Genomic DNA, 47,669 nt, shown 5'->3' on the forward strand with positions numbered 1-47,669 from the left:
CGTCCAGCAGCCCAGCGCTTGCAATGCTTTGCGATCCAGCAATTTATCCTCCGATGACCTTTCCTTGCGTCGTCAGATTATCAACTGCCTTGAAAACCCCACGGTTTTCCGCGATGAACCAAAAAAAAGCCGGCGCAAGCCGGCTTTCGAGTGGTTTTACTACGACTTACTTTTTATTCACTGCGTCCTTGAACGCCTTGCCAGCGGTGAACTTGACGGTCTTGGCCGCCGGAATCTTGATCTCCTCGCCGGTTTTCGGGTTGCGGCCGATGCGTGCGGCACGCTTGCCAGACGAGAACGATCCAAAGCCGACCAGTTGAACGCTTTGACCTTTGGAAACAGCCTTCTTGACGGTCTCCAGCAGCGTGTCGAGCATTTCGCCAGTTTGTGCTTTGCTCGAACCAGTCTTACCTGCGATAGCTTCGATCAATTCCTGTTTGTTCATATTCGTTTTCCTATGAGGTGGTGAATACCGGCGTCAACTCTAACACTTTCGTCTCGCGCAAGGCCAGACGCGGGTGTTGTATCCGCGCACTTGGTTCGGACCCCGCTCGGTCTTCCGAACGATCCGATGTGTCTGGGCGAAGCGCGGCTACGGGACCGCGGTGTTGGCCAGCGGGCCGCATTATAGGCCCTATAACCGCCCGAAAGCCAGTCTGGGCGTGATTTTCGCGCGTTCCAGCGGTCGCCGGGCGAGGCGTCGGGCCGGATTGGGCCGGCCGCCGGGATGCCGGCAGCCGGCGGCACGCCGATCGGATCTATCCGGGAAACTCCCTATCACACCAAACGCTCGTCGCGGCTTACGGTAAAGGCTTCCCGAGAGGTTTTCGAGCCGCCGGCGGGTCGCGGCGCCGCGGATGAGGCAACATGGCTTGTCATCATCGCGTCACGAATCGGCGATAGCATGAAAACGATTTCATTGCGGGCGATGTGAGCCCCATCAGCATTCAATCAAGCGCAAACATGAAGAGCACTCGACTTCCCGGCGTCTGCAAGACCATGCCAGCACCTTGGTGGCGGGGCGAGCGATGAACTCAAGCACGATCAAGCATGTCGCGGAGCATGCCGGCTTCTCGATTGCCACCGTCTCGCGCGCGATGAATGCCCCGCACATGGTGAGTCCGGCGACCTTGGCGAAAATCCATGCGGCGATCGAAGCCCTGTCGTTTCAACCCAATTATCTGGCCCAGCAATTGCGCGCCGGCCGCACTCAGTTGCTGGGCGTGCTGCTGCCGACGCTGGCCAATCCGGTGTTCGCCGAGTGCGTGCAGGGTATCGAGGAAGCTGCCGCGCAAGCCGGCTACCGCCTGCTGCTGATGACCTCGCGCTATGACCCCGAATCCGAGGCGCATGCCGCGCAGACCTTGACCAACCAGCGCGTCGACGGTTTGATCCTGACGGTCGCCGATGCCGCCCAAAGCCCGCTGCTCGACCGGCTCGAGGCCGACGGCATTCCCTATGTGCTGACCTACAACCAAAGCGTGACGCGACCGTCCGTCTCGGTCGACAATCGGGCGGCGGCGGCCGACGCGGTACGCCTGCTGACGGCTCAGGGCCATCGCCGCATTCTCATGCTGACCGGCACGCTCAGCGCATCCGATCGTGCGCGCCAGCGTTATCTGGGCTATTGCGATGCGCTCAAGCAAGCGGGCCTCAAGGCGCTGCCAGCACATGAAATCGACTTCAATGCGCAAGGGTTGCCGGCACGCACGCTGGCTGCGCTGTGTCAGGGGCCGCAACGTCCCAGCGCGATTTTCTGCGGTAACGATCTGCTCGCGATGGTGGCCATGCGCTCCTTGCGCGAGGCAGCGACGGTGGTCCCCGCGCAAATGTCGATCGTCGGCTTCGATGGTTTGCCGGTCGGCGAATTGCTGGCGCCGTCGCTGGCGACGGTCTGCCAGCCGAATTATGAAATTGGTGCGCGAGCCTGGCGGGAGCTGGCATCGCGCATGGGTGGCGCGCCAGCCTCGCGCGCCAAACAACGCCCGGGTGTGATCTTGCCGCATCGCATCCGACCGGGCGATTCGATCGGGGCGCCGTCCTCCTGAAACCGTTGCGCTGCCTCAGCGCCTTTGTTGTCCTCTCCTGGAGAAATCAGCATGAAAAAGATTTTTTCCCGCTTCGTCGCCGCGGCCTCGCTTGCCGCAGCCGGCTTGCTGGGCGGCCACGCAGCCTATGCCCAGAAAGTCGCGATCTGCTACAACTGCCCGCCCGAGTGGGCTGACTGGGCCAGCCAAATCAAGGCGATCAAGGCCGCCACCGGCATCACCGTGCCGTTCGACGACAAGAACTCGGGCCAGGCGCTTGCGCAACTGATCGCCGAGCGCAACAGCCCGGTGGCCGATGTGACCTATCTGGGCGTCTCCTTCGCTATCCTGGCCAAGGAAAAAGGCGTGCTGGAGCCCTACAAGCCGAAGCACTGGGACGAAATTCCGGCCAGCATGAAAGACCCGCAAGGCTACTGGTTCGCGATTCACTCGGGCACCATCGGCTTTTTCGTCAACAAGGACGCGCTCGACGGCAAGCCCGTGCCGCAGTCGTGGGCTGATCTGCTCAAGCCGGAGTATCGCGGCATGGTGGGCTATCTCGACCCGAGCAGCGCCTTCGTCGGCTATGTCGGCGCGGTGGCGGTCAACCAGGCGCTCGGTGGTACGCTCAACAACTTTGCGCCGGCCATTGGCTACTTCAAAAAGCTTAAGAAGAACGAGCCGATCGTGCCGAAACAGACGGCCTACGCGCGCGTGCTCTCGGGCGAAATTCCAATCCTGATCGACTACGATTTCAATGCCTACCGCGCGAAATACAAGGATCACGCCAACGTGGCTTTCGTGATCCCGAAAGAGGGTTCGATTTCGGTGCCGTATGTGATGGGACTGGTCAAGGGCGCGCCGCATCAGGAGAATGCCAGGAAGGTGCTGGATTTCGTCCTGTCGAACCAGGGTCAGGCACTGTGGGCCAATGCCTTCCTGCGGCCGGTGCGTGCCGAGGCGATGAGCAAGCAAGCTGCCGCGAAGTTCCTGCCGGCCAGCGACTATGCACGCGTCAAGCCGGTCGACTTCGCGAAAATGGCCGAGGCGCAGGAAGCTTTCGGCAAGCTGTATCTGAACGATGTGCGCTGAGTTGATGCAACGATGAAACCGATGACACGCGATGCGACGTTGCCGGTGCCCTGGCGTGCCGCGCTGCTCGCGCCAGGGCTGGCCGTGTTCCTGGCTTTCTGGCTCTTGCCGATGGTCTCGCTGGTGCATATGAGCGGCGGCGCCGACTGGCTCGTCACTTATCGCGCATTGTTGAGTAACCCGCGGTACCTGCAAAGCCTGCTGGCCACGGTTTTGTTGTCGCTCGGTGTGACCGCCGTGGCGCTGGTGCTGTCGCTCATCGCGGGGTTGATGCTCACCCGGCATCGGTTTCCTGGCCGCCGCCTGCTGGTGTCCATGCTGACCTTTCCGCTCGCTTTCCCGGGCGTCGTGGTCGGTTTCATGGTCATCATGCTGGCTGGCCGGCAAGGTCTGATCGGCAATATCACGCAAGCGCTGGTCGGACATCGCACGGTATTCGCCTACTCGATGACCGGTCTGTTCATCGGCTATCTTTATTTTTCGGTACCGCGCGTGATTCTGACGATCATGGCCGCGGCCGAGAAGCTCGATCCCGCGCTGGAGGAGGCTGCCCGCTCGCTCGGCGCGTCGGTCTGGCAGATCACTCGCGACGTCGTGCTGCCGGCACTCACGCCGGGCCTGATCGCCTCGGGCGCAGTATGCTTCGCCACCGCCATGGGAGCATTCGGCACGGCCTTTACACTGGCTACCGATATCGACGTGCTGCCCATGACCATCTACACCGAATTCACCCTCAACGCGAACTTTGTCACCGCTGCCGGCTTGAGCGTGATCCTGGGGATCGTCACCTGGGTGGTGCTGGCAATTGCTCGAAGCCTGGGTGGTCAAGCCACTGGCGCGGCGGCCTGAGGAGACTGGCATGAGACGTTTTCTATTTGCCGGCCAGATGACCGTCACGCTGTTGCTCTGCCTGTTCCTGGTGGTGCCGGTGATCATGTCGGTGATGGCCGGCCTGTCGGTCAACTATTTCCGCGGCGTGGCCAGCGGCCTGACGTTGCGCTGGCTGGTGCAAGTGTGGGGCATGTATCACGACGCGATTCTATTGTCGTTTTACGTGGCCGGCGCCACGCTCGCGATCACCTTGCTGGTAGGCGTGCCGGCCGGCTACGTGCTGGCGCGAGCCCCCGGGCGCGTCTCGCGCCTGCTCGAAGAACTGCTGGTGCTGCCGGTCGCGGTGCCGGGACTGGCCAGCGCGCTGGCGCTGCTGGTGGTCTACGGCGGCCTGACCGCATTCCGCGTCAGTCCGTGGTTCATCGTGGTGGGTCACGTGGTATTCACGCTGCCCTTCATGGTGCGCGCGGTGAGCGCCGTGTGCGCCAGCGTCGACCTGAAGACGCTGGAAGAGGGCGCGGCCAGTCTGGGCGCCGGTTTCCTGCGTCGCTTCTTTACGGTGGTGTTACCCAATGTGCGACCCGGCATACTGGCCGGCGCGCTCACTGTGGTCACGCTCTCGATCGGTGAATTCAACCTGACCTGGATGTTGCACACGCCTACCGACAAGACCCTGCCGGTCGGGCTGGCCGATGCGTATGCATCGATGCGCCTGGAAGTAGGCAGCGCCTACACCGTGGTCTTTTTCCTGATGATTATTCCGCTGCTGGTGTTGCTGCAGATGTTCGGTGCCAGCGGTCTCGAACGCTCGCGGCGCCAGTCCGCCCCCACTTTGCGAGAGCCTTGATGAAACTACAGCCGGTACCGATTCGCCTGGTGCAATGCGGCAAGACCTTTGGCCCGCATCGCGTGATGGAACCCGTCGATCTGACCATTGCCGCCGGTGAGACCCTCGTGCTGCTGGGGCCGTCCGGGTGCGGCAAGACCACCACGCTGCGCCTGATCGCGGGGCTCGAGCAGCCTGACGCGGGCGGGCAAGTGATGTTCGGCGACGACGACGTGACGCGCGAGCCCATCGAGAAGCGCCAAGTCGGCATGGTGTTCCAGAGCTACGCGCTGTTCCCGAACATGACGGTGCGCGGCAACATCGGCTACGGCCTGCGCGTGAAGAAGATGCCTGCCGGGCAATTGCGTCAGCGTGTCGACGAAATGCTCACGCTGATGCGGCTGGAAGCGCATGCCGACAAGGCGATCACGCAACTCTCGGGCGGCCAGCGGCAGCGCGTGGCGCTGGCGCGCGCGCTCGCACCGCAGCCGCGCGTACTGTTGCTCGACGAGCCGCTGACCGCGCTCGATGCCAAGCTGCGCGACCTGTTGCGCGCCGAAATGAATACATTGCTGCGCGGACTCGGCATTACCACGGTCTACGTCACGCATGATCAGGCCGAAGCGATGGCGCTGGGCGACCGCATCGTCGTGATGAGCGCCGGGCGCATCGAGCAAATCGGCACGCCGCGCGAGATTTATTACCGTCCGGCCAATCCAACCGTGGCGCAGTTCATTGGCACCATGAACCGCGTCAACGGCGAGTGGCGCGACGGACACTTCATCTGCGCCGGCGGACGCATGCCGCTGCCGCAGGGCAATCCGGCCTGGCGGGAGATCTATTTCCGCCCGGAGGATGCCGTGATCGGCGCGACCGAGGGCGCGCTGCTGGTCGGCCGGGTGGAGAGCGCAGTATTCCTTGGCGAGCGCACACGCCTGACATTGTCGGGGCTGAGCGATACGCCGGTATTGGCCGACGCGCCCGGGCGCGCGGAGCTCGCGCCTGGCGCGCGCGTCGGTGTTACATTGGCTTCGACGGTAGTAATGCCGTTGTCTTGAAGCAGGAGCGGCGATGATTCTCTGCCAGATTTCCGATATGCATATCAAGCGGCCCGGCGAGCGCGCTTATCAGCGCGTCGATACCGCGGCCTATCTGCGGCGCGCTGTGACACATCTGAATCAGTTGTGGCCGCGCCCCGATGCCGTGGTCATGACCGGCGATCTGGTCGATAGCGGCGATCCGCTCGAGTATGCCCACTTGCGCGCCTTGCTGGGCGACCTGCAAATTCCCTACTACTTGAGCGCCGGCAATCACGACAGCCGCGCCGCGCTGCGCGCCGCGTTTCCCGAACACACGTACCTCAGGCAGAACGCCGAATTCGTGCAGTATGCGGTGGACGTCGGCCCGCTGCGCCTGATCGCGCTCGATACGCAGGATTATCCCAATCCGGGCGGCCGCCTGTGCGAGCGCCGCCTGGACTGGCTGTCCGGCCAGTTGGGGGTGGCCGCCGATCGGCCGGTGGTGATCACCATGCACCACCCGCCGTTCCCGACCGGCATCGGCCATATGGACGAAATCGGCATGACCTCGCCCGATCTCGAACGCCTGAGGGACATCGTGCAGCAGTATCCGAACGTCGAACGAATCCTGTGCGGTCATCTGCACCGGCCCATCCACGCGCGCTTTGCCGGCACGATCGCCTCCACCTGTCCGTCGCCGGCGCATCAGGTGGCACTCGATCTGCGCCCCGACGCGCCCTCGGCGTTCATGATGGAGCCGCCCAGTTATCAACTGCATTGGTGGCAGGCAGATACCGGACTCGTTACCCACGCCGGATTTTGCGACCCTTACGAGGGGCCATACCCCTTCCACGACGCCGACGGCAAACTCATCCCGTAGCGGTGTGCCCGGGCAGTCGGGCGCGCCCGAGGCTCGAGCGCGGCGCCGGCTTGACTTGTGTCAAGCCGGCGGAATATTGGCCAAAGGAAAATCATTCTCATCCGAGGTAAAATACCGGGATTCCGTGCCGGGAGCGCCCCGAGAGTGCTGGCAGCGCCCCTAATTTTGATTGAATTCCATGAGCCAACTGAATCAGCAAACCGTGCTTGAAGTCCATCATTGGACCGACACGCTTTTTAGCTTCAAAACCACCCGCGACGACTCCTTTCGCTTTACCAACGGCCAGTTCACCATGATCGGCCTCGAAGTCGAGGGCAAGCCGCTGCTGCGCGCCTACAGCATGGCAAGCGCGAATTACGAGGAAACGCTGGAGTTTCTCAGCATCAAGGTGCAGAACGGGCCGCTGACCTCGCGTCTGCAGCACCTGAAGGTGGGCGACCAGATCTACGTGGGACGCAAGCCGACCGGCACGCTGATCGTCGACAACCTGCTGCCGGGCAAGAACCTGTATCTGCTGAGCACGGGAACCGGCCTGGCGCCGTTCATGAGCATCATCAAGGACCCGGAAGTCTATGAGCGCTACGAGCACGTGGTGCTCACGCACACTTGCCGCTATGTCGACGAGCTGGCCTATCGCGAAATGATCGCGGAAGAATTGCCGAGCCACGAATACCTGGGCGAGCTGGTGCGCGACAAGCTGATCTATTACCCGACCGTCACGCGCGAGGCGTTCGAAAACCAGGGCCGCATCACCGAGCTGATCCAGAGCGGCAAACTGTTCGAGGACGTCGGATTGCCGCCGTTCGACATCGAACGCGACCGCATGATGCTGTGCGGCAGTCCGGAAATGCTCAAGGATACGCGCCACCTGCTCGAGAGCATGGGCTTCGTCGAAGGTCACAACGCGTCGCCCGGGCACTACGTCGTCGAAAAGGCGTTCGTTGGCTGAGTGAGAGCTCGCTGCGGTTATTGATCGACCGGGCTGGCACGAGACCGCGTCACGTCAGCGTGCTGGCCGCAGCCTCGCGCAACGCGCGCACGGCCGGCTCGACCTTGTCGGCCCGGTCTTGCGGCCAGATCACGTAACAGTTGTAGCGCGTCGGAATCGTCACCTGGGTCAACTGCACCAGGCGGCCGTCAGCCAGCGCATCGGCGGCCAGCAGGCGCCGCACCAGGCACACGCCGAGGCCCTGCGCGGCGGCCGCCATCAAATTCGACGCATCGTCGAACACTGCCTGTGCCGACGGCTCCACCGGGAGCAGCCCGGCCGCCTCCAGCCACAGCACCCAGGAGCGCTTGGTGTAATTGAGCAGCGGCAACGTCATCAATTTCTCGGGCGTTAGGTCCTGGCTCACGCGATGTGCCCGCAGCAGCGAAGGCGCGCCGACCGCCAGCACCTGATCGTCGCACAGCTGCACGCTGGGAAAATCCCCCCATTCGCCATAACCGTAGCGCAGCGCCAAATCGAAGCGCTGGGTATCCAATCCATGGGCGCGCGAGGCTGACGTGATCACGATCTGATGATCGGGTAACGCGCGGCCGAGCACGTCGAGCCGTGGAATCAACCAACTCTGAGATAGCTCCGGATCGATATCGAGCAACAACTGGCGCGGCACGCGCGGTTGCTTTATCGCGGCCAGCGAGCGGTCGATCTGCGCAAAGCCCTCGGCCAGCCCGCTGGCGAACAGCTGGCCGGCATCGGTCAACTGAACGCGTCCGCCTTGCCGCGCGAACAGGGGTTGTCCGACATGATCCTCGAGCGTGCGGATCTGCTGGCTGATCGCGCCGTGTGTCAAATCCAGGCGTTTGGCGGCTGCGGTGAAACTGCCGGTGCCAGCTGCCTGGAGAAAGGCCTGCATGGCCTGTAGCGAGGGATAGCGTTTGTGCATGGGTGTTAGTCTGGCTAACCGGCTGTCTCGGAAATTCTGCCTGGCCGCCGTCGCGGTTCGTTCACATAATGACGCAAACCTATACGTAGTACAACGAGCGTGCGGCGCGATGCACCATCCGGTGCGCGGCGACTGCTGCGCCAGGAGACATCATGTTCAAATTTCAGGTCAACGGCGAGGCGCGCGCCGTCGGCGGCATCTCGCCGGAAACGCCATTGCTTTGGGTGCTGCGCGATCATCTGCAACTCAAGGGCGTCAAGTTTGGTTGTGGCGGCGGCTTCTGCGGCGCCTGTACCGTGCATTTGGACGGCCAGCCGGCACGCGCCTGTCAGTTGCCGCTCGCGGCGGTAGCGGGGCGTCACATCACAACCATCGAAGGACTTTCGCCCGACGGCAGCCATCCGCTGCAGCGGGCCTGGGTCGAGTTGGACGTACCGCAATGCGGCTATTGCCAATCGGGGCAATTGATGTCGGCCGCGGCGTTGCTGGCGCAAAATCCGCGACCCACCGATGCCGACATCGATGCGGCGATGAGCGGCAACATCTGCCGCTGCGGCACCTACGGCCGCATCCGTCGTGCAATCCGCCGCGCCGCGCAGGTATCGCCTGACGCCAAAGCGGGGCAGGGGGATTGATATGCGACACGACGACACCTCGCAAGGCCATAGCGCGGCCCGGCGCGCTTTCCTCAAATCCGGCGCCGCACTGGGCGCCGGTCTGGCGGTCGGATTTCGCTGGGGCGATGCCGCCGCTGTCGGCCGCCTGGGTGAGTCCGCTCAGCCCGAAACCACGATTTTCGAGCCGAACGCCTGGGTGCGTATTTTTCCCGACGACACCATCAAGCTCGTGGTAGCCAAGCACGACTCGGGTACCGGCACCCATACCGCGCTGCCGGCGGTGGTCGCCGAAGAACTCGACGTCGACCCGTTCCGGGTGGATGTCATTACACCGGAAAACCCGTTTTTCATCGCCTATATGCATCCCCTCTGGCATGTGTTCTCGACCGGCGGCAGCACCAGCGTGTCGCTCGAATACGCACGCCTGCGCCACGCCGGAGCCACCGCCCGCGCCCTGCTCGTCGCCGCGGCAGCAAAGCGTTGGGGCGTCGCGGCGCAGGCATGCACTACCGACAATGGTCGCGTGCTGCACGCCTCGAGCGGTCGCAGCGCCAGCTACGGGGAACTCGCCGAACAGGCTGCCCGCTTGCCCGCACCGGACAAGGTCACGCTCAAGCGTCCGGCCGATTTCAAATACATCGGACACCTGATGAAAAAGCGGGGCGCATTGGAAAAATCGACCGGGCGCTTTCGCTATAGCATCGATGTCGAGCTGCCCGACATGCTGGTGGCGGTAGTCGAGCATGCGCCGGTGATCAACGCACGGGTGAGGGCGATCGATGCGAGCGCCGCGCTTGCCGTGCCGGGCGTGCGGCGAGTGCTGAAAATTCCTGCCGCGCCGGCGTCGGTGCTCGGCGGCAATCAGGAAGGCGTTGCGGTGCTGGCCGACACATACTGGGCTGCGCAAAGCGCTCGCCAGCGCCTGAAAATCACCTGGGACGATGGCGCATTCAAGCACTTCGACAGCGCCGACTTGGCGCGCCGGCAAGCCGAATTCCTGCGCAGCCCGGCTGCGGAGCCGGTGCGCACGGTGTCGCAAGGCGATGTCGAGCGTGCCTTGCACGGTGCCGGTCGGGTGCTCGAAGCCGAATACGTGATGCCCTATAAGGCGCAGAATCCGCTCGAGCCGATTTGCGTGAGCGCACAGGTCAAGGACGGCACCGTGACATTCTGGGGCGGCCTGCAGGTGCCTACGACGGCGCGCGAAGCGGCGCGGGTGGTGACCGGCATTCCGGCCGAACGCGTGGTGCTGCACGATATGGTCTCAGGTGGCAGTTTTGGCGCACACGAGTCGAAATACTGGCTCTACGAGGTGGTTTATCTGGCGAAGACGGTTGGCCGCCCTGTCAAGCTGATGCACAGCCGGGAAGACGAAATGCGCGCGCTTTATTACCACGCGGCGAGCTATCACAAGTTGCGCGGCGCGCTGGGCGCCAACGGCCAGCTCGACGCGCTGGAGCTGCGCGCGGTTTGCCCCGCGTCGCCGGAGCAATGGGAGCCGGGTTACACCGAGCGCCCCGACAAAATGGATTACAGCACGACCGAGGCAATTTCCAGGTGGGACTTCGCTTACCAGGCGCCCAACCTGGATCTGGCCTGGGTGCGGCACGAGACCGGCGTGCCGACTGGATGGTATCGGGCGGTCAGTTTTATTCCCAATGTATTTGCGCTCGAGAGTTTTATCGACGAGCTCGCTCATGCCGCGGGTATCGATCCGCTCGCGTACCGGCTCGCCCACATGCAGGGCCGGCCACGCCACGTCGAGGTCCTGCGGCAGGCGGCCGAGCGTGCCGGCTGGGGACAGCCGATGCCGGAAGGCACCGCGTTGGGGCTGGCGACGAACCAGGCTTACGGCAGCTATGTGGCGGTAGTCGCGCGCGTCGAGCGGCAAGGCGAGGGGGCGAACACGGCCATCACGGTACGACATCTAACGAGTGTGGTCGATTGCGGGTTGATGGTGTCGCCGGCCGGAGTCGAGGAGCAAATCTACGGAGGGCTGATGTGGGGGCTGGGGCATGCGCTGCTCGATCGTGTCGACATCGAGGGCGGGCGTGTGCGACAAGGCAATTTTGACACTTATCGGGTGATGCGCATGGATGCGATGCCCGAGATCGATATCGTGCTGATCGATGGCGATGTCGACAAGCCCGGCGGCGTGGGGGAATTGTCGAGTCCGTCGGTCGCGCCGGCCGTGGCCAACGCGCTGTTTCGCCTGAGCGGCGTGCGCCAGCGCACGACGCCGCTCAGGCTGGTTTGAGCCACAGGAGCACCGGCTCAGCGATGATGAAGGGATTGCGCCGGCGTGCGCCCCAGGCGCAGCAACAGGCGATTGATCGACAGGAGAAATGGCTTGATTTCCTGAGGCGCGGCGGCGATATCGAGCGGGCGCAGGTCGGATTCGCTGCGCGCGTCGAGTTCGCTCGTCAAGCGATCGACCGATCCCAGCGTTTTCCTTACCGCGAGCACCACCAGGCCCATCAGGACCGGCAGCAGAACGCCGAACGGCATGATAGTGCGCAAGCCGCTGGCCCGCGCGATTTGGGTTCGTCCCTCGGTACGCTGCCCGACGGCGACCCGGTCGCCCGAATCGAGTTGCTTGACGTACAGGCGCCACGAGTGTCCCGCGATGTCGACAGTCTGGAAGCCGTTGGCCAGGTTACGAGGCAGCGGCAGATTGCCGCGATATTGGGGGTTGCCCAGCAACTGTACGATCAACGGTGAATCGGCGCTTGCGCCTGTGCGGGAGAGCACGCCTGCATCGGCGACCGCCAGCCGGTTCGAGTTGATCAGGCGCGCGACCTGGATAAGTTGTTCATCCTGAAACTGGTAGGCCTGTTGGAATGCGTCGAAAAAGGAAAAAAAGCCGGCAATTGCCCCGATCACCAAAATACAACCGGCGATCCAGCTGATCAGCCGGTATTGCAATGAATTTTTCATACGTTGACTGTCGGCGGTTGACGCAAATGAAAATAACCGCCCAACTGGCAGCGATGCCGGCAATGCCTTGATTTTTGCTGGGCGGCTTCCGTGATTATCTGATATTTTCGGCTCGAAAATTCATGTCGTCTTCACGGAGCCGCATTGGCGCAGCAGCCAGACGCGCCAGTGTCGTGCGACGCACCATTCAGGGAGCGTCGCACGGTTTGGCGCAAGCGGCCTAATTGTGCCGATAGGTCACCGGCGCGGCGGCACTGGCAATTTTCGTCGAACTCAAGACATGTTGTGTGCCATGAGGCATTCGAGGGGTTTTCGGGAATACGGTATTGCCTTGATCGAGCAGGCCGTGCTGTTCGGCCTTGACTAGGTGGGCATATACCGTGGCTTGACTCAACGGTGAATTCGAGTGAACCCAGGAAAGCATCGAACCGCCAGGATAGGCATCGCTGGCGAGGGCCGGCAGGGTACCTGCAACGCTGAGCAGGAGAGCCGCGGCAATCGTATATCCGGTTTTCATTTCGACCTCCAAATCAAACTGAAAGGACTGAAGGCGGAGTCGCATTGGCGCCGCGTTCAATCTCAGTCTAGGCGGGGAAACTTAGTTGCCTCTTAGCATGTAGTGCTATTTTCCGATGCTCGAGCCGGGACTCGACACCGCATTGCAGGGCAAGCGAGCGTGGTCGCAGCAAAGGACTGCGGCGACAGGCGTTTCATGCGAGGCCGGGCAAAGGCAAGGCCGAGGAGCGCCGCTTCGACGCAGGTCGACCGGAAAAGATCTTGTTTGGATGACGTGACCGGGCAGGTTTGATCGAGATGCGCTCGCCGGTCGCCTGGAAAGGGCCTTGCGAGCGCGTGGACGGTTCGTTGACCGTCTCAGGGACGATGGCGCGCGCCAGCCGGCAGGGATTGGCCGCTGGCGGGAGCTTGCGCGTGCGCATCAGTTTGCATCGCGTCATGCTTGCTTTGCCACATCTGATTGACCCAGGCCGGCATTGTGGAGCCCGGGTGGTTGGCCTTTGCCATGGCAGGCAAAATGCCCGCCGCGCAAAGCGCGATTGCAGCGATAAACGTGCGTGTGGTTTTCATCCTAATACCCATATATCTGAAGAAAAATTGACTGAAGCACGGTTATTTGCCGTGTTGAATCCAGTCTAGCGCGGGAAACTTAGCCGCTGCTTAGACATTGTTGTGTCGATCGAATGGCAATGCGCGGCGATTTTCCTATACTTTAGCCAAGCGGCTGAGCCGGGGGAATCGCCCTCCGGACGAGATCCGCACGGGTCGTTTGGAGTGTCCGTCATGGCAGTCCCCCAATTTCACTCGCTGCGCATTCGCGAAGTTCGTCCCGAGACCGCCGATTCGGTGACGGTCTCGTTCGAGGTGCCGGACGCCCTGCGTGACGCATATCGCTTCATTCAGGGGCAGTTTGTCACCCTCAAGGTTCACCTCGACGGCCAGGAGACACGCCGCTCGTATTCGATATGTGTCGGCGTGACCGAGTACGAGCGTCACGGCGAGTTGCGCATCGGCATCAAGCGTGTGCGCGGGGGCCGCTTCTCGAATTTCGCATTCGAGACGTTGCAGCCGGGCCACACGATCGACGTCATGACGCCGGATGGGCGATTCTTTACCCATCTGAATGCCGATCATGCCAAGCATTACGTTGCATTTGCCGGCGGCTCCGGCATCACACCGGTGCTGGCGTTGTTGAAAACGACGCTGGAGATCGAAACGACCAGCACATTCAGTCTGATCTACGGTAACCGCAGCGTCGACGCCATCATGTTCCGCGAGGTTCTGGAGGATCTGAAAAACCGGTATTTGAGCCGCTTCGCGCTGTATCACGTGCTGTCGGACGACGTTCAGGATGTCGAACTTTTCAATGGCGTGCTCGATCAAGCGAAATGCGCTGCCTTTCTTGCCACGCTCGAACCCGCCAGCGCCATCGACGAGGCTTTCATCTGCGGGCCCGCGCCGATGATGGATGCCGCCGAAACCGCACTCAAACAGGCAGGCGTGGTGCCCGAGAAAATCCATGTCGAACGGTTCGGCACGCCGCTGCCGCAGGCGGGCGTGCCGCCGATCGAGATCACCGACGATACGCCCGCGGCGGACCTGGAAATCACGATCGACGGCAAGACGCGCAAGCTGCGGTTGCCCTACGACGGCATCAGCCTGCTTGACGTCGGGCTGCGTGCGGGGTTGGCCTTGCCCTACGCCTGCAAGGGCGGTGTGTGCTGCACCTGCCGGGCCAAGGTCACCGAGGGCAGCGTCAAAATGGACAAGAACTACACGCTCGAAGCGCAGGAGGTGAAAGATGGGTTCGTACTGACCTGCCAGTGTCACCCACTGACGGACCGTGTGGCCGTCAGTTACGACGAGCGCTAGCGCGACGCCGTGGGCGTCGGATCCCGCGTTGGTGTTCAGTAGTCCTTGCGGGAAAAATCAAATTGACCGCCGTCGGGAAAAATGAGAATGTTACAAATTGTTGTCGAAGTGATGTGGCGACCGAAGGGGGCGGGCTGCCGCCCCGATTTTTAAAACAATAACCGACAAGGTATCTGGGAGGATATTATGTCCAAAAAATTGGCCCTCGCATTGGCCACTGGGCTGGTGTGCGCGGCAGGCGCCGCGCGAGCCGATGAAGCGATTCTTCGTGCCAACAATCAAGTCTCGCTGTGGGTCGGCGGGCACCATCTCAATTATCACGAAACCGATACGAACAATATCTCCGGGCTGGTGGGGCCGGGCGGGCAACTCGATTCCGAACATGGCACCCAGGCGGCATTCGGCGGCGGCCTGACGCGTCAGGGCAGTCTGTTCGGCCTGAAGAACATATATACCAGCCTGTCGCTCGATTACTCTCACGGCAATACCGACTACCAGGGCTATCTCGTCAATAACAGCACGCATACCGCTGTGCCCTATTCGTCGACCACGCGCAATACCACGGTCGACGTCAACCTGAAGGTCGGTCCGGCATTTGCGCTGGGAGCGCAATCCCGGGCGCAGCTCGTGCCCTACGTCACCTACGGCTACCATAACTGGGTCCGCGATCTGGCCCAGCCCTACGGCGACAGGGAAACCTACAGCCATCAATATCTTGGCGTCGGGGTGTTGGGGCAATACTCGTTCACCCCCAAGCTGGTCGGCAGCGCCGACCTGAGCGTGGCCAGGACGATCAATCCGCGGCTTACCACCGGCTCGGCCGGCGATTTCAGCCTCGGCAGCAAGGCCCAGACCTCGCTGAGCGTCGGCTTGGACTATGCGGTGACGCCGCGCCTGCACGCCAGCGCGAGCTACCGCGCCACCGAGTTCAAGTATGGCCAGTCGCCGGTCGGCGTGTATTTCGAACCGGATTCGAAAACCATTGAACAACGCTTCCTGGTCGGCCTGGGCTACTCGTTCTGAACGATTGCCGTCGGTCGGCGCGTCGGTCCTGGCGTCAGTTCGATCCGACCACCGATAGCCACGGCGCGCCTGCGACGGCGGCTCTGCCGCCTGCCTGGCGCGGGTAGGCGACCACCGGACCGTCGACCCAGACCCAGACGCGCGCGCCGACTGCCGGCAGCGCCTGGCCATCCACGCGCGCCGCGATATGTTCGCCGCTGGCCGGCAACACCAGTTGCACGTTCGCATCGGCACCGAGAAACGTGACGTCCTCGACGCGCGCTTCGACCGCACCGGTACGATGCTGCGCCGTCATCAGGCGGATCTGTTCGGGGCGCACCAGCACGTCAGCCGGGCCTTGCGCGGTGGGGGCGGCGAGTGGCAAGTGACCCAGGGTGCAAACGGCTTCCTGGCCGACCACAATGCTCTCCAGCAGCACGGCCTCGCCAACGAAGCGCGCCAGTTCGCGGGACGCGGGCGCTCGGTAGAGCGTTTGCGGCGTTGCCACCTGGGCCAGTTTGCCCTGCCACAGCACGGCCACCCGATCGCCCATCGACAAGGCTTCGCCCTGGTCATGCGTGACCAGCACTGCCGTGGCCCCGGCTGCCTTGAGCGCGTGTGCCACGGCTTGCCGCGTTTCGCTGCGCAGCGCCGCATCGAGCGCCGAGAACGGTTCGTCGAGCAATACCACCGACGGCGATAATGCGAGCGCGCGGGCCAGCGCCACGCGCTGCTGCTCGCCTCCCGACAAGTGTTGCGGCGGGCGCGTGGCATAGGCGGCGGGCAGGCCCACCATTTCCAGCAATTCATCGACCCGGTGCCGGGCTCGCCGCTGGGCGCGCGGCATGCCGAAAACGATATTGTCGGCCACCGACAGATGGGGGAACAGCGCGCCTTCCTGCGGCACGTAACCGATGTGGCGCTGCTCTGGCGGTACATGCAGGCCCGGCGCCGATACCGTACGCTCGCCGATCACAATGGTGCCGGCCTCGGCACGCTCGAAGCCGCACAGCAGCCGCAGCAGCGTGGTCTTGCCGCTGCCGGACGGACCCAGGATGGCCATCAGACTGCCGCCGGCAATCCACAGATCGAAGTCGCGCAATACCGGTTGACCCTCGAAACTCTTGCTCAAACCGTCAATCTTCAATTCGCTCACGACGACTCTCCCAATACGGCCGACTTGCCGAGCAGTGACATCAACAACCAGGAACCGCCAAGCGAGATCCCGACCAGCAGGGCTGCGTAGGGGGCTGCTGCGGCGAACGCCAGCGTCGATGTATCGACCCATACTTGCGTGGCCAGCGTCTGCGTGCCGATCGGTGCCAGCAGCAAGGTGGTGGTCAGTTCGGTGACCACCGAGATAAACACGAGCGCGGCTGCCGCACCCAGGCCCGGGCCAATCAGCGGCAGGAGCACGCGTCGCGCCACCTGGTGCCAACGCAAGCCGAGCGAGCGGGCGACGTCCTCCAGGCGCGGCTGCACCTGCGTCAGGGCGGCGCGCACGCCGACCAACGCCAGCGGCAGAAACAGGATCGCGTAGGTCACGATGAGCAGCAGCGTGCTCTGGTACAGCGGCAACAGCACGCGCACCGCGAGCGAGACGATGGCCAGCGCCAGCACGATGCCGGGCATGCCTTGCGAGAGATAGGCGGTGCGCTCGAGCAGCACCGCGAAACGGCCGGGAAAGCGAACCAGCAGGAAACTCAGCGGCAGCGCCAGGAGCGTGGTGAGCAGGGCGCCGGCCAGGCCGAAGCGCAGCGATGCCAGTGTCGCGCCGAGCAGGTCTTGCCATGAATTGTCGGTCGGCGAAATGGCCGCCGAGTTGTGCTGCGTGAGCCAGTAGCCGGTCATGCCCAGTGGCACGCCGAGCGTTATCAGCACCAGTGCCGCGCACAGCGCTACCACCAGCCAGCGCGCGGCGCCCAGATCGTAGCGCGTCACGGCACGCCGCACGCCGCGGCCGGCGCGATCGTAACGAGTGGCGCCGCGGACCCGCCATTCGGCCACCAGACAGACCAGGCACAAGGCAAGCAGCAGGCAGGCCAGCATGGCCGCGCCCAGTCCGTCGAAGCCGGCCCGGTATTCAGCGTAAATTTCTGTGGTGAAAGTGCGAAAACGCAACAGCGCAAAGGCACCGAATTCGGCCAGCACCCCGAGCGCGACCATCAGCATGCCGCCCAGCAATGCCGGCCGCAGTTGCGGCAGAACCACGCGCAGGAAGCAGCGCCACGCGCCGCACCCGAGCGAGCGCGCAGTCTCTTCCAGGCTGGGATCGAGCCCGCGCAGAGCCGCTGCCACCGGCAGCATCACCAGTGGATAGTAGGCGCTGGTGACCACCAGCAGCGCGCCGGCAAAGTCCTGCAGCGACTGACTCAGCGACACCCAGGCGTAGCTGGTGATGAAAGCCGGCACCGCGAGCGGGGCGGCCAGCAACACTGCCCAGATGCGCCGGCCAGGCAAAAGCGTTCGTTCGACGAACCATGCAGCGGCGGTGCCCACGATGGCGCTCAGGACCGTGGCAGCCATGACGATGGTCAGGGTGTTTACCAGCAGCTCGCCCACCAGCGGCCGCCATAGCAATTCAATTGCTTGCGCGCGGCCGGCGCGCATGGCCTGCGCGACGATGAACAGCAATGGCACCAGTACGAGCGACGCGCTGAGCGTGGCGACCGCCAACAGGCCGCGCGGCGCGCGGCGCATGCCGCCGGCCGCTTGGGCGGTCTCGAACGCGGTGCCAGGCAGTGCGCTCATCAGAGCAAGCCGGCCTGCCGCAGCAGCTTGCCAGCCTCGCTATCATCGCCCAGTTTCTCGACGCTGAGCGCAGGCGGCTGCAGTTGCGCGAACGGCTTGAGCAACGGGTCGGGCGACACGCCCGGGCGCAGCGGATATTCGAAATCGATCCGGCTCTTGGCCATCAGTTCCTGTCCGCGCCGGCTAACAAGATAAGCGACGAACTTTTGGGCAAGCGCAGGCTGGTGCGAACTCTTGAGCACGGCCGCGCCAGAGACGTTGATCAGTGCGCCGACATCGCCGTGACCAAAATGATAGATCTGACTGTGGGTGCCCTTGTCGCCAAGTTCGGTATGCAGGCGCGCCCAATAGTAGCTGTTGATAATGCCGGTGGCGACAGCGCCACGATTGACCGCGGCCACCACTCCCTCGTCGTCGTCGAAGAGTTGCGCGTTGGCCTTCAGGCCCTTGAGCCAGTCGAGCGCGGCGGCCTGCCCCTTGAGCGCCACCACGGCGCTGACCAGCGGCAGGAAGTCGGCGTCGGTGGGGGCGATGGCCACCTTGCCCTTCCACGCGGGTTTGGCCAGATCCATCAGGGAGGCTGGCATCTGCGCAGGCTTGATCAACGCCGGGTTATAGGCCAGCACGTTCTCGCGCGCGAGAACGCCGACCCACTCGTTTTGCGCCGAACTGTAGCGAGCCGGCACGGCCTGCATGGTGGCGGGGTCCAGCTTGGCCAGCAGTCCTTTTTCCTGCAGACGCATCAACTCCGGCGAATTCTCCGTGAAATACACGTCGGCTGGCGAATGCGATCCCTCGGCCAGCAGTTGCGATGCGATTTCAGGCCCTTCACCACTGTGAATGCGTACGGCGACACCCGATGCCTTTTCGAAGTCCGCGGCCAGCAATTTGACCAACTGTTCGTGCTGGGCGCTATATAGCGTGAGCGTCGGCGCGGCATGCGCGGCGCCAACGGAGCTCAGCGCGACGCCGGCGCTCAGAATGCCCAGCCGGGCGGTGCGGGTAAAAGACGCCAGCTTGCGCGCCAGCCAATGACTACTCATGACAAACCTCCATCGAACACCATCACTGTGATGCCGCGGCGCGGCGCCGCTTCTGATTCCGGCGCCGCGCGCAGCGTAAATCCCGGCTCAAAAGGCGATACTGGTGCGCACACCCACGACGAAGGTGTTGCCGATTTTCTGCGTCGGGTTGTTCGGATCGACGATGCCGCCACCTACGTTGAAGGTGTATTGCGCATCGGCCTGCAGTTGCCACCACGGCGCGACCTGGTACTGGTAAGTCGCCTCGACGAATGTCTCGTCGCTGCGCACTGGCGAAAAGCCCCCGTTGATGCTCGCCGTGGCCCGGTCGAGCGCGACCGCGTGGTTGCCGACCTTGGCATACCCCACGCCGATGCCGGCGCTGTCGTTGTCGCGTCCGGGCAGCGGCGCATGCATCACCAGGCCGGCGTTGGCGCTGAAGCTGATCGGATTGCGATCGCCCGGCGCGCCCATCACGCGGGTGAAGAAATTCACCGAGCGCGCGCTGGTCGGACTCTCGCGCCAGATCATCTGGTCGACGATCCCATAGAGGCTGTAGTTGCCCCGGTGCGCATAGCCGATGCCGTTGCTTTGCGGGCTGGCCAGCGACACGCCGTTGGTGTCGAAGCCCTGGTCGGCGAAGCGGTTGGTGTTATACCACACGCCTATTTTGTAGACCCCTGGCAATCCGCTCGAGGCGCCGCCGTCGGCCGGATTCAGGTTGTATTGCAGCTCGCCGATCCACAGCGCGCCGTTATGCAGGTTGAATTTGGTGCCGGAGCCGTCGATTTTCTGGGAGTCCTGGCTGGGTGTCGCGCCAGTGGAGTTGCCGTCGAATACGCCCGCCAACGCGGTCAGGTTGTTCGCCAGCTTGTAGCTCACACGCACGCCGAGCGCCGAGAGCGGATAGGCTGGCCCGCCCGAGGGCATGTCGTAGGACGGCACGGTGGGCCAGCCGAACATGGTGTTGACGAACAGGCCAAGACTCGGACTGTTCATGAATTCCTGATCCAGGCTTTGCTGGCCGACGCGGATGCTCATGCGGTCATTCAGTAACGACTGCTGATACCACAGCTCCCACAACCGCGTCGTGTCATCCGCCTCGATGCCGCTGGCGGTCTGGATACTGCCGAGGTAATTCGGGCTGAGATTGCGTCCGTGAATCTGCAGCGCGCTGATGTTGAAGGTGCCCCCGGCCCAGCCGAAGGCCTTCTGCGTATCGACCTGCACGGTCGCCGTGGTGAGACCATCGTAGGTGCCGCCGCGCCGGATGCCACCGCGCAAATTGTTCAGGTATTCGCTGGTCTCGTTCAGGCTGAAAGTCACGCCGTATCGGGCCAGCGCGGGGCGGATGCCCCACATGTCGCCCAGCAGCGTCTGGCGCGTCCAGAGATCGTTCTGTGCGGGCGCGCTTGCGTTGCCGGTGTCCGCCGCATGGGCGAGCAGGGGGCTTGCCAAGGTGCCGGCCCATACCCCGCTCAAAATGATCTTGCGCAACATCCCCGCGTGAAGCGATAGCCGGTTCAGAGGCTTATCGAAGGTCATCAGTGAAATTTCCTTTCGTTGAGTCATTAACGGCGCGCCATGAGTTTATCTGCGGGGACATTGTGAGCGCACGGGCAAACCGCGAAATCAATGTAAATGTAAATGAGATTGATTCGCGGCCACGGGAAGGTTACGCCGAAATCAGATGTCTTTCAAGCGAATCCATGCAATCAAAGGGGCGATAAGCGACCGAATTGTCCGCCGTGCATGCATCGGCACGGACAACTACGAAACAGCGGTCTAGCCAAGGGCGCACACGTCGCCTAACTTTTAGTCTCACCCTCCCGGCAACGTCGATTTGATTGAAGGAGTGCCATTTTGTCCCTATCCCCGATTTCCGCTCGTGCGATCCCCGGCGATTATTCTCCCTATGACGTCGGAGCCGCTGATTTATCGAAGGCTCAAAGCGATCTCAAGCAATTGAGCGCGCTCAAGGTGACCGCCAATGACTACAAGGACGCCAACGCGACGCATGGCTGGTGGGGGCTTTTCAACGGGTTTTCCGATAAGTCGGCCAAGCAGGCGCTGATCAATCGTCAGACTGCCCTGGAAGACGACGCCTCGAAGCATCTCTTCAATGTGGCTGCCGCCAATGAGCGTGGGCAGCTTTCGCCCGCGATGCTCAACGAGGCGCAGGGCCTTGTCGCTCAACTCAAGGATCGGCTGGCGCAGGACTACACGAATGCGTCGAGCACCGACACCGTCAGCAACAGTGTGCTGCACGTTAGCCAATACAGCCAGACGGCATACGATCGTGCCAACCCCGATGAAGAGCACAACCTGCAGGGCGCGCTGGCCGGCGGCAATCAGCCCGATGCGATCGGTCTTGCAGGGACCCCGGCTTTTATGAGCCAAGTGTCGGCGCTCGACAAGACGATCACGAACGATGTCAGCGCTTATCAAAACGGCGCGACGCCAGCGATACGCGACGCGGCCAAGGCCCGCCTGGCGGGCCCCGATTCCGCCGCGCTGGCGGATTTTTTCGACCAGATCGACAAGCAGACCGGCTTCGTTTCCATGACGAATGGCATCAGCGGCCCCAAGATCGCATCGCTGCCCGACGGCGATCCGCAAAAAGACGCTTACGTTCAGCAGTACAGCGATTTGATCAATCTGGTGCGCGGCAACGGCTCGCTGGAGCGCGACAATCAAATGCTCGCTCATGCGCTGGGTGGCAAGCTCGATAAAGAGCCACCCATACGGGCGCCAATGACGCGTCGCTCGATACCTATGAAAAAGTTGAACTGGTCGCGGACCAGAGAAGTGCGCGGCGCGCCGGACGGCATCGGAAATGCCCGACTGTCGAGCCAATAGCACCGGTTGGTCGGCTTGCTGACGCCGGCCGCGAGAGCGATCGGCTTATCGCTCGCCGCTCGCCGCGCTGCGGCCGTCTCGGCAAAGACGGTCTGGGCGTCCCCGCCGAGGGCAGCCGGCACGGTATCCATTTGCATGAAGTCGATGAGTGATCGTAAATAGAAAATCATGTAAAACAATGGCATAAGTTTTTGATCTGAAGTAAATTGCCTGAATTTCTATGTAACTCGATGCATATGAAAAGACTGGCGATTTATCCGCAATTGCGTTTGCGCCTGGCCGACGGGGAGCAATCGCTCGAGCGCCTGGTAGCGCTGCTGGAGAGCGTGGAGAGTCACGGCAATCTGCAGGCGGCCAGCCAGCAACTCGGCCTGTCGTATCGCGGCGCCTGGGGCCACTTGAAAGATGCCGAACAAGCATTCGGCGTACCCCTGCTCGAGACCGCGCGCGGGCGAGGCGCGCAACTCACTGAATTTTCGCGCCGGCTGATTTGGGGCGAAAAGCGCTTGCTGGCGCGTTTGGGGCCATTGCTCGAGACCATGGCCTCGGAGTTGCAACATGAACTGGACGAAGCGGTTGCCGATCTGACCCCGCAATTGCGTGTGTTTGCCAGTCATGGCATGGCGGTGGCCGCACTCGCCGAGTTTGCCGCACGCACCGAGGTGCCGCTGGACATCAGCTATCGGGGCAGTATGGAGGCGGTGGCCGCGCTGGCGCGCGGCGAGTGTGAGATGGCCAGCTTTCACATGCCCCTGGGGGAATTTGCGAAGCCCGTGCTGGCACATTACGCGTCGTTGATCAGAGGTAAATCCTACATGCTGGCCGACGTCGCCTCGCGCAGTCTCGGGCTGATCGTTGCGCGTGGCAATCCGCATGGCATCCGTTCATTCGACGATCTGCCGGGCAGCCCGCTACGCTTCGCCAACCGGGAGCGGGGCTCGGGCACGCGGATCATTTTCGACTTGCTGCTGGCAAAAACCGGCCACGGACCGGCGTCGATCCGCGGCGTCGATACGGTCGAACTCACTCATGCCGCAGTCGCTGCCTATATTGCCAGCGGCAAGGCGGATGCCGGATTGGGCATCGAGGCGTCGGCCGCGCAATTCGACCTCGATTTCCTGCCGATCCTGACCGAGCGCTACAGTCTGATCTTTCCCGCCGACGCGATGGATAACCCAAGCGTGGCCGCGTTGCTGGCGATTATGCAGAGCACCGCCTACCAGAAGGCCGTGGCCGCCATTCCGGGCTACAGTTGCCGCGACACCGGCAAAGTTACCCTGCTTGCCGACATCTTTCCCGAACTTGCGAGCTGAACGAGGAAGGAATTTCTCGCAATCAGCAAAATATGAAAAAAAATGCGATTGAAAATCGCGCAGCTTCACCGCTTTAAGTTGTCGTAAGCAAGCCGATCAAATATTTGGCGGCAGGCTTTTCGGCGAGAAAATTACTATAATTTCAGCGGTGTAGCCAATTATTTCACGGGATAGGTAGTTTCCCTAGGATTGAAAGAAATCCGAAATTCCTCTACTGTTCGGTACGTGATATATCAGAAAACGCCGAGATTAAATATGCAGAAATTTGCATATTAACGCGCCGGAGATAAAAGCATGGCCCCACAATCGTCTGAAACATTGCTGCCCGTGATCGAGCGGTACGCCGGCAAGCCGGCCTCGCTACTGGTGCTGCTGCATGAATTGCAGGATCTCGCCGGCTACGTGCCTCCCGAGCTGGTGCCGCAAATCGCCAGCAGACTCAATCTTTCGCGCGCCGAAGTGCATGGTGTGCTGACCTACTACCATGACTTTCGCGACAGTGCGCCGCCGCGAGTGGTGGTCAAGCTGTGCCGCGCCGAGGCATGCCAAAGCATGGGTACCGAGGCGTTGGCCGCGCATATCGAAGCACACACCGGTTGCCAGTTCGACGGCAAGCGCGACGCGGCACTCGGGCTCGAATCGGTTTATTGCCTGGGGCAATGCGCGCAGTCCCCGGCGTTGCTCATCAACGACCGGCTGTATGCGAAAGTGACGCCGGCCAAATTCGATACCATTCTGGCCCGCGCACAGGAAGAAGGAGCTTCGGCATGACACGATTGTTTATTCCGCGCGATTCTTCCGCATTGGCGCTGGGCGCCGACGAAATCGCTGCAGCGGTGGCTGCCGAGGCGCAACGGCGCGGCGAGTCGGTTGAAATTGTGCGCAATGGCTCACGCGGGCTGCTGTGGCTTGAGCCGCTGGTCGAGGTCGAGACCGCGCAGGGCCGCGTCGGTTACGGCAACGTCGAACCCGAGCGGGTGGCCGAGCTGTTCGACGCCGGCTGGCTCGCTGGCGGCGAGCACGCCAGCCGCATCGGCGTGGTCGACGAGTATCCCTACCTAAAGCGCCAGCAGCGCCTGACGTTCGCGCGCATCGGCATTACCGATCCGCTGTCGACCGAAGATTACCTCGCGCATGGCGGGCTGGCCGGCTTGCGTAGAGCGTTGGAGCTCGATGGCGCGGCCGCCTGTGAACTGCTGATCGACTCCGGCTTGCGCGGGCGGGGCGGGGCGGCATTCCCGGCGGGCATCAAATGGCGCACCGTGCTGCAGGCGCAGGCCGCGCAGAAATATGTGGTGTGCAATGCCGACGAGGGTGACTCGGGCACCTTCGCCGATCGCCTGTCGATGGAAAGCGATCCGTTCGGTTTGATCGAGGGCATGATCATCGCAGGCGTGGTAACAGGCGCGACCGAAGGCTACATTTACGTGCGCAGCGAGTACCCGCATGCGATCGCTACCCTCAACGAGGCGATTGGGCGGGCGCGCGCCGCCGGCTGGCTTGGCAAGGACGTGCTCGGCTCCGGCCGTGCGTTCGAGCTGACCGTGGCCAAGGGGGCCGGCGCTTACGTATGCGGCGAGGAAACGGCGCTGCTCGAGAGCCTGGAAGGCAAGCGCGGCATCGTTCGGGCCAAGCCGCCGATCCCTGCGCTGTCCGGCCTGTTCGGCCAGCCGACCGTCATCAACAACGTGGTAACGCTGGCTTCGGTGCCGATCATCTTCGCGCAGGGGGCGGCCTTCTATCGCGATTATGGTATGGGCCGCTCGCGCGGCACGTTGCCGATTCAACTGGCCGGCAACATCAAGCGGGGCGGTCTGATCGAACTGGCCTTTGGCGTGACCCTGCGCGAGCTGCTCAACGAGTACGGCGGCGGCGCCGCCAGCGGACGGCCGATCAAGGCTGTTCAGGTGGGCGGCCCGCTGGGCACTTATCTGCCCGAGTCGCAATGGGATATTCCGCTCGACTACGAGGCTTATGCGGCCGTGGGTGCGGTGGTCGGACATGGCGGCGTGGTGGTGCACGACGATACGGCCAACCTGGCCGAACTGGCGCGCTACGCGATGCATTTCTGCGTGAAGGAATCCTGCGGCAAGTGCACGCCCTGCCGGATCGGTTCGGTGCGCGGAGTCGAGGTCATCGAAAAAATTCAGCGCGGCGAACAACGCGCCCAGCAAGTCAAGTTGTTGCGCGAGTTGTGCGACACCATGCTCAGCGGGTCGCTCTGCGCGATGGGCGGCATGACGCCGTATCCGGTCATGTCGGCATTGGAACATTTCCCCGAGGATTTCGGGCTTTCCGGTCAACACGCTGCCGCGGCCTGAGGCCGCTGACAACAGGCCTTTCTCAGGAGCAAGACAATGAGTTGTGGATCGGCATCTTGCGGATGCAAAACCCAGGCAGGCATGGTTTCGGAAATCGACTACGGCACGCCGCGTCGCTATTCCGATACCGATGTGACTTTGACGATCGACGGCCAGTCGGTGACAGTGCCGGCGGGCACCTCTGTGATGCGCGCGGCGGTCGAGGCCGGCGTAAACATTCCGAAGCTGTGCGCGACCGATTCGCTCGAGCCGTTCGGCTCATGCCGCCTGTGCCTGGTCGAGATCGAGGGCCGGCGCGGCACGCCGGCCTCGTGCACCACGCCGGTCGAAGCCGGCATGCAGGTGCGCACCCAAAGCGACCGCTTGCAGGTGCTGCGCCGCAACGTGATGGAACTCTATATCTCCGACCATCCGCTCGATTGCCTGACGTGCGCGGCCAATGGCAACTGCGAGCTGCAGGACATGGCCGGCGTGACCGGCTTGCGCGAGGTGCGCTATGGGTTTGCCGGCGCCAACCATCTGCAGGACAAAAAGGATGAGTCGAACCCGTACTTTACTTACGATCCGTCGAAATGCATCGTCTGCAACCGCTGCGTGCGCGCGTGCGAGGAAACGCAGGGCACGTTCGCGCTGACGATCTCCGGGCGCGGTTTTGAGTCCCGCGTGTCGGCCGGCGAGAGCCAGTCATTCATGGATTCGGAGTGTGTCTCTTGCGGCGCCTGCGTGCAGGCTTGCCCAACTGCCACGCTGCAGGAAAAGACCGTGATCCAGCTCGGTCAGGCCGAACACTCGGTGGTGACGACTTGTGCCTACTGCGGCGTGGGTTGCGCCTTCAAGGCCGAGATGAAGGGCAGCGAAGTGGTGCGCATGGTGCCATACAAGGACGGCAAGGCCAACGAAGGACACTCGTGTGTCAAGGGCCGTTTCGCCTGGGGCTACGCTACCCACCCCGACCGCATCACCAAACCGATGATCCGCGCCAAGATCAGCGACCCGTGGCGCGAAGTCAGCTGGGAAGAGGCCATCAATTATGCCGCTTCGGAGTTCCGGCGCATCCAGGCCAAGCACGGACGTGACTCGATCGGCGGCATCACCTCGTCGCGCTGCACCAACGAAGAGACCTACCTGGTGCAGAAGCTGGTGCGCGCGGCCTTCGGCAACAACAACGTCGATACGTGCGCACGCGTGTGCCATTCGCCGACCGGCTACGGGTTGAAGCAGACCTTGGGCGAATCGGCCGGGACCCAGACATTTGCCTCGATCGACAAAACCGACGTCGTGTTCGTGATCGGCGCCAATCCGACCGATGCGCACCCGGTGTTCGGCTCGCGCCTGAAAAAGCGCCTGCGCGCCGGCGCCAAGCTGATCGTTGCCGATCCGCGCAAGATCGAATTGGTGAGCGGCCCGCACTACAAGGCCGATTACCATTTGCCGTTGCGCCCCGGCACCAATGTGGCGCTGCTCAACAGCATGGCATATGTGATCGTGACCGAGGGGCTGGCCGCCGACAGCTTCATCGCCGAGCGCTGCGAGCAGAAGGCATTCGAGCAATGGCGCGAATTCATCAGCCGGCCCGAACACGCGCCCGAAGCGACCGAGGCGGTCACGGGCGTGCCGGCCGATTTGGTGCGCGAAGCAGCGCGTCTTTATGCCGCGCCGGGCAACAGCGCGATCTACTATGGCCTGGGGGTGACCGAGCACGCCCAAGGCTCGACCGCGGTGATTGGCATCGCCAATCTGGCGATGCTCACCGGCAATATCGGCCGGGAGGGCGTTGGCGTCAATCCGTTGCGTGGACAAAACAATGTGCAGGGTTCGTGCGATATGGGCTCGTTCCCGCATGAGTTCCCAGGGTACCGGCACGTCAGCGATCTGGCGGTACGCAGCCAGTTCGAAGCGGCGTGGCACGTCACGCTGCAAGGCGAGCCCGGCTTGCGCATCCCGAATATGTTCGATGCGGCAGTCGATGGCAGCTTCCTCGGCCTGTATGTGCAAGGCGAGGATATCGTGCAATCGGATCCGGACACGCAGCATGTGGCCAAAGCCCTGTCGGCCATGGAATGTATCGTGGTCCAGGACATTTTCCTGAACGAGACGGCAAAGTATGCACACGTGTTCCTGCCCGGTTCGTCGTTCCTGGAAAAGGATGGCACGTTCACCAACGCGGAGCGCCGCATCTCGCGCGTGCGCAAGGTCATGAAGCCGCTGGCCGGCTATGCGGATTGGGAAGCCACGCAGTTGCTGTCGAACGCGCTGGGCTATCCGATGAACTATTCGCATCCGTCCGAGATCATGGACGAGATCGCCCGCCTCACACCGACCTTCGCCGGGGTGTCGTTCGACAAGATCGATGCGATGGGCAGCCTGCAGTGGCCCTGTAATGACGAAGCGCCGGATGGCACGCCCATCATGCACGTGGGCGAATTCGTGCGAGGACAAGGGCGTTTCATCATCACGCAGTTCGTTCCCTCGACGGAGAAGGTCACGCGCAAGTATCCGCTGCTGTTGACGACCGGGCGCATTCTTTCGCAGTACAACGTGGGCGCGCAGACCCGTCGTACCGAGAATGTGCACTGGCATCACGAAGATTTGCTCGAAATTCATCCGCACGACGCCGAGGATCGCGGCATCAAGGACGGCGACTGGGTCGGCATCGAATCGCGCGCGGGCAACACGGTCATGCGCGCGCAGTTTTCCAGCCGCATGCAGCCGGGCGTGGTGTACACGACGTTCCACTTCCCAGAATCGGGCGCCAACGTGATCACCACCGACAGCTCCGACTGGGCGACCAACTGCCCGGAATACAAGGTGACGGCGGTGCAGGTCAGTCACGTCTCGCAGCCGTCGGAATGGCAGCGCTCCTACTCGCGTTTCAGTGAGCAGCAACTGGCGCTGTTGCGGGAGCGCGAGATGGCCGCCGCACCGGCGGGTGCCAAATGAAGCGCGGACAAGTCGATCATGATGCCGGCTGACCCGCTCGATCTGGACGCGTTGCCGGCGCCGGACGCGCCGCGCGAAGTTCGGCGCTTCCGGCAGGGCGCCTGGCAAAGCGCGCTCGACGATCTGGCCGAGGAAGTGCCGGTGGCGCTCGAATTCAATGGCATCTCGCATGCCGTGATGCTCGCCACGCCGGCCGACCTGGAGGATTTCGCGCTGGGCTTCGCGCTGTCCGAAGGGATCATCGCCGAGCCGGGCGAATGCTATGGTGCCGAAGCGAGCGTCTCGCCGCAGGGCATCACGGTGCATGTCGACATTGCCGCAAGTGCATTCGCGCAGCTCAAGGTGCGCCGGCGCAATCTGGCCGGGCGTACCGGGTGCGGGCTGTGCGGCACCGAGAATCTGGCCGAGGTATTGCGCGAGGTGGCGCCACTTGGGCACACCCAGCACGTGAGCCGAGAGGCGATCGCGGCGGCGCAGGCGGCGCTGGTCGGCAACCAGGCGCTACAGCGGCGTACCGGCGCCATGCATGCGGCGGCGTGGTGCTCGACTGCCGGGGAGGTCGTACTGTTTCGCGAAGATGTGGGGCGTCACAATGCGCTCGACAAATTGATCGGTGCGCTGGCCCGCACGCCCGACCGGCGTGACAAGAAGGGCTTCGTGCTGATGACCAGCCGCGCCAGCGTCGAAATCGTGCAGAAGGCCGCCCAGGCGGGCATCGAGATCGTCGCGGCGGTGTCGGCCGCTACCCACCTGGCGGTGAAAGTGGCCGAACAAACCGGTATGACGCTGGTGGGATTCGTGCGCGGCGACGAATGCGTCATCTATACAGGTTTTGACAGAATCGAAGGGAGCGTTTGAATGAATGGGCGACAGTTGATCACCATGGCGAACCAGATCGGCGGATTTTTTGCATCCATGCCGGACCACACCCAGGCTTTAGCCGATATTGCCAGCCATATCCGTCGCTCGTGGGAGCCGCGCATGCGGCGCCAGATTCTGGCCATGCTGGATACGCCGGAGGCGGAATCGATGTCGGAGATCGTGCGCGAAGCGCTACAGGCGCACCGTGCAACACTGACCCCGCCGCAATGAAATGACCCGAGGTGCCGAGGCGCGATAATCGCGCTTTTTTTGATCGACTTCTTTTACAGGGGGACAGCAGCAAAACGCAGGAAGCTTTCTTAAGCCGTTGCTACAGGCGGCGCTTTCTCTATTCTAAGAACGGAGACGTATCAATGAGTGCAAATGCGAACGGGGTAACCTTAGGTGCTCCTTCCTTTTTTTCCAAAGAGGCCACGGTTGCAGGGCCCGGGTTCAGTCGGTGGATGGTGCCGCCCGCAGCATTGGCGGTGCATCTGTGTATCGGTCAGGCGTATGCCTTTTCCGTGTTCAACGGGCCGCTGACGAAAGTCATCGGCATTACCCAGTCGGCTCCCGACGACTGGAAGCTGACCACGCTCGGTTGGATTTTCTCGCTGGCTATTTTCTTTCTGGGTTTGTCGGCGGCATTTGCCGGCCGCTGGCTCGAACAGGTCGGACCCCGCCGCACAATGATGACCGCAGCCTTCTGTTTCGGCGGCGGCTTCCTGGTGTCGGCAGTCGGCGTGTGGGCGCACCAGATCTGGCTGTTGTATCTCGGCTACGGCGTGCTTGGCGGTATCGGGTTGGGGCTGGGGTATGTCTCGCCGGTGTCGACGCTGATCCGCTGGTTTCCGGACCGGCGCGGCATGGCTGCCGGCCTGGCCATCATGGGGTTCGGGGGCGGTGCCATGATCGCCGCACCGCTGTCGGTGGCGCTGATGAATCACTTCAAGAGCGCGACCAGTGTCGGGGTGGCCGAGACGTTCGTCGTCCTGGGGGTCGTGTATTTCATCTCCATGATGATCGGTTCGCTGGCCATCCGCATTCCGCCCCAGGGTTGGAAACCTGCTGGCTGGACGCCGCCGGCTGAAGCCTCGCACAGGCTGATCACGCGCCATCACGTGCACATCGACCAGGCGCTCAAGACGCCGCAGTTCTACCTGATCTGGCTGGTGCTGTTTCTCAACGTCACGGCCGGCATCGGCGTGCTCGGGCAAGCGTCGGTGATGATTCAGGAGAGCTTCAAGGGCACCATTACGCCGGCCGCAGCCGCCGGGTTCGTCGGCCTGCTGTCGCTGTTCAACATGGGCGGGCGATTCGTGTGGGCCTCGGCGTCGGATCTGCTCGGACGCAAAATGACGTATTACGTCTTCTTTGTGCTGGGCGGCATTCTCTATTACTTCGTGCCCGGTTTCGCGTCGAGCGGCAATACCGTCCTGTTCGTATTGTCCTTCTGCGTGATCCTGTCGATGTATGGCGGCGGCTTTTCCACGGTGCCCGCCTATTTGGCCGATATTTTCGGAACCATGCACGTCGGCGGCATTCACGGCCGGTTGCTCACCGCCTGGGCCGCGGCGGGGATTGCCGGCCCTGTGCTGGTGAACTACATCCGTGCCTATCAGGTGGCGCATGGCGTTGCCAAATCCGGTGCCTACACGATGACGCTGCATCTGATGGTGATATTGCTGGTGGTGGGCTTTATCTGCAATCTTCTGGTCAAACCGGTGCACGAGAAGCACCACATGGCCGCGGACGCCGTTTGACATATCGCAAGGAGCCATGATGCAAACGCAAGAACATCCGACAAACAAGGTCCTGATGGTGATATTCTGGGCTTATGTCCTGATTCCTTTGGCATGGGGCGTGATCAACACGCTGACGAAGGCCATGGGGCTTTTCAAGTAAGCTCAGCATCGGCGGGTATGACCGCTCGATCGGTCAGTCGCTGATATCGAAACGGAGGCTCGGGCTCACCCGAGCCTCTTTTTTTTGGCGCGCGCCGCGCCGAGCGAACATCGCGGAATCAGGGGAAGGTGCGGCGAGCCAAGGAGATGCAAATGACACAGTCACGCAAGCAGGAGTTGCAATCGGCCGAGGAGGCACATCAGGAAGAGGGACTGGACGAAGCGCTACAGGAAACATTTCCGGCTAGCGATCCGGTCGCTGTCGATATCGGCAAGGGCAATGCGAGGGAGCGCGAGCGAGGTGGCGGCAACGAGCGCCACTGAGAGCGGGCGTCAGAATCAGCCGTGCTGGCGGTGGATCAATCGGGCAGACTGGCTGGCCGCGCTTCGTTCATTCGGGCCAGATGCAGGCCGCGGCTGCGCAATATTTCAGCAAGCTGCCAGGTACCGAGTGCCAGGGATCCGAACAGTACTTCCCGCATGCGTTTGACCAGCGCCAGCGACAGGGCAACGTCGCGATCGACGCCGAACACCTGGGCCAGCGCGATCACGGTGATCTCCTGCACACCCAGGCCTCCGGGGATCATGAAAGCCGCATGGCGTACTGCCTGGGTCAGCGCCTCGATCGCCAATGCGCCGGCGATCGATACCGGATGGCCGAGCATCGACAGTGCCCAGTAGTTCTCGAAGGCGCCCAGGGCATAGCCGCCGAACTGCAGTAAAAACGCCCGGAACAACAGGCCGGTGCGGCACATGATGCGGTCGATATCAGCGTCAAGGCGCTTGCCGTCGATTTTTTGCAGCAGCGGATGTTCGTCGCCAAGCAGATGGCGAGCCCAGCGTTCGATGGCGTGAAAGATCCCGCCGCGCTGCAGCAGCACGACCGTCAGCACCGGTACCGGTATCGACAGCAGCAGGGTCAATCCGACCGTTCGGAAGAGATCGCTGTTGGGCGTGTGCGCTGCAATGAGCACCAGCCCGAGCGCCGCGAACGCATATTGCACGGCGATCGTCACCAGCACCTCGACGATGACCGAGGCACTGACCAGGCTGGTATCGGGCACGCGCCATGATGCCAGGCGAATGCCGGTGATTTCGCCGCCGATACCGGCGCTCGGCAACAGGCGGCTGACTGCCTCGCGCACCGCAGCGATCCACCACAGAAAGAACAACGATGCCCGGCGATCGAGCAGCAGGCTCCAGGCGAAGGCATCGAGCAGCAGCGGCAGCGCGTGAAACGGCACCAGCCACAGTTGCCTGAAGCCGGCCTTTTCAATCACGCCGACAATATCGCCCAGTCCCTCGTGCAATACGAGCACCAGCAGGATCGCAATGCCAACCGGCCAGCCGGCCCAACGCAGCCATTTCTTCATGACGGCCGCCCCGGGCTGGCGAAGATGTCGGCGAAGCCGCCGCGTGTCACGCCGGCCAACCGGATGGCATCGGCTACCCGCGGCGAGAGCAGGGCCGCCAGCTCGTCGTCATGGCGATAGTCGCGCATGCCGGGCGTGATCGCTTCGTGGCCGTGTTCGGCCGGGTGGCAGTAGATTTCGCCAACGCCTTGCGGTAGTTGGCCGAGCAGTTGCAGCATCACGCGCTCATCCATGCGACCGGTATGCGCGATGCCGGCAACGTAATCGTTGTGGGCGATACCCGCCCGATCGAGCCGCTTGCGCACCAGCGCGATCCAGGGCTTGAGCCAGGCCGGCGCCTGCGCCTCGAACGGCAGGCGCATCGCGCGCATGCCGTATTCGCGACCGATTTTGACAATGAGCGAGAGCACCGTGGGGTGCAAATGGAAATGCTTGTGGGTATTGACGTGATCGAGCGGCAGGCCGGTCGCGGCGAATGCCTCGAATTGCGCGCGAATCTCGAGGGCCAGTTGCCGGCGCACGGCAGGCAGAAAGAAAAAACGCACGCCGTCGCGCACCATGTCGTCGCCAAACCGGCCGTGCGCATCGACCAGATCGGGAATCTCCCCTGGCGGCAGCGTTGGCGCGCCATCGGCCAGCACCAGGTGCAAACCGACCCGCAGGGTGGGCATTTGCCGTGCCAGCGCCACAGCCTCGCGCGCGGCGGGCGCGCTGACCATCAGGCTGGCGGCCGTCAGCACACCTTGCCGGTGGGCCCGTTCGACCGCCCGGTTCACGCGCTCATGCAAGCCGAAGTCGTCAGCTGTGATGATCAGCGCCCGCTGTGCCGCCAATACCACTGCGTCAGGCCTGGTGCGAGCGCAGGAAACGGAAGAATTCGACACCCTCGCGCAGACGCCGCTTCATCATGTCCCAGCTCATCAGCATTTCCTTGACGATTTCCCAAATTTTCGAGGGGCGGAAATAGAAACGCTTGTAGAAGCGCTCGAGCTGGTGGTAAATCTCCTCGCGCGAAAGGTGCGGATAGCCTATCGCGGCCAGTTGCACGCCTTCGGCACTGACCAGGTTGATGACTTTGTTTTCTTCCAGCCAGCCGTTTTCGATCGCCTGCTTGTACAGCGAGGTGCCGGGGTAGGGTGCGGCCAGCGAAATCTGAATCGTGTGCGGATTGATTTCCTTGGCGTACTGGATGGTTTTCTCGATCGTTTCGTGCGTCTCGCCCGGCAGCCCCAGAATGAATGTACCGTGGATCTTGATGCCGAGCTTGCGGCAGTCTTCGCTGAAGCGGCGCGCGATGTCGGTGCGCAGGCCCTTCTTGATGTTGAGCAGGATCTGGTCGTCGCCCGACTCGTAGCCCACCAGCAGCAGGCGCAAGCCGTTTTCCTTCATGATCTTGAGGGTCGAGTAGGGCACGTTGGCCTTCGCGTTGCATGACCATGTCACGCCCAGCTTGCCCAGCCCGCGGGCGATTTCCTCGACGCGCGGCTTGAAATCGGTGAAGGTGTCGTCGTCGAACATGATTTCCTTGACTTCAGGCATGTTGTCGCGAATCCATTTCACCTCGGCCAGTACGTTTTCGACCGAGCGCGTGCGGTAGCGGTGGCCGCCGACGGTTTGCGGCCACAGGCAGAAGGTGCAGCGCGAGCGGCAGCCGCGACCGGTATATATCGACACGTACGGGTGTTTCAGGTAGCCGATGAAATAATTCTCAATTTTCAGATCGCGCTTGTAGACGGGCGCAACGAACGGCAGTTCGTCCATGTTTTCCAGGATCGGGCGCGCTTCATTGTGCTCCAGCGAGCCGTCCGGCAGACGATAGCTCAGACCCAGGATTTCGGCGAACGGCTTGCCTTCGGCGATTTCCTTACAGGTGAAGTCGAATTCCTCGCGGCACACGAAATCGATCGCCTCGCTGGCGGCCAGCGAATTGTGCGGCTCGACGGCGACCTTGGCGCCGACCATGCCGATCTTCAGCGACGGTTTGCGCTTTTTCAGATGCTCTGCAAACAGGGCGTCGGTCGGGAACGACGGCGTGCTGGTGTGGATGATGACCAGGTCGTATTGCGTGGCGATGTCGAGCGTGGCTTCGACCGACAGGCCATCGGCCGGCGCATCGAGCACACGGCTGTCCGGCACCAAGGCCGCCGGTTGGGCCAGCCAGGTCGGGTACCAGAACGAGCGGATTTCACGTTTTGCTTGATAACGGGAGCCGGCGCCGCCATCGAAACCGTCGAACGACGGGGCCTGCAGGAACAGCGTTTTCATCATCATTGAGCCTGATGCGCGAGGGAAAAATTAGGGAAATATGATACCCGCGATTCGATAATCACGGGGAGAAGCCCTGGGGCGTTAGGGAAATCACGCGCCATCGGTCATCTCGAGCGTGTTTGCGTGGCTGTCGACACGCATTTGCGCGCTGCGCCAGCGCACATGCGAGCCGAACAGGGCGATCAGCCAGTTCAGCGCCAGCAACCCGTCGCGCACGGGCACAAGGGGCAGATCGCGCCAAAAGCGCCTGGCGCTGCGCGAGCCCAGCGCATGTACCCCGAGGCGGGCCACCAGGCCCAGCCAGAAGCTGCCGCCGGCCAACCAGGCTGGCGGGCCGAACAGCGCGGTGGCGGACCATCCGTAAGCCAGCCAAGCCGCAACCAGCAGCCAGGGCGATGCGAACGTGATGAACAAAAACGCGTAGCCGCCTGGGTTGATCGAGCGGATGGTACGCAGCCAGCGCGTCTCGCGCGCCCACAGCGTGCCGAAATCGGCTTCGACGACGTCGGTGGTTACCGTGACTTCCGACAGGACAGTGCGCAGGCCCAGCCGGCGCACGTGTTCGGCCAGCCAATAATCGTCGGCCAGTTCGTCGCGTAGCCGCGCGAACCCGCCGATGCGCTCGAGCGTCGCGCGCCGCAGTGCCAGCGTTGCGCCGAACCCGAAATCGGTCGATCCTCCGGCATGCGCGACGCGCACCGACGGCGCGAACCATTGATTGACGAACAGGGCGCCCATGCGCGTCCAGAAGCCACCGACGGCTTGCGCGCGATACAGGCATGTGACGATCCCGACAGCGGGGTCGGCCAATGGCGCGGCCACGCGCGCCAGGTAGTCCGGCTCGACGGAAATATCGCTGTCGGCAATCACCAGGAGGTCGTGCCGCGCCTGTGCGGCCATATTGATCAGGTTGCTGACCTTCAGGTTCTGGCCATGCACCGTCGGATCGACGACCAATGCGATGTCAACGCGGGGGTAAGCCGAACGCAACCGCTCGACCACCGCAATCGCAGGATCATCTGACGCGCTGATGCCAAACACCAACTGCACTTCGGGATAATTTTGCTCGCAGAACGTGGCGAGGTTTTCGTAGAGACGGGGCTCAGCGCCGCACAATGGTTTGAGCACGCTCACCGCGCCAGGAGCCGGGCCGGCCGGCGCGATGCGCCGAGCGGGAGCCGCCCTGAGCGTGCATAGCGCCGCGAAGGCCTGATAGCCGGCCGCGGCGCAGCACATCAGGGCAAGCACCCATGCGGTAGCGAATAACAGTGGAAAAATCATTTTGGCAATCTGGCCGGTATGCCTGAGGCGTCGGGCTAGCCCGATCGGTGGCGCTCGGGGCGGCGGCCGTTTCCCTTGCCGGGTTCTCGGAAAAGGAACGGGATGGTGCCGAATTATAGTGGATTAGCGGCAATCGGGCGCGCCGCCGGGTTGGACGGGAGCATTGATAAAACGGCGGACTTTTGCTATCTTTGGCGCCTTCGACCGCCGCGGCCCCCCCGGATTTTCCGGCATGCGGCGCATTCCGGCAACGGGCTTGCCCGCCTGGGCGGCCCGGGCTCACGATAAACCAAATTTCGCGCTCGAACGTGCCCATCGGCTCGGCGCCGCTTCCAAGCGGGCACGCGTGGTTCTTGCCAAACAAGAAATCGATAGCGCCATTTCCCATGTTGTCGCCGCCCGGTTTGCGTTTTGGCGCCGGCATGGCTGCTTTGGGCAGCCAGGCGCGACGCCAGGGCGGCAGCGCGAATGGGCAAGGCAAGACAACCATGACTGCAAGGAATGCACGATGAGTGTGACCCAACAAGCGGCCCAGCGCCGCACTTTCGCGATCATCTCGCACCCGGACGCGGGCAAGACGACCTTGACCGAGAAGCTGTTGCTGTTTGCCGGCGCGATTCATATCGCCGGCAGCGTCAAGGCGCGCAAGGCGAGCCGGCACGCGACCTCCGACTGGATGGAGATCGAGAAGCAACGGGGTATTTCGGTTGCCAGTTCGGTGATGCAAATGGAGTACCGCGATTGCGTGATCAATCTGCTGGATACCCCCGGTCACCAGGACTTCTCCGAAGACACGTACCGCGTGTTGACAGCCGTTGATGCCGCGCTGATGGTGATCGACGCCGGTAACGGCGTCGAGGCGCAAACCCTGCGCCTGCTGGAGGTTTGCCGGGCCCGCAACACGCCGATCATCACGTTCGTCAACAAGATGGACCGCGAGGTGCGCGAGCCGCTCGATCTGATCGACGAAATCGAGCGGGTGCTGGGCATGCCGGCGGTGCCTTTCACGTGGCCGGTGGGCATGGGCAAGCAGTTTGCCGGAGTGTTCGACATTCGCCATGACTGCATGCGGGTGTTCGAGCCGGGCAGCGACCGCGTGAGCGAGCCGCCAGAAACGATTCAGGGAATCGACAACCCGGCCAACGCGCAGCGTTTCGGCGATACCTTCGCGCAGGCCAGCCAGGAGGTCGAGCTGGTGCGGGCGGCGTCGCCGTTATTCGATCGCGAGGCATTTCTGGCCGGCCGCCAGACCCCCGTTCTGTTCGGCTCGGCGATCAACAACTTCGGCGTGCGCGAAGTGCTTGATGCGCTGGTTGATCTGGCGCCATCGCCCGGGCCGCGCAAGGCGCTGCAACGCACCGTGCTGCCCGACGAGGCCAAATTCTCGGGCGTGGTGTTCAAGGTCCAGGCCAACATGGATCCGGCACACCGCGACCGGATCGCTTTCGTACGGATTTGCTCGGGGCGCTTCGAGCGCGGCATGCGGCTGAAAATCTGCCGCAACGGCAAGGAAGTCCGGACCAAGAACGCTGTTTCGTTTCTGTCGCAGCGACGCGATCTGATGGAAGAAGCGTATTCCGGCGACATCATCGGCATTCCCAATCACGGCTTGCTGCAATTGGGCGATACCCTGACCGAGGGCGAGAATCTGCAGTTCACCGGCCTGCCGTTTTTTGCGCCGGAAATGTTCCATGGCGTCGAGGTGGCCGATCCGATGCGCGTCAAGCATTTGCGCACGGGCCTGATGCATCTGGGCGAAGAGGGGGCGATCCAGGTGTTCCGCCCGCAGACCAGCGGCATGCTTCTGCTCGGCGCGGTCGGCGCGCTGCAATTCGATGTCGTCGCGCACCGCCTGCGCCACGAGTACGGCGTTGAGCCCCGCCTGATGCCGAGCTCCTACCGCATGGCGCGCTGGGTCACCGCGCAAACCCCCGATGAGCTCAAGCGCTTCATGAGCGCCAATGCGCACCGCGTCGCGCTGGACGCGGTCGACGCGCCGGTCGTGCTGGTCGGACACGCCGCCGAGCTCACTGTGCTGCAGGAGCGCTGGGAAAAGATCTCGTTCCACGCCCTGCGCGAACACGCCGGCCTGGTGTTCCAGTCCGGGCTGCACTCGTAAGCTGTCCAATCGGCGGCCCGGCGATGGGGCCGGTCCCCCGCCTTGGCCGCTGCGGTCTCGCGGCGCCCGCCACAGGCGCCGATTTTTGATACATATCAAGAAACTCCCTGCAACGATTTCCGTCCCGAAAACGCTCGTGCTACGGTTAGTCATGCCGTAGCAAAGACTCAAAAAGCGTAAAAAGGGGAATAAAAATGGCTATCGGGAAGAAGCGTTTCTTGTTCGCGTTGACGGCCATCCTGTTGGCCGCCGTGTTCAACCAGGAGGCCGATGCGGTGCCGGCCTTTGCCCGTCAAACGGGATTGGCCTGTGTGGCTTGCCACGTCAGTTTTCCGGAGTTGACGCCGTTCGGGCGCTTCTTCAAGCTGACCGGATACACGCTGACGAACTACCGAACGATTCCACTGGCGGCGATGGTGCAGTCGTCGATGACCAGCACGCGCACCATCGATCAGAACAACTACGACTTTGTGCGCAATAAGGATTTCGTCCCATTGCAGCAAGCGAGCCTGTTCTACGGCGGGCGCATTGCCGGTCCGGTCGGCGCATTCGCGCAGGTGACCTACGATGGCATCGCCCACCACGGCGCGCTCGACAACACGGATATTCGAGCCGCCTGGCATTTCACGCAAAACGACGTTGATTTCATTTTTGGCGTGACGGTCAACAATAACCCGACCGTCTCCGACGTCTGGAACAGCACGCCGGCGTTCGGATTCCCCTATGCATCGAGCAGTGTGTCGGTGTCGCCGATTGCAGGCGCACTGATCGACGGCGGCTTGGCGCAGCAGGTCATGGGGGCCGGCGCATACGTGTTCTGGCAACGTCATATCTACGCCGAACTGGGCATGTATCGCACAGCCGATCAAATATTTTCGGTATTCCGGGCCGGGCAGGACACCACCACGCCGGGTGGGGTGGCGCGCCTGAGGGGAGAAAACCCTTACTGGCGTCTTGCGTATAACCAGGAATGGGGTCCGAATTCGCTGATGATCGGCACTTACGGCATGATTGCCGATCGCTACCCCGACAACACCATTCCGGGCACGCCGACCGATCGTTTCAGCGATTACGCCCTTGACGCGCAGTACCAGTTCATCACGCTGTCGAACGCGTTCTCGGTGCAGGCGACCTGGATCCACGAAAAACAAAACTGGAGTGCGAGCTATGCGCGCGGCGGCATTGGCGCCGGGCCAACGCCCTCGAATCCGAGCGACAACCTCAATACGCTCAAGGTCAAGGCGAGCTATTACTATCTGCGCAAATACGGCGCGACACTGGCCTATTTTTCCACCACCGGCAGCGCCGATCCGGGGCTGTACGCGCCGGCGCCGGTCACAGGCAGCGCCAACGGCTTGCCCGACACGCGCGGCCTGATCTTCGAGGTCGACTACCTGCCGGTGCCGCAGGCCAAGCTCTCGCTGCAGTACACCTGGTACCTCGCTTTCAATGGCGCGAAGTCGAACTATGACGGCAACGGCAGAAATGCCAGCGACAATAACTTCCTCTACATGTCGGGATGGTTCGTGTTCTGACGGGATCGTCCACCATATCTGCTAACTGACCGGACCCTACCATCATGAAAAATACTTTCGCTTCGCGTCTGCTGATGACGGCGATACTGGCCGCTGCCGGGCTGGCGTCGACCGCAACCCTGAGTTACGCCCAGAATGGCGAGAAGCTCGCCCAACAACTATGCGCGAGCTGCCACGGCCCGGGCGGGCACAGCGAGTCGCCGATGTTTCCTCGCCTGGCGGGGCAAACCCAGGAATACATCGAGAACCAGTTGCATAGCTTTCACAACCATGCGCGTGGCGAGACCGATGCGCGCTCCTACATGTGGGCGATGGCCTCGCAGCTGGACGACGCCACGATCAAGTCGCTGGCCGAGTATTACTCGCGCCAGACCCCGACGCCTGGCACGCCTGGTGGCGACCCGGCGCTGATTGCCAAGGGCAAGGACATTTTCCAGCGCGGCGTGCCCAGCACCGGCGTGCCGGCTTGCGCGTCTTGCCATGGCGCCGAAGCACAGGGAATGGGACAATTCCCCCGACTTGCGGGGCAGCATGAGGGGTACTTGCTGCGCCAGCTCGGTGTCTTCAAAAACGGCACGCGCGCCAATGCGCCAATGATGACGGCCGTGGCGCATGCCTTGAATGGCGAGGAAGCGCAGGCGGTCGCCGCCTACTTGCAATCGAAGTGAGCCTGGCGCGGCGCCGCAAATGGCGCCGCGCGCCCGACGGACCTGTATGGCGGCCGGCCTCGATCATATCGGGGCTCGGGGCCGGGATTGACGTGACGCGGTCGCTGGCAGCGCATGATTCGTGGCAAAATAGCGCGCCCGACGACCCACGCAAAGAGTCCCCATGGCCGCAGGTATGACAAAAAAAGTTCGGCGGTTTGCCCTGGAAACCATCGATGTGATGGGGCAAACCGGCATTGGCGCGGTCGAGCGGCCCGACGGCCGTTTCGTGCTGTATCCAGACCACTGGATGCAAACCGAAACGCTGCGCCATAAGCTGACAAAAATGCGGCGGCGCACATGTCAGCTCGAATATCAGCTGGCTTGCATGACGCGCGAACTCGCCCGCCTGCAGACGATCGTCCAGCACCCATGTCAGACGCACAACGGCGATCAGCCGGAGTAAGATAGCGCCTTCAAAATACCCCACGCAGCAGCACGCAATGGCTCTTTTGGCAACGCAAGTCGAAGCATTCCGCACCGATGGCATCCTGGTGATCCGGGGCATGGTGCCGCAAAACGTCTGTGAAGACATGTTGCGCGTGGCCAAGGATCATTTGGCCCGCGCCGAAGCACCGGTCGAATACGAGGCGCAACTGGGTTACGCGGGTGCCCCGGCTTCGCTCGACGCGCCTGGCGGGCGCACGGTACGCCGCCTGTTGCAGGCCTATGGGCGGCATGCGTGCTTCAAGTCGTGGGCCAGTGACAGGCGTCTGGTCACCGCGCTGGCGCAGTTGTTCGGCGAAGATGTTTATCTCACGCTGGCGCATCACAACTGCGTGATGACCAAGCACCCGGCTTACGGTACCGCCACGGGCTGGCATCGGGATATTCGCTACTGGTCGTTTGCCCGGCCCGATCTGATTTCCGTGTGGCTGGCGCTCGGACCGGAAACCGAAACGAATGGCGGTCTGCGCTTCATCCCCGGCTCGCACCGCATGGACATTGGTCGCGCGCAACTCGACGAACTCGATTTTCTGCGTCCCGACGTCGCGCAAAATCAAGCGCTCATGGCCCAGGGCAAAGCCATCGAACTGCAGCAAGGCGACGTCGTGCTGTTTCACAGCGGCACGTTTCACGCCGCCAACCGCAACGCTACGCAGGACACCAAGTTCTCCGTGGTGTTTGCCTATCGTGGTGCGAGCAATCCGCCGCTGGCCGGCACCCGTTCGGCCGCATCGGGGGAAGTCGCGCTGGGCCGTTGATGACGGAGGTGGCGCGGCGATGACGCGGTGTCGCCCGCCAGCGCGTCACGCCACCGGCGTGCGCATCGTCACCAGTTCCTCGGCGGCGGTCGGATGCACGGCCAGCGTGCGATCGAAGTCGGCCTTGGTGGCGCCCATCGTCATTGCCACGCCCAGCAGTTGGATCATTTCGCCACTGGCTTCGCCCAGCAGGTGCGCGCCGACCACTTTGTCGGTTTGGCCGTCGACCAGCAATTTCATGAAAACACGCTCATCACGCCCCGACAGCGTTGCCTTCATCGGGCGGAACTGCGTCTTGTACACCTGCAAGCGTGCATAGCGTTCGCGCGCCTGAGCTTCGGTCAGGCCGATCGTGCCCAGCTCCGGCGTGGAGAACACGGCCGTCGGCACCACCGTGTGATCGACCCGTGTCGGCCGGTTGCCGAACACCGTGTCGGCAAACGCGTGACCTTCGCGGATCGCCACCGGCGTGAGATTGACGCGATTGGTCACATCGCCGATTGCATAGATCGACGCAATGTTCGTGCGCGATTCTTCGTCCACCCGAATCGCGCCGGCGGGATCGAGCGCCACGCCTGCCATGTCGAGCCCGAGGCCGTCGGTGTATGGCGCTCGCCCGGTCGCCAGCATGACGGCATCGACCTCGTGCCGGCTGCCGTCCGAGAGTGTCGCACCAAGCCCGTCATCGGTCTTGTCGATCCGCGCCAGCGTCAGGTTGAGCAGCACGTCGATACCCTGTTTGCGGTACGCCTGTTCAACACCGGCCCGCAGGTCGTCGTCGAAGCCACGCAGGATATGCGGGCCCCGATGCAGCAGCGTGACGCGACTGCCCAGGCCTGCGAAGATGCCGGCGAATTCCACTGCGATATATCCGCCGCCGACGATGAGGATCCGCTTGGGCATCTGCGCCAGATGGAAAGCCTCATTGGACGTGATCGCATATTCGGCGCCCGGAATATCGAGCCAATGCGGGCGGGCGCCAGTGGCCACGAGAATCGTGCGGGCGCTGATTTGGCGGCCACTGGCCGGCAGATGCACCGCCTGCGGCCCGGCGATCAACGCGCGCTCCTGCACCAGCGTGACGCCGGCGCGGTCGAGGTTGGCGCGGTAGACACCTTCGAGCCGCGCGATTTCCGCGTCCTTGTGGCGGATCAACGTTGCCCAGTCGAATGTCGGCGCCGGAACTTGCCAGCCGAACCCGGCGGCATCCTCGAATTCATGCGCGAAGCGGCTTGCGTAGACCAGCAGCTTTTTCGGCACGCAGCCGCGAATCACGCAGGTGCCGCCCACCCGGTATTCCTCGGCGATCATAACCTTGGCACCATGCCCGGCGGCGATGCGCGCGGCGCGCACGCCGCCCGAGCCCGCGCCAATGACAAAGAGATCGACGTCGAAATGCGGCATGGCGGAGCTCCCGAGAAATGTGTTGGAGATGACGAATCAAGGCCTGCCAAGTATAAAGCGCCGCGCGCGGCGCTGCTGCGCACCCGATCGTCCTCGGCAAATCCGCGTCAATCGGTGTGATCCGCGCTGGCCTGGCGCTTGTCGCGCCGACCGAACTTACCCCGCGTGCTACCATCAAATCCGTTTTCTCATTCCCCCGCCGGTCTTATGGTCAAACGCCGCACATTCCTTGTCTCCACTTCCGCCGCTGCCGCACTGGCAGCCCTGGGCGTCGCTCCAGCCGCGCTGGCCGCCGATCGCCTCAAACTCGGCAAGGCCGCGCCGTTTTCTTTCGACGGGCTGATCGAACAGGCTCGCGAGCTGGCGGGCAAGCCGTACGTGGCGCCGCCGTCGCCGCCCAGGGAGATTCTCGACAAAATCAATTACCAGGCGCTTGGGCACGTCAAATTCAATACGGATCACGCATTGTTTGCGAATGGTCCAGGCCAATTTCCCGTGACATTCTTTCCGCTCGGCAAATTCTTCCCGATTGCCGTGCATATGCATGTCGTCTCGCACGGCGCGTCCGGTGACAAGGCGCGTGAAATCATCTATCAGGCGTCCGACTTCGACATGCCGGCCGACAGTCCGGCGCGCCAATTGCCGGCAGGCAGCGGATTCGCAGGTTTCCGTTTTCAGGAAAGCCGGCTGGGCGATCAGCACAAGCTCGATTGGCGCAAGAACGACTGGGCCGCATTTCTCGGCGCCTCGTATTTCCGCGCGATCGGGGCGCTGTACCAATACGGCCTGTCGGCGCGCGGCATTGCCATCAACGTCGCGCAAGCCGGGCAACCGGAAGAATTCCCGAACTTCACGAACTTCTACTTCGAGACTCCGACGTCCGATAGCGATACCGTCACGGTCTACGCGCTGCTCGACGGACCGAGCATCACCGGGGCATATCGCTTCGTCATGCAGCGTGCCAAGGGGGTGCTGATGGATATCGACGCGGCGCTGTTTCTGCGGCGCGACGTCGCTCGCCTGGGAATCGCGCCCGCGACCTCGATGTATTGGTTCTCCGAGACGGCCAAGGGAGCGGGGGTCGACTGGCGTCCCGAAGTCCATGACTCGGACGGCCTGGCGATGTGGACCGGGGCCGGCGAGCATATCTGGCGCCCGTTGAACAATCCGCCGCGCACCACCGCCTCGGCGTTTACCGACGACAACCCGCGCGGCTTCGGCCTGCTGCAGCGCGACCGCAATTTCGACCATTATCTCGACGGCGTGCATTACGAGCGGCGCCCGAGCCTGTGGGTCGAGCCGCTCGAAGGTTGGGGCGCGGGTACCGTGCAATTGGTGGAAATTCCCACTGACGATGAAATTCACGACAACATCGTCGCCATGTGGGTGCCCAAGGCACCGGCCAAGGCAGGAGCCAATTATCGCTTGCGCTATCGGCTCTATTGGCTGGCCGATGAGCCTTTCCCGAGCCCACTCGCGCGCTGCGTGGCGACCCGCCTGGGGCGGGGTGGCCAACCGGGCCTGCCGCGACCCAAGGGAGTGCGCAAGTTCGTCGTCGAGTTCCTCGGCAAACCGCTCGAAAAGTTGCCTTTCGGCACACTACCGGAGGCGGTACTGTGGGCCTCGCGCGGCACTTTCTCATATGTGTTCACCGAGGCGGTGCCCGATGGCGTGCCAGGGCACTGGCGCGCGCAATTCGACCTGAAAGTCGACGGCAAGGCGCCGGTGGACATGCGCCTGTACCTCAAGCTGGGCGATCAGACGCTGACCGAGACCTGGCTGTATCAGTACTACCCGTTCGATTCGACCGACGTCTACGGCGCGTGAGATCGAGATGGCATACCAGTACCGATCCGTGATCCTGGCGCTGTGGGTCGCCTGGCTCATCTACTGGGGCATCTTGGCACTGAACGTGAAGGCCGCGCGGCGCCGGGAAAGCCTGCTGTCCCGCGCCGGCCACGGTGTGCCGCTGTTGGTGGCCGCGTGGCTGCTGATCACGCCGCGCCTGTCTGACGGTATTCTGGGCGCCCGCTTCCTGCCGGCCGGGGCGGTCTGGTCGCTCGCCGGCACCGCGCTCGTTCTGCTCGGCCTGGCATTTACGGTGTGGGCCCGGGTGCATCTGGGGCGCAACTGGAGCGGTATCGTCACCGTCAAGCAAGGCCACGAACTGATTCGCAGCGGCCCGTATCGTTGGGTACGCCATCCGATCTACACCGGCTTGCTGCTGGCGTTCATGGGTTCCGCAATCGCGCTGGGGCAATGGCGCGGCGTGCTCGCCATGTTGATCGTGTTTGCGGCATTGTGGCGCAAGTTGCGTCTGGAAGAGCGCTGGATGATCGAAACCTTCGGGGCTGCCTATACCGCTTATCGCAACGAAGTCGCTGCCCTGATTCCGTTCGTGCTGTGATGCAGCCTGGCCGCACCGCAAACGGCATCGATTCATGAAGCGTTGCCGGTTGTCGCCTTACCGGGCGCGCGTGCCGGCCGGCCGCAGGCGTCTGGCGCTCAAAGCGCTCTTGCCAGGGACGTTCGTTATGCGGCACACACCCGCGGCCCGATGATGCGGGGCGTCGTTGCCGCCGCGAGAGCAAGCGGTCTCAGCCCAGGAATGTCTACGAATCGATCAATCCTCACGCCATTGCAAGTTTGCTGGAGGTCGTGGCGGGCGTCAGCATTCTGCCGCAATCGTTGACTGCTATCCCGCAGGAAGACGTCGTGTGCGTTCCCCTGGACGAGCGCAAACTCAACGCGAATCTGTATGCGGCCTATCGTCGCGACGATTGCCTGCCGGCGCTCGACCTGTTTCTCTGGGCGCTGCGCGATGTCACGCAGACCAGGCGCCGGGAGAAGCTCGGCGCTTGAGCAGCAGCGCTGGACAAGCGCGTCGATCCATAAGTGCGATGAACGTAAACCCGCTTGGTCATTTGACGTGATTGTGATATACAGTATTTATAATGTGTAATATGTATTTTCAATCGACCTTCTTCGCTTGCCGTGCTGAACGGGGTTGGCCCTTGCGGTTGCGTCGATGCCGACGATCCGGCTACCCGTGTGCCTGCTGCGGTGCTGGCCGATCCTGTCGGTGCGAGCGCCGGTGAGCGGCACTCTGAAAACGGCTTATCGGAAATGGGGGACACAAACCGATGCCTACCGAAATGCCCGCCGAAACCCGTCTGGCGACTGTCACCCTGTCGCTGGCGCCGATCAATGCGGCTGCTTCGCTGCGTGACCAGGCCTACGCCAGGTTGAAACAGGCGATAGCGCAAACCGATATCTATGGCACGCGCGAGGAAATCCGGCTCGACGAGAAGGAGTTGACCGAGGCGCTTGGCGTGAGCCGCACGCCAATACGCGAGGCGATGACGCTGCTCGAGCAGGAGGGGTTCCTGCGCACTGTGCCGCGGCGCGGCGTGTATATCCTGCGCAAGACAAAAAAAGAGATCGTCGAGATGATTCACATGTGGGCGGCGCTCGAGGGGGCGGCCGCACGATTGGCGACCCTGCGCGCGCCGGACGAGGACATTGCTGTGCTGCGCCGCATGTTCGTTCATTTCGGCAGCAAGACGCCAGCCGATCAGATCGAAGAGTATTCGGAGGCGAATATTACCTTCCACCAGGCGATCGTCGAGTTGTCCCAGTCGCCCATCATCGTCGACACCATCAAAAACATATTCATGCACGTGCGGGCAATTCGGCGCATGACCATCGCCCAAAGCGATCGCGCCTCGCGCTCGATCGTCGATCACATGAACATCATCGAAGCGCTCGAGCGGCGCGACACCGAGCGGGTCGAGCGCCTTGTGCGCGAGCATTCGCTGGAACTTGCCGCATTTGTCGATGCGCACTGCGATTTCCTTGACTGATCGAACACGCCACCAAATTTATTTGGTATGTGGTGTACAAAGTTATCAAAGATATTTCATGGAAAAATGCCTAAGAAAGACTAAGGAAAACGATCTCCATGTCCATTGAAAATTTGTGCGACGCAAACATAAAATAAAAAAATATGTTTTAAATCATGTAAATAAATTATTTCTTCGGCGCAGCATAAAAAATCCTGGCAAAAAACGCTTGACTAATATTGTGTATAGAATATTGTATATCACAAATTACGCAACGCTCCGCCAAGGAGGAGACTCATGTCAGAAGTAGCTCAGACCCCCGCGCAGTCGACGACTGCCGAAGACACCCTGAAACAAAAGACCCGGGACGCGGGGATTGTTTCGGGCGGCCACCTGGTGGCCAAGGCGCTCAAGGCGGAGGGGGTGGATACGATATTCACGCTGTGCGGGGGGCAC

General features: G+C 62.8%; 42 protein-coding genes and 1 pseudogene. 30 read left to right on the top strand and 13 right to left on the bottom strand.

The window, feature by feature from the left end; all coding sequences use genetic code 11:
* Positions 1–166 precede the first annotated feature (166 nt).
* Positions 167–445: an HU family DNA-binding protein gene (locus EPN80_RS16675; protein ID WP_047213980.1), complete on the bottom strand. Its 279-nt coding sequence runs from the start codon at positions 443–445 to the stop codon at positions 167–169.
* Between the two features lie 583 nt (positions 446–1,028).
* Between EPN80_RS16675 and EPN80_RS16680 the strand changes: the two genes are divergently transcribed.
* The 7 genes from EPN80_RS16680 to EPN80_RS16710 all read left to right on the top strand — a co-directional run bounded on the left by EPN80_RS16680 (position 1,029) and on the right by EPN80_RS16710 (position 7,624).
* Entirely contained in the window at positions 1,029–2,048 is a 1,020-nt protein-coding gene (locus tag EPN80_RS16680) for a LacI family DNA-binding transcriptional regulator (protein WP_293029796.1), read from the top strand.
* A gap of 51 nt (positions 2,049–2,099) precedes the next feature.
* Positions 2,100–3,119: an ABC transporter substrate-binding protein gene (locus EPN80_RS16685; protein ID WP_293029800.1), complete on the top strand. Its 1,020-nt coding sequence runs from the start codon at positions 2,100–2,102 to the stop codon at positions 3,117–3,119.
* A gap of 21 nt (positions 3,120–3,140) precedes the next feature.
* Positions 3,141–3,968, top strand: coding sequence for an ABC transporter permease (locus EPN80_RS16690; protein WP_293029900.1), 828 nt, complete (start codon positions 3,141–3,143; stop codon positions 3,966–3,968).
* A gap of 10 nt (positions 3,969–3,978) precedes the next feature.
* Positions 3,979–4,797 (top strand): ABC transporter permease, encoded by an 819-nt coding sequence (locus tag EPN80_RS16695; RefSeq protein WP_293029803.1) that lies wholly within the window; start codon positions 3,979–3,981, stop codon positions 4,795–4,797.
* Entirely contained in the window at positions 4,797–5,834 is a 1,038-nt protein-coding gene (locus EPN80_RS16700; protein WP_293029806.1) for an ABC transporter ATP-binding protein, read from the top strand. The genes EPN80_RS16695 and EPN80_RS16700 overlap by 1 nt, the downstream gene beginning before the upstream one ends.
* Positions 5,835–5,847: 13 nt before the next feature.
* Positions 5,848–6,675, top strand: coding sequence for a phosphodiesterase (locus EPN80_RS16705; RefSeq protein ID WP_293029809.1), 828 nt, complete (start codon positions 5,848–5,850; stop codon positions 6,673–6,675).
* A 178-nt stretch (positions 6,676–6,853) separates the two neighbouring features.
* Positions 6,854–7,624 carry a ferredoxin--NADP reductase gene (locus EPN80_RS16710; RefSeq protein WP_293029812.1) on the top strand — a complete coding sequence of 257 codons (771 nt, stop codon included), beginning with the start codon at positions 6,854–6,856 and terminating at the stop codon, positions 7,622–7,624.
* A gap of 49 nt (positions 7,625–7,673) precedes the next feature.
* Here the strand turns inward: EPN80_RS16710 and EPN80_RS16715 are convergent, their stop codons facing one another.
* Positions 7,674–8,564, bottom strand: a complete 891-nt coding sequence (locus EPN80_RS16715) for a LysR substrate-binding domain-containing protein (RefSeq protein ID WP_293029814.1) — start codon at positions 8,562–8,564, stop codon at positions 7,674–7,676.
* Positions 8,565–8,716: 152 nt separating this feature from the next.
* Here EPN80_RS16715 and EPN80_RS16720 point away from each other — a divergent pair, with 152 nt between their 5' ends.
* Complete coding sequence (locus tag EPN80_RS16720) at positions 8,717–9,199, top strand: (2Fe-2S)-binding protein (RefSeq protein WP_293029817.1); 483 nt, start codon at positions 8,717–8,719, stop codon at positions 9,197–9,199.
* Position 9,200: 1 nt separating this feature from the next.
* The gene (locus EPN80_RS16725; protein WP_293029820.1) at positions 9,201–11,438 is read left to right on the top strand and encodes a molybdopterin cofactor-binding domain-containing protein; all 2,238 of its coding nucleotides are present in this window, start codon (positions 9,201–9,203) and stop codon (positions 11,436–11,438) included.
* Positions 11,439–11,455: 17 nt separating this feature from the next.
* Here EPN80_RS16725 and EPN80_RS16730 read toward each other — a convergent pair whose 3' ends face one another.
* Together EPN80_RS16730 and EPN80_RS16735 are read right to left on the bottom strand one after the other, a co-directional pair.
* On the bottom strand, positions 11,456–12,118 hold the full coding sequence (locus EPN80_RS16730; protein WP_293029823.1) for a hypothetical protein: 663 nt from the start codon (positions 12,116–12,118) through the stop codon (positions 11,456–11,458).
* A 220-nt stretch (positions 12,119–12,338) separates the two neighbouring features.
* Entirely contained in the window at positions 12,339–12,635 is a 297-nt protein-coding gene (locus EPN80_RS16735) for a DUF4148 domain-containing protein (RefSeq protein ID WP_293029826.1), read from the bottom strand.
* Between the two features lie 782 nt (positions 12,636–13,417).
* Here EPN80_RS16735 and paaE point away from each other — a divergent pair.
* Together paaE and EPN80_RS16745 are read left to right on the top strand one after the other, a co-directional pair.
* On the top strand, positions 13,418–14,506 hold the full coding sequence (paaE, locus tag EPN80_RS16740) for a 1,2-phenylacetyl-CoA epoxidase subunit PaaE (protein ID WP_293029829.1): 1,089 nt from the start codon (positions 13,418–13,420) through the stop codon (positions 14,504–14,506).
* Positions 14,507–14,692: 186 nt separating this feature from the next.
* Positions 14,693–15,529, top strand: coding sequence for an outer membrane beta-barrel protein (locus EPN80_RS16745; RefSeq protein ID WP_293029832.1), 837 nt, complete (start codon positions 14,693–14,695; stop codon positions 15,527–15,529).
* A gap of 34 nt (positions 15,530–15,563) precedes the next feature.
* On the opposite strand, the gene EPN80_RS16750 is transcribed toward EPN80_RS16745, so the two are convergent.
* From EPN80_RS16750 to EPN80_RS16765, 4 genes are all read right to left on the bottom strand, one after another.
* Positions 15,564–16,664, bottom strand: a complete 1,101-nt coding sequence (locus EPN80_RS16750; protein WP_293029835.1) for an ABC transporter ATP-binding protein — start codon at positions 16,662–16,664, stop codon at positions 15,564–15,566.
* Positions 16,661–18,259 carry an iron ABC transporter permease gene (locus EPN80_RS16755; RefSeq protein ID WP_293029838.1) on the bottom strand — a complete coding sequence of 533 codons (1,599 nt, stop codon included), beginning with the start codon at positions 18,257–18,259 and terminating at the stop codon, positions 16,661–16,663. Before EPN80_RS16755 ends, EPN80_RS16750 begins: the two co-directional genes overlap by 4 nt.
* Positions 18,259–19,302 (bottom strand): iron ABC transporter substrate-binding protein, encoded by a 1,044-nt coding sequence (locus EPN80_RS16760; RefSeq protein WP_293029841.1) that lies wholly within the window; start codon positions 19,300–19,302, stop codon positions 18,259–18,261. Before EPN80_RS16760 ends, EPN80_RS16755 begins: the two co-directional genes overlap by 1 nt.
* 87 nt (positions 19,303–19,389) lie before the next feature.
* A complete protein-coding gene (locus EPN80_RS16765) occupies positions 19,390–20,826 on the bottom strand; it encodes a carbohydrate porin (RefSeq protein WP_293029843.1) in 1,437 nt (478 codons plus the stop codon).
* 318 nt (positions 20,827–21,144) lie between these two features.
* Here EPN80_RS16765 and EPN80_RS16770 point away from each other — a divergent pair, with 318 nt between their 5' ends.
* The 10 genes from EPN80_RS16770 to EPN80_RS16815 all read left to right on the top strand — a co-directional run bounded on the left by EPN80_RS16770 (position 21,145) and on the right by EPN80_RS16815 (position 31,803).
* Positions 21,145–22,140: a hypothetical protein gene (locus EPN80_RS16770; protein ID WP_293029846.1), complete on the top strand. Its 996-nt coding sequence runs from the start codon at positions 21,145–21,147 to the stop codon at positions 22,138–22,140.
* Between the two features lie 230 nt (positions 22,141–22,370).
* Positions 22,371–23,453, top strand: a complete 1,083-nt coding sequence (locus EPN80_RS16775; RefSeq protein WP_293029848.1) for a substrate-binding domain-containing protein — start codon at positions 22,371–22,373, stop codon at positions 23,451–23,453.
* A 294-nt stretch (positions 23,454–23,747) separates the two neighbouring features.
* Entirely contained in the window at positions 23,748–24,224 is a 477-nt protein-coding gene (locus EPN80_RS16780; RefSeq protein ID WP_293029852.1) for an NAD(P)H-dependent oxidoreductase subunit E, read from the top strand.
* A complete protein-coding gene (locus EPN80_RS16785; protein ID WP_293029855.1) occupies positions 24,221–25,774 on the top strand; it encodes an NADH-quinone oxidoreductase subunit NuoF in 1,554 nt (517 codons plus the stop codon). The genes EPN80_RS16780 and EPN80_RS16785 overlap by 4 nt, the downstream gene beginning before the upstream one ends.
* A gap of 81 nt (positions 25,775–25,855) precedes the next feature.
* Positions 25,856–28,714, top strand: a complete 2,859-nt coding sequence (gene fdhF, locus EPN80_RS16790; protein WP_293029858.1) for a formate dehydrogenase subunit alpha — start codon at positions 25,856–25,858, stop codon at positions 28,712–28,714.
* 18 nt (positions 28,715–28,732) lie between these two features.
* On the top strand, positions 28,733–29,572 hold the full coding sequence (gene fdhD, locus EPN80_RS16795) for a formate dehydrogenase accessory sulfurtransferase FdhD (RefSeq protein WP_293029860.1): 840 nt from the start codon (positions 28,733–28,735) through the stop codon (positions 29,570–29,572).
* The gene (locus tag EPN80_RS16800) at positions 29,573–29,806 is read left to right on the top strand and encodes a formate dehydrogenase subunit delta (protein ID WP_293029862.1); all 234 of its coding nucleotides are present in this window, start codon (positions 29,573–29,575) and stop codon (positions 29,804–29,806) included.
* Between the two features lie 143 nt (positions 29,807–29,949).
* A complete protein-coding gene (locus tag EPN80_RS16805; protein ID WP_293029865.1) occupies positions 29,950–31,338 on the top strand; it encodes an OFA family MFS transporter in 1,389 nt (462 codons plus the stop codon).
* A 19-nt stretch (positions 31,339–31,357) separates the two neighbouring features.
* Positions 31,358–31,480: a hypothetical protein gene (locus EPN80_RS16810; protein ID WP_047213952.1), complete on the top strand. Its 123-nt coding sequence runs from the start codon at positions 31,358–31,360 to the stop codon at positions 31,478–31,480.
* A gap of 152 nt (positions 31,481–31,632) precedes the next feature.
* Positions 31,633–31,803 (top strand): hypothetical protein, encoded by a 171-nt coding sequence (locus tag EPN80_RS16815; protein ID WP_293029868.1) that lies wholly within the window; start codon positions 31,633–31,635, stop codon positions 31,801–31,803.
* Between the two features lie 35 nt (positions 31,804–31,838).
* On the opposite strand, the gene EPN80_RS16820 is transcribed toward EPN80_RS16815, so the two are convergent.
* From EPN80_RS16820 to hpnI, 4 genes are all read right to left on the bottom strand, one after another.
* Positions 31,839–32,852, bottom strand: a complete 1,014-nt coding sequence (locus EPN80_RS16820) for a lysylphosphatidylglycerol synthase domain-containing protein (protein ID WP_293029871.1) — start codon at positions 32,850–32,852, stop codon at positions 31,839–31,841.
* Positions 32,849–33,691 (bottom strand): hopanoid biosynthesis-associated protein HpnK, encoded by an 843-nt coding sequence (gene hpnK / locus EPN80_RS16825; RefSeq protein ID WP_293029906.1) that lies wholly within the window; start codon positions 33,689–33,691, stop codon positions 32,849–32,851. The genes EPN80_RS16820 and hpnK overlap by 4 nt, the downstream gene beginning before the upstream one ends.
* Positions 33,692–33,695: 4 nt before the next feature.
* Positions 33,696–35,117 carry a hopanoid biosynthesis associated radical SAM protein HpnJ gene (hpnJ, locus tag EPN80_RS16830; RefSeq protein WP_293029909.1) on the bottom strand — a complete coding sequence of 474 codons (1,422 nt, stop codon included), beginning with the start codon at positions 35,115–35,117 and terminating at the stop codon, positions 33,696–33,698.
* 93 nt (positions 35,118–35,210) lie between these two features.
* Positions 35,211–36,401, bottom strand: coding sequence for a bacteriohopanetetrol glucosamine biosynthesis glycosyltransferase HpnI (gene hpnI, locus EPN80_RS16835; RefSeq protein WP_293029874.1), 1,191 nt, complete (start codon positions 36,399–36,401; stop codon positions 35,211–35,213).
* 508 nt (positions 36,402–36,909) lie between these two features.
* On the opposite strand from hpnI, the gene EPN80_RS16840 reads away from it, so the two are divergent.
* From EPN80_RS16840 to EPN80_RS16860, 5 genes are all read left to right on the top strand, one after another.
* The gene (locus tag EPN80_RS16840) at positions 36,910–38,520 is read left to right on the top strand and encodes a peptide chain release factor 3 (RefSeq protein ID WP_293029877.1); all 1,611 of its coding nucleotides are present in this window, start codon (positions 36,910–36,912) and stop codon (positions 38,518–38,520) included.
* 194 nt (positions 38,521–38,714) lie between these two features.
* Positions 38,715–40,055: a cytochrome C gene (locus tag EPN80_RS16845; RefSeq protein ID WP_293029880.1), complete on the top strand. Its 1,341-nt coding sequence runs from the start codon at positions 38,715–38,717 to the stop codon at positions 40,053–40,055.
* A 74-nt stretch (positions 40,056–40,129) separates the two neighbouring features.
* Entirely contained in the window at positions 40,130–40,723 is a 594-nt protein-coding gene (locus EPN80_RS16850) for a c-type cytochrome (RefSeq protein ID WP_293029911.1), read from the top strand.
* Between the two features lie 175 nt (positions 40,724–40,898).
* Positions 40,899–41,168, top strand: a complete 270-nt coding sequence (locus EPN80_RS16855; RefSeq protein ID WP_293029883.1) for a hypothetical protein — start codon at positions 40,899–40,901, stop codon at positions 41,166–41,168.
* Positions 41,169–41,205: 37 nt separating this feature from the next.
* Complete coding sequence (locus EPN80_RS16860) at positions 41,206–41,967, top strand: phytanoyl-CoA dioxygenase family protein (RefSeq protein ID WP_293029886.1); 762 nt, start codon at positions 41,206–41,208, stop codon at positions 41,965–41,967.
* Positions 41,968–42,012: 45 nt separating this feature from the next.
* On the opposite strand, the gene gor is transcribed toward EPN80_RS16860, so the two are convergent.
* A complete protein-coding gene (gene gor / locus EPN80_RS16865) occupies positions 42,013–43,371 on the bottom strand; it encodes a glutathione-disulfide reductase (RefSeq protein WP_293029889.1) in 1,359 nt (452 codons plus the stop codon).
* A 207-nt stretch (positions 43,372–43,578) separates the two neighbouring features.
* On the opposite strand from gor, the gene EPN80_RS16870 reads away from it, so the two are divergent.
* The 4 genes and pseudogenes from EPN80_RS16870 (at position 43,579) to EPN80_RS16885 (ending at position 47,234) form a co-directional block, all read left to right on the top strand.
* Entirely contained in the window at positions 43,579–45,198 is a 1,620-nt protein-coding gene (locus tag EPN80_RS16870) for a glucan biosynthesis protein (RefSeq protein WP_293029891.1), read from the top strand.
* A 7-nt stretch (positions 45,199–45,205) separates the two neighbouring features.
* The gene (locus tag EPN80_RS16875; protein WP_293029894.1) at positions 45,206–45,778 is read left to right on the top strand and encodes an isoprenylcysteine carboxylmethyltransferase family protein; all 573 of its coding nucleotides are present in this window, start codon (positions 45,206–45,208) and stop codon (positions 45,776–45,778) included.
* A 185-nt stretch (positions 45,779–45,963) separates the two neighbouring features.
* Positions 45,964–46,233: pseudogene (locus EPN80_RS16880) on the top strand (LysR substrate-binding domain-containing protein); the annotation flags it as partial.
* Positions 46,234–46,514: 281 nt separating this feature from the next.
* Complete coding sequence (locus EPN80_RS16885) at positions 46,515–47,234, top strand: GntR family transcriptional regulator (RefSeq protein ID WP_293029897.1); 720 nt, start codon at positions 46,515–46,517, stop codon at positions 47,232–47,234.
* Positions 47,235–47,669: the final 435 nt, after the last annotated feature.

It is taken from the genome of Pandoraea sp. (assembly GCF_004297875.1).
Lineage (GTDB): Bacteria > Pseudomonadota > Gammaproteobacteria > Burkholderiales > Burkholderiaceae > Pandoraea.

Excerpts from the sequence above, each read along its gene's own strand:
- EPN80_RS16760 (WP_293029841.1), bottom strand. The coding sequence starts at position 19,302 with ATGAGTAGTCATTGGCTGGCGCGCAAGCTGGCGTCTTTTACCCGCACC.
- fdhD (WP_293029860.1), top strand. The coding sequence starts at position 28,733 with ATGATGCCGGCTGACCCGCTCGATCTGGACGCGTTGCCGGCGCCGGAC.
- EPN80_RS16875 (WP_293029894.1), top strand. The coding sequence starts at position 45,206 with ATGGCATACCAGTACCGATCCGTGATCCTGGCGCTGTGGGTCGCCTGG.
- EPN80_RS16815 (WP_293029868.1), top strand. The coding sequence starts at position 31,633 with ATGACACAGTCACGCAAGCAGGAGTTGCAATCGGCCGAGGAGGCACAT.
- EPN80_RS16695 (WP_293029803.1), top strand. The coding sequence starts at position 3,979 with ATGAGACGTTTTCTATTTGCCGGCCAGATGACCGTCACGCTGTTGCTC.
- EPN80_RS16675 (WP_047213980.1), bottom strand. The coding sequence starts at position 445 with ATGAACAAACAGGAATTGATCGAAGCTATCGCAGGTAAGACTGGTTCG.
- EPN80_RS16700 (WP_293029806.1), top strand. The coding sequence starts at position 4,797 with ATGAAACTACAGCCGGTACCGATTCGCCTGGTGCAATGCGGCAAGACC.
- EPN80_RS16715 (WP_293029814.1), bottom strand. The coding sequence starts at position 8,564 with ATGCACAAACGCTATCCCTCGCTACAGGCCATGCAGGCCTTTCTCCAG.
- hpnJ (WP_293029909.1), bottom strand. The coding sequence starts at position 35,117 with ATGAAAACGCTGTTCCTGCAGGCCCCGTCGTTCGACGGTTTCGATGGC.
- EPN80_RS16685 (WP_293029800.1), top strand. The coding sequence starts at position 2,100 with ATGAAAAAGATTTTTTCCCGCTTCGTCGCCGCGGCCTCGCTTGCCGCA.
- EPN80_RS16885 (WP_293029897.1), top strand. The coding sequence starts at position 46,515 with ATGCCTACCGAAATGCCCGCCGAAACCCGTCTGGCGACTGTCACCCTG.
- fdhF (WP_293029858.1), top strand. The coding sequence starts at position 25,856 with ATGGTTTCGGAAATCGACTACGGCACGCCGCGTCGCTATTCCGATACC.
- paaE (WP_293029829.1), top strand. The coding sequence starts at position 13,418 with ATGGCAGTCCCCCAATTTCACTCGCTGCGCATTCGCGAAGTTCGTCCC.
- EPN80_RS16710 (WP_293029812.1), top strand. The coding sequence starts at position 6,854 with ATGAGCCAACTGAATCAGCAAACCGTGCTTGAAGTCCATCATTGGACC.
- EPN80_RS16720 (WP_293029817.1), top strand. The coding sequence starts at position 8,717 with ATGTTCAAATTTCAGGTCAACGGCGAGGCGCGCGCCGTCGGCGGCATC.
- EPN80_RS16850 (WP_293029911.1), top strand. The coding sequence starts at position 40,130 with ATGACGGCGATACTGGCCGCTGCCGGGCTGGCGTCGACCGCAACCCTG.
- EPN80_RS16680 (WP_293029796.1), top strand. The coding sequence starts at position 1,029 with ATGAACTCAAGCACGATCAAGCATGTCGCGGAGCATGCCGGCTTCTCG.
- EPN80_RS16785 (WP_293029855.1), top strand. The coding sequence starts at position 24,221 with ATGACACGATTGTTTATTCCGCGCGATTCTTCCGCATTGGCGCTGGGC.
- EPN80_RS16690 (WP_293029900.1), top strand. The coding sequence starts at position 3,141 with ATGACACGCGATGCGACGTTGCCGGTGCCCTGGCGTGCCGCGCTGCTC.
- EPN80_RS16845 (WP_293029880.1), top strand. The coding sequence starts at position 38,715 with ATGGCTATCGGGAAGAAGCGTTTCTTGTTCGCGTTGACGGCCATCCTG.
- EPN80_RS16775 (WP_293029848.1), top strand. The coding sequence starts at position 22,371 with ATGCATATGAAAAGACTGGCGATTTATCCGCAATTGCGTTTGCGCCTG.
- hpnI (WP_293029874.1), bottom strand. The coding sequence starts at position 36,401 with ATGATTTTTCCACTGTTATTCGCTACCGCATGGGTGCTTGCCCTGATG.
- gor (WP_293029889.1), bottom strand. The coding sequence starts at position 43,371 with ATGCCGCATTTCGACGTCGATCTCTTTGTCATTGGCGCGGGCTCGGGC.
- EPN80_RS16735 (WP_293029826.1), bottom strand. The coding sequence starts at position 12,635 with ATGAAAACCGGATATACGATTGCCGCGGCTCTCCTGCTCAGCGTTGCA.
- EPN80_RS16745 (WP_293029832.1), top strand. The coding sequence starts at position 14,693 with ATGTCCAAAAAATTGGCCCTCGCATTGGCCACTGGGCTGGTGTGCGCG.
- EPN80_RS16755 (WP_293029838.1), bottom strand. The coding sequence starts at position 18,259 with ATGAGCGCACTGCCTGGCACCGCGTTCGAGACCGCCCAAGCGGCCGGC.
- EPN80_RS16840 (WP_293029877.1), top strand. The coding sequence starts at position 36,910 with ATGAGTGTGACCCAACAAGCGGCCCAGCGCCGCACTTTCGCGATCATC.
- EPN80_RS16765 (WP_293029843.1), bottom strand. The coding sequence starts at position 20,826 with ATGACCTTCGATAAGCCTCTGAACCGGCTATCGCTTCACGCGGGGATG.
- EPN80_RS16725 (WP_293029820.1), top strand. The coding sequence starts at position 9,201 with ATGCGACACGACGACACCTCGCAAGGCCATAGCGCGGCCCGGCGCGCT.
- EPN80_RS16860 (WP_293029886.1), top strand. The coding sequence starts at position 41,206 with ATGGCTCTTTTGGCAACGCAAGTCGAAGCATTCCGCACCGATGGCATC.
- EPN80_RS16820 (WP_293029871.1), bottom strand. The coding sequence starts at position 32,852 with ATGAAGAAATGGCTGCGTTGGGCCGGCTGGCCGGTTGGCATTGCGATC.
- EPN80_RS16810 (WP_047213952.1), top strand. The coding sequence starts at position 31,358 with ATGCAAACGCAAGAACATCCGACAAACAAGGTCCTGATGGTGATATTC.
- EPN80_RS16780 (WP_293029852.1), top strand. The coding sequence starts at position 23,748 with ATGGCCCCACAATCGTCTGAAACATTGCTGCCCGTGATCGAGCGGTAC.
- EPN80_RS16870 (WP_293029891.1), top strand. The coding sequence starts at position 43,579 with ATGGTCAAACGCCGCACATTCCTTGTCTCCACTTCCGCCGCTGCCGCA.
- EPN80_RS16705 (WP_293029809.1), top strand. The coding sequence starts at position 5,848 with ATGATTCTCTGCCAGATTTCCGATATGCATATCAAGCGGCCCGGCGAG.
- EPN80_RS16800 (WP_293029862.1), top strand. The coding sequence starts at position 29,573 with ATGAATGGGCGACAGTTGATCACCATGGCGAACCAGATCGGCGGATTT.
- EPN80_RS16805 (WP_293029865.1), top strand. The coding sequence starts at position 29,950 with ATGAGTGCAAATGCGAACGGGGTAACCTTAGGTGCTCCTTCCTTTTTT.
- EPN80_RS16730 (WP_293029823.1), bottom strand. The coding sequence starts at position 12,118 with ATGAAAAATTCATTGCAATACCGGCTGATCAGCTGGATCGCCGGTTGT.
- EPN80_RS16855 (WP_293029883.1), top strand. The coding sequence starts at position 40,899 with ATGACAAAAAAAGTTCGGCGGTTTGCCCTGGAAACCATCGATGTGATG.